45 protein-coding genes and 1 riboswitch (1 of these 46 running past the window's edge) are annotated in these 57,671 nt (G+C 61.5%); of the genes, 28 read left to right on the forward strand and 17 right to left on the reverse strand.

Annotation, left to right across the window (positions count from 1 at the left end):
• Positions 1 to 213, forward strand: a 213-nt coding sequence (locus Q368_RS0117720; RefSeq protein ID WP_029460381.1) for an ATP-binding protein, incomplete at its 5' end; no start/stop codon positions are given.
• 303 nt (positions 214 to 516) lie between these two features.
• Here the strand turns inward: Q368_RS0117720 and Q368_RS0117725 are convergent.
• The 5 genes from Q368_RS0117725 to Q368_RS25915 form a co-directional block, all read right to left on the reverse strand.
• Entirely contained in the window at positions 517 to 1,017 is a 501-nt protein-coding gene (locus Q368_RS0117725; RefSeq protein ID WP_162179662.1) for a hypothetical protein, read from the reverse strand.
• A 572-nt stretch (positions 1,018 to 1,589) separates the two neighbouring features.
• Positions 1,590 to 3,368: a hypothetical protein gene (locus tag Q368_RS0117730; RefSeq protein WP_029460383.1), complete on the reverse strand. Its 1,779-nt coding sequence runs from the start codon at positions 3,366 to 3,368 to the stop codon at positions 1,590 to 1,592.
• Between the two features lie 237 nt (positions 3,369 to 3,605).
• Positions 3,606 to 3,983: a DUF6573 family protein gene (locus Q368_RS0117735; RefSeq protein WP_029460384.1), complete on the reverse strand. Its 378-nt coding sequence runs from the start codon at positions 3,981 to 3,983 to the stop codon at positions 3,606 to 3,608.
• Between the two features lie 173 nt (positions 3,984 to 4,156).
• Positions 4,157 to 4,378, reverse strand: a complete 222-nt coding sequence (locus tag Q368_RS0117740; RefSeq protein ID WP_029460385.1) for a hypothetical protein — start codon at positions 4,376 to 4,378, stop codon at positions 4,157 to 4,159.
• 251 nt (positions 4,379 to 4,629) lie between these two features.
• On the reverse strand, positions 4,630 to 4,866 hold the full coding sequence (locus Q368_RS25915; RefSeq protein ID WP_156955785.1) for a hypothetical protein: 237 nt from the start codon (positions 4,864 to 4,866) through the stop codon (positions 4,630 to 4,632).
• On the opposite strand from Q368_RS25915, the gene hsdR reads away from it, so the two are divergent.
• The 13 genes from hsdR to Q368_RS0117805 all read left to right on the forward strand — a co-directional run bounded on the left by hsdR (position 4,865) and on the right by Q368_RS0117805 (position 24,268).
• The gene (gene hsdR / locus Q368_RS0117745; RefSeq protein ID WP_029460386.1) at positions 4,865 to 7,315 is read left to right on the forward strand and encodes an EcoAI/FtnUII family type I restriction enzme subunit R; all 2,451 of its coding nucleotides are present in this window, start codon (positions 4,865 to 4,867) and stop codon (positions 7,313 to 7,315) included. The two genes, Q368_RS25915 and hsdR, sit on opposite strands and share 2 nt — an antisense overlap.
• Before the next feature lie 3 nt (positions 7,316 to 7,318).
• The gene (locus Q368_RS0117750) at positions 7,319 to 8,761 is read left to right on the forward strand and encodes a type I restriction-modification system subunit M (RefSeq protein WP_029460387.1); all 1,443 of its coding nucleotides are present in this window, start codon (positions 7,319 to 7,321) and stop codon (positions 8,759 to 8,761) included.
• A complete protein-coding gene (locus Q368_RS24890; protein ID WP_084158884.1) occupies positions 8,758 to 10,845 on the forward strand; it encodes a restriction endonuclease subunit S in 2,088 nt (695 codons plus the stop codon). Before Q368_RS0117750 ends, Q368_RS24890 begins: the two co-directional genes overlap by 4 nt.
• A gap of 52 nt (positions 10,846 to 10,897) precedes the next feature.
• Entirely contained in the window at positions 10,898 to 11,524 is a 627-nt protein-coding gene (locus Q368_RS24895) for a cysteine peptidase family C39 domain-containing protein (RefSeq protein WP_084158885.1), read from the forward strand.
• A 110-nt stretch (positions 11,525 to 11,634) separates the two neighbouring features.
• Positions 11,635 to 12,672 (forward strand): restriction endonuclease, encoded by a 1,038-nt coding sequence (locus tag Q368_RS0117765; RefSeq protein ID WP_029460390.1) that lies wholly within the window; start codon positions 11,635 to 11,637, stop codon positions 12,670 to 12,672.
• A gap of 1,003 nt (positions 12,673 to 13,675) precedes the next feature.
• Positions 13,676 to 13,873 (forward strand): hypothetical protein, encoded by a 198-nt coding sequence (locus Q368_RS25920; protein WP_156955786.1) that lies wholly within the window; start codon positions 13,676 to 13,678, stop codon positions 13,871 to 13,873.
• An 8-nt stretch (positions 13,874 to 13,881) separates the two neighbouring features.
• Complete coding sequence (locus Q368_RS24900) at positions 13,882 to 16,149, forward strand: PocR ligand-binding domain-containing protein (protein ID WP_084158886.1); 2,268 nt, start codon at positions 13,882 to 13,884, stop codon at positions 16,147 to 16,149.
• Positions 16,146 to 16,523: a response regulator gene (locus Q368_RS0117780; protein ID WP_029460393.1), complete on the forward strand. Its 378-nt coding sequence runs from the start codon at positions 16,146 to 16,148 to the stop codon at positions 16,521 to 16,523. The genes Q368_RS24900 and Q368_RS0117780 overlap by 4 nt, the downstream gene beginning before the upstream one ends.
• A gap of 12 nt (positions 16,524 to 16,535) precedes the next feature.
• Positions 16,536 to 17,642: an HD-GYP domain-containing protein gene (locus tag Q368_RS0117785; RefSeq protein ID WP_029460394.1), complete on the forward strand. Its 1,107-nt coding sequence runs from the start codon at positions 16,536 to 16,538 to the stop codon at positions 17,640 to 17,642.
• Positions 17,643 to 17,652: 10 nt separating this feature from the next.
• Complete coding sequence (locus Q368_RS24125; RefSeq protein WP_052360273.1) at positions 17,653 to 20,037, forward strand: PAS domain S-box protein; 2,385 nt, start codon at positions 17,653 to 17,655, stop codon at positions 20,035 to 20,037.
• Entirely contained in the window at positions 20,034 to 21,569 is a 1,536-nt protein-coding gene (locus Q368_RS23425) for a response regulator (protein ID WP_052360274.1), read from the forward strand. The genes Q368_RS24125 and Q368_RS23425 overlap by 4 nt, the downstream gene beginning before the upstream one ends.
• Positions 21,570 to 22,272: 703 nt before the next feature.
• Positions 22,273 to 22,731 carry a pyridoxamine 5'-phosphate oxidase family protein gene (locus tag Q368_RS0117800; RefSeq protein WP_029460397.1) on the forward strand — a complete coding sequence of 153 codons (459 nt, stop codon included), beginning with the start codon at positions 22,273 to 22,275 and terminating at the stop codon, positions 22,729 to 22,731.
• Positions 22,724 to 24,268, forward strand: a complete 1,545-nt coding sequence (locus tag Q368_RS0117805) for an SDR family oxidoreductase (RefSeq protein WP_029460398.1) — start codon at positions 22,724 to 22,726, stop codon at positions 24,266 to 24,268. Before Q368_RS0117800 ends, Q368_RS0117805 begins: the two co-directional genes overlap by 8 nt.
• Positions 24,269 to 24,559: 291 nt before the next feature.
• Here Q368_RS0117805 and Q368_RS0117810 read toward each other — a convergent pair whose 3' ends face one another.
• Complete coding sequence (locus tag Q368_RS0117810) at positions 24,560 to 25,660, reverse strand: radical SAM protein (RefSeq protein WP_029460399.1); 1,101 nt, start codon at positions 25,658 to 25,660, stop codon at positions 24,560 to 24,562.
• A 90-nt stretch (positions 25,661 to 25,750) separates the two neighbouring features.
• On the opposite strand from Q368_RS0117810, the gene Q368_RS0117815 reads away from it, so the two are divergent.
• The 7 genes from Q368_RS0117815 to Q368_RS0117845 all read left to right on the forward strand — a co-directional run bounded on the left by Q368_RS0117815 (position 25,751) and on the right by Q368_RS0117845 (position 31,846).
• On the forward strand, positions 25,751 to 26,311 hold the full coding sequence (locus Q368_RS0117815) for a hypothetical protein (protein ID WP_029460400.1): 561 nt from the start codon (positions 25,751 to 25,753) through the stop codon (positions 26,309 to 26,311).
• An 88-nt stretch (positions 26,312 to 26,399) separates the two neighbouring features.
• Complete coding sequence (locus Q368_RS23430) at positions 26,400 to 26,903, forward strand: hypothetical protein (protein ID WP_052360275.1); 504 nt, start codon at positions 26,400 to 26,402, stop codon at positions 26,901 to 26,903.
• A gap of 303 nt (positions 26,904 to 27,206) precedes the next feature.
• Complete coding sequence (locus Q368_RS0117825; protein WP_029460402.1) at positions 27,207 to 27,398, forward strand: hypothetical protein; 192 nt, start codon at positions 27,207 to 27,209, stop codon at positions 27,396 to 27,398.
• A gap of 19 nt (positions 27,399 to 27,417) precedes the next feature.
• Positions 27,418 to 28,242: a prolipoprotein diacylglyceryl transferase gene (locus tag Q368_RS0117830; RefSeq protein WP_029460403.1), complete on the forward strand. Its 825-nt coding sequence runs from the start codon at positions 27,418 to 27,420 to the stop codon at positions 28,240 to 28,242.
• 112 nt (positions 28,243 to 28,354) lie between these two features.
• Positions 28,355 to 29,356: an ABC transporter substrate-binding protein gene (locus Q368_RS0117835; RefSeq protein ID WP_245611390.1), complete on the forward strand. Its 1,002-nt coding sequence runs from the start codon at positions 28,355 to 28,357 to the stop codon at positions 29,354 to 29,356.
• Positions 29,340 to 31,292 carry a SpoIIE family protein phosphatase gene (locus tag Q368_RS0117840; protein ID WP_029460405.1) on the forward strand — a complete coding sequence of 651 codons (1,953 nt, stop codon included), beginning with the start codon at positions 29,340 to 29,342 and terminating at the stop codon, positions 31,290 to 31,292. Before Q368_RS0117835 ends, Q368_RS0117840 begins: the two co-directional genes overlap by 17 nt.
• 146 nt (positions 31,293 to 31,438) lie before the next feature.
• Positions 31,439 to 31,846, forward strand: coding sequence for a Ros/MucR family transcriptional regulator (locus Q368_RS0117845; RefSeq protein WP_029460406.1), 408 nt, complete (start codon positions 31,439 to 31,441; stop codon positions 31,844 to 31,846).
• 162 nt (positions 31,847 to 32,008) lie between these two features.
• On the opposite strand, the gene Q368_RS0117850 is transcribed toward Q368_RS0117845, so the two are convergent.
• Positions 32,009 to 33,166, reverse strand: coding sequence for an HD domain-containing phosphohydrolase (locus Q368_RS0117850; RefSeq protein WP_029460407.1), 1,158 nt, complete (start codon positions 33,164 to 33,166; stop codon positions 32,009 to 32,011).
• A gap of 687 nt (positions 33,167 to 33,853) precedes the next feature.
• Between Q368_RS0117850 and Q368_RS0117855 the strand changes: the two genes are divergently transcribed.
• The 3 genes from Q368_RS0117855 to Q368_RS0117865 all read left to right on the forward strand — a co-directional run bounded on the left by Q368_RS0117855 (position 33,854) and on the right by Q368_RS0117865 (position 39,375).
• Positions 33,854 to 36,460: a 6-bladed beta-propeller gene (locus Q368_RS0117855; protein ID WP_084158888.1), complete on the forward strand. Its 2,607-nt coding sequence runs from the start codon at positions 33,854 to 33,856 to the stop codon at positions 36,458 to 36,460.
• Between the two features lie 374 nt (positions 36,461 to 36,834).
• Entirely contained in the window at positions 36,835 to 37,899 is a 1,065-nt protein-coding gene (locus tag Q368_RS0117860; RefSeq protein ID WP_029460409.1) for a C1 family peptidase, read from the forward strand.
• Between the two features lie 81 nt (positions 37,900 to 37,980).
• The gene (locus tag Q368_RS0117865) at positions 37,981 to 39,375 is read left to right on the forward strand and encodes an NAD(P)/FAD-dependent oxidoreductase (protein WP_029460410.1); all 1,395 of its coding nucleotides are present in this window, start codon (positions 37,981 to 37,983) and stop codon (positions 39,373 to 39,375) included.
• A 197-nt stretch (positions 39,376 to 39,572) separates the two neighbouring features.
• Here Q368_RS0117865 and Q368_RS0117870 read toward each other — a convergent pair whose 3' ends face one another.
• Positions 39,573 to 40,625, reverse strand: coding sequence for a GGDEF domain-containing protein (locus tag Q368_RS0117870; RefSeq protein WP_029460411.1), 1,053 nt, complete (start codon positions 40,623 to 40,625; stop codon positions 39,573 to 39,575).
• 194 nt (positions 40,626 to 40,819) lie between these two features.
• Between Q368_RS0117870 and Q368_RS0117875 the strand changes: the two genes are divergently transcribed.
• The 3 genes from Q368_RS0117875 to Q368_RS0117885 are packed head-to-tail and all read left to right on the forward strand — an operon-like array spanning position 40,820 to position 43,048.
• Positions 40,820 to 41,161, forward strand: a complete 342-nt coding sequence (locus Q368_RS0117875; protein WP_029460412.1) for an STAS domain-containing protein — start codon at positions 40,820 to 40,822, stop codon at positions 41,159 to 41,161.
• A gap of 17 nt (positions 41,162 to 41,178) precedes the next feature.
• Positions 41,179 to 41,844 (forward strand): O-methyltransferase, encoded by a 666-nt coding sequence (locus tag Q368_RS0117880; protein ID WP_029460413.1) that lies wholly within the window; start codon positions 41,179 to 41,181, stop codon positions 41,842 to 41,844.
• Positions 41,845 to 41,875: 31 nt separating this feature from the next.
• On the forward strand, positions 41,876 to 43,048 hold the full coding sequence (locus tag Q368_RS0117885) for a GNAT family N-acetyltransferase (RefSeq protein WP_029460414.1): 1,173 nt from the start codon (positions 41,876 to 41,878) through the stop codon (positions 43,046 to 43,048).
• A 111-nt stretch (positions 43,049 to 43,159) separates the two neighbouring features.
• Here Q368_RS0117885 and Q368_RS0117890 read toward each other — a convergent pair whose 3' ends face one another.
• From Q368_RS0117890 to aprB, 9 genes are all read right to left on the reverse strand, one after another.
• A complete protein-coding gene (locus Q368_RS0117890) occupies positions 43,160 to 43,774 on the reverse strand; it encodes a cyclic nucleotide-binding domain-containing protein (protein WP_029460415.1) in 615 nt (204 codons plus the stop codon).
• A 5-nt stretch (positions 43,775 to 43,779) separates the two neighbouring features.
• Positions 43,780 to 44,472, reverse strand: coding sequence for a Crp/Fnr family transcriptional regulator (locus Q368_RS0117895; protein WP_029460416.1), 693 nt, complete (start codon positions 44,470 to 44,472; stop codon positions 43,780 to 43,782).
• Positions 44,473 to 44,569: 97 nt separating this feature from the next.
• Positions 44,570 to 46,303, reverse strand: a complete 1,734-nt coding sequence (gene ggt, locus Q368_RS0117900; protein ID WP_052360277.1) for a gamma-glutamyltransferase — start codon at positions 46,301 to 46,303, stop codon at positions 44,570 to 44,572.
• Positions 46,304 to 46,523: 220 nt separating this feature from the next.
• Complete coding sequence (locus tag Q368_RS0117905; protein ID WP_029460418.1) at positions 46,524 to 47,216, reverse strand: hypothetical protein; 693 nt, start codon at positions 47,214 to 47,216, stop codon at positions 46,524 to 46,526.
• Positions 47,217 to 47,231: 15 nt separating this feature from the next.
• On the reverse strand, positions 47,232 to 48,431 hold the full coding sequence (qmoC, locus tag Q368_RS0117910; protein ID WP_029460419.1) for a quinone-interacting membrane-bound oxidoreductase complex subunit QmoC: 1,200 nt from the start codon (positions 48,429 to 48,431) through the stop codon (positions 47,232 to 47,234).
• 12 nt (positions 48,432 to 48,443) lie between these two features.
• Positions 48,444 to 50,735 (reverse strand): hydrogenase iron-sulfur subunit, encoded by a 2,292-nt coding sequence (locus Q368_RS0117915; RefSeq protein ID WP_029460420.1) that lies wholly within the window; start codon positions 50,733 to 50,735, stop codon positions 48,444 to 48,446.
• A gap of 5 nt (positions 50,736 to 50,740) precedes the next feature.
• Complete coding sequence (locus tag Q368_RS0117920; protein WP_029460421.1) at positions 50,741 to 51,982, reverse strand: CoB--CoM heterodisulfide reductase iron-sulfur subunit A family protein; 1,242 nt, start codon at positions 51,980 to 51,982, stop codon at positions 50,741 to 50,743.
• A gap of 155 nt (positions 51,983 to 52,137) precedes the next feature.
• Entirely contained in the window at positions 52,138 to 54,129 is a 1,992-nt protein-coding gene (gene aprA, locus Q368_RS0117925) for an adenylyl-sulfate reductase subunit alpha (RefSeq protein ID WP_029460422.1), read from the reverse strand.
• 52 nt (positions 54,130 to 54,181) lie between these two features.
• Positions 54,182 to 54,673: an adenylyl-sulfate reductase subunit beta gene (aprB, locus tag Q368_RS0117930; RefSeq protein WP_029460423.1), complete on the reverse strand. Its 492-nt coding sequence runs from the start codon at positions 54,671 to 54,673 to the stop codon at positions 54,182 to 54,184.
• A 553-nt stretch (positions 54,674 to 55,226) separates the two neighbouring features.
• Positions 55,227 to 55,415: riboswitch (cobalamin riboswitch) on the forward strand.
• Positions 55,416 to 55,592: 177 nt separating this feature from the next.
• Between aprB and metE the strand changes: the two genes are divergently transcribed.
• Positions 55,593 to 57,671: the 5' portion of a 5-methyltetrahydropteroyltriglutamate--homocysteine S-methyltransferase gene (gene metE / locus Q368_RS0117935; protein ID WP_029460424.1), read on the forward strand. It continues 222 nt past the right edge of the window; 2,079 of the gene's 2,301 nt are visible here — the first part of the coding sequence; the start codon lies at positions 55,593 to 55,595; the stop codon falls past the right edge of the window.

A 57,671-nucleotide genomic window follows, 5' to 3' on the forward strand; every position in this document is an offset into this window, starting at 1 on the left:
TCCCGAAACAGCGCCCAACTCCTGTTCCATCTGCTCTCCAAGCTCTACGAGCGGACCTCGGTGCTGGTGACGACAAACCTGACGTTCGGCGAATGGGCGCAAGTCTTCGGAGACGCCAAGATGACCACGGCGCTCTTGGACCGTGTGACGCATCACTGCGAGATCATCGAGACTGGCAATGATAGCTGGAGGCTCAAGCACAGAAGCCAATGAGGCGCCCCCTCCCCGATTAGATGGAGGGCGGACATCAACATCGAGGGGGTCAATTTTGGACGCTGATTGGGGGTCACTTTTCGGTGCTGTTTGACACCCAGGCCGGCTCCTCGTGGTGCATGTTGCCGGACTGTGCGCAAGTTCGGGTTCGGAGCGACAAGTAGCTATTCTATACGACATTAGTATAGAATCTGTGCGTGGCGCAACAAAACCCAAGTACGCATGGTTGGCAACTTCGGTAGCTCGGGAACTTCCCAAGGAGCCTTGTCGGCTCCCCGGGAAGTGGTGGCGAGGTGGAGTGGGCTAGCGGGGCCGGGTCAGGATGATCCGGTCGGGTTCGAACGTCACGTCAAAGCGCTGCCCGATGGCGAACTGCTGGTCAGCGGGCGCACCGTCGTTGTGGGCATTGATGGCGCTGTTCGCGATCATGATCATGCCACGCTCGTCCCTGTAAGGTCGCTTGTCGTCGGTGCCCTTGTCTAAGTCGAGGTCGTAGTCGTCCTTCTGCAGCCGCGAACAGCGAAAGATGCGTTCCATCCAGTAGGCGGAGATCTGCATCTCCTCAGCCCAGGTTGCAACGGGAATCATCTTTCCAGGGAACGCGCCCGCTTCGGCGGCGGTGACCAATGCGCGGGCGTAGTCAGCGATCTGCGCGTCGGTCAGCTTGCGGAGCTTCGCCGCCTTTTCGGTGGACTTGCTCGACTTAGCAGTGGTGCTCTTGGCCTTGGCCGGGTGAGCGAGAGGCGGGGTGGGCGTATTGTCGGAGGGGGCCGACACCGGAGTTTGAACCATGATTTTCTCCATAGTTCTTACTTGGGTCGGCGCGAACGATCGGGTATCTGGGCCAAATGTAGACCCTCTCGTTCGTTGCCGGGCGTATAATGATGGCCCATCGTTTTGGGTCGAACTCAAGAACCGCTTGGGCTCGACGGCTTCTTGGTACGCGGGCTGAAAGACCACGTCAAGAAAATTTTCAAAATTTTTTATTATCGTCGATTCTTCTCTGATAGGCAAGATTTTTTCGCCACCTCCGTTTTTGCAGGCGTCGGTCTGCCGGTGGAGGTGGTAGAGATGGTGGAGATGGTGGAGATAATTTTCAGAACTTTTTGCCGTTGGCAGCCGCTCCCTCCCGCCTCGACCTTGGGTTTCAGCGCGCGAGAAGGTTTTGCAGAAAATATCTCCACTATCTCCTCTCTGTCGGTGAAGTGCCGCAAACATAGGCGGTTATACCGGTGGAGGTGATGGAAGCCGATCTCCACCCGATGCCCACCGACCGCAACGGTGCCGTAGGGCAGCCGGCGAAGGGCGAGAGGGCGGACGCCTAGCGTGGGCGCATCTCCAGGTGCGGGGGCGTGTATGTGGGCAGAAAGGGGCGGTTAGGGTTGCGTCAGAAGGGGCGCGCTGTTTTCGGCCGCGCCGTCGATGTCGCCAGCGTCAGCCTCGAAGGCCTGGCTCCACTCGTCCCGGTCAAGCGTCAGAGGGAAGTCAGCCGGCATGTGCTCGGAGGCTGGGGCCAAGTCGATTTCCTGGTCGACGTCCGGTTCCGCAGGGCTGAGCCGGGTAAACGTCAACACACGTCCGATCTTGGCCGAACGCGAGAACTCGCACTGCCAGTCCGCGAGCTCCAAGTATTTGGTGATCTCCTTCAGGCGTCGCGAGAAGACGTTCGCTATTTTGGGCAAGACTCCCCGGCCGATCCCGCGCCTGGAAGCATACTCCCTGAGAGCATCCAAGACTTCCGAGACGTAGCCCTCCACCTCGCCGGTGCTGTTCAGGAAATCGACCAGCACGGTTGCGAAGTCGTCGTCCTCAAAGGCATTCTGCTGGGCACGCAGCGCAGCACGTTTGTGGGCCTTGATGAAGTCGTCCTGGCTATAGCCGAGGGCCAACGCGGCGACACAGGCCCAGGTGGCATGGTCGGCCATCCGGGGCAGGTTGGATGGTGGGGTGACCTTGCCATACAGGCCGAGCATCTTGGAGAGGTGGTCGCACATGCCGCCCAGGATGCCGGGCAGGTCTTGCGCGTATTCCCGTTTGATTTGGCTTTCAGGCCGGCGCGTATCCGGTGTCACGCGGTCAAGGGCAACCACGATGGCCCGGTCCAAGAAGTCGGGGGCGCTTGTCGGGAGTTCCAGGGCCGTGATGAGCATGGCTCGGTTGAGCTTGTAGGTGACCAGTTCGTCGTTCTTGTGCAGACGCCTTTTGGCAATGGACCCCGTTGTCGCTGCCAAGCACATGACATTCTCGACGTCCTTGGTGATGGTCGTCAGGTTGTCGAAAGCCGGGATGGCGTTTTGCTCGATGTACAGCGCCGCATCATCCACTTTTTTCTGGACGTAGGTGTGCATAGGGGCCGACGGGTCAAGCAGTCCTCGCAAGGCGGAAATCGACCCGGATTTGCAAGCTCCGGGCGCGCCGTGGAGGATAAGGGGGGCATGAGAGATACTCGAGATGGCGGCCACCAAGGGCCACGTCAAAACGAGCAGTTCGTCGTCCTTGGTCTTCAGGTTCAAGAACTTGAGGAGCTTGCGGTAGTCGCCGTTGTGAAGGGGGACCGGCAACGGCAGCATGTGGCCGTACCGGATGAACTTCACAGGCGGGTTCGTGACCACCTGCCAGCCGGACGAGGTGATATGCACGGCCCGGCCGGACTTGTCGCCGAGGTCGATGTAAATCTCGTCATCGACATGGGCGAAGCGGACATAGACTTCTTTGGTGATGCCTTGGCGTTCGCTTAAGTATTCAATTTTGTCACAGAATGTCTTCAGCTCGCGTTCCTTAGGAAGGCGGCCAGTAAGGTCAAAATAGGAGCCCTTGATTTGCTTCTTCAGGCCCGTCTCGCCAATCTTATAAGTGCGATAAATATTTTCAAAATTTATTGTCGCGTACCCGATGCCGTTCGGGTCGGTAAAAAGGTCAAGGTCACGAAGGATGGTGTCAAACGGGTCTTCGGGATCATCGTCCGCGTCGTCGAAGTTGGAAGTTTGGGCGTTGCCTTGAGGGGTGACCTGCTGGGGTGTAGAGCCACGCTTTTTGCTGGCCTCTAACGATTTCAGCTTCTGGGCAGCCGCTACGAACTTTTCCTTGATCGACTCGTTGACAGCTGCTTCGGCAGCCTCTTTCTTCCGTTTGAATTCATCAAAGGAAATCGCCATGTGGATATTCCTCATGGCCGATTTCTGCCATACGATACACGCCGCCGCACCTGGAGATGCGGCTCATCCGGCAAAGCCGGGAACACGTCTACTCGATTGCCAAAGAGCGGGCCTCCCCGGGGGGAAGGAAAAAACCTTCTGCCCGGAATCCCGCGTTGATGTCAAGAGGGCCGTGGGCCGAATTGGGCTGCCGCGAAAATAATTATGCCGTCGGGTGGTCTGATGTGGGGCCTGGGCCTAGTCGTCCTCGGGCAGCATGATCGTCATGACCGGCTCTCTTTGGTCGCCTGGGCCGATGGCCGCCACCACATGGACCGTGTCCCACCGCCCCGGTGCCATGAGGAAAAGGACGTCGAATTCGGCGCGGTCGCCGGTCCCGTTTCGAGATGCGGCGATCAGGGCGCGAAAGAGGAGGTCGTGAAGGCGGCCCTCGATGGACTGCCCTTCGCCTTCCAGCCCGGCCGGCGGCACCACATTGCTATTATAAAGATGGTCGGTGACCACCGTGGGCACCTTGAAGCCCACCTCGGCTGCGTGGGCGGTGACGTCGATCAGGACGCCGTCGGCTATGGCCTGGGCGCGAGTGTAACTGAAAATGATCGGCCAGTCGTCCATGGCAAGTTCTCCCTCGGGGCAAGTTCGCGGTTACTTGTAAAACTTCGGGTCGTCCCTGGTGACCTTCAGGTCGTTGAACCGGCCACGGACGTTCCGTCCTTCTTTGTTGATTGCATTTGGAACATTGTCCCGACCAACAATGACACTGCTGAAGTTGATGGCCTACCAGGACGTCAGTCGTCGTTCCTGGCTGTTGCAACCATCTGGTCAATGTGTTCCCGAAAGCTTGTCGCGAGGTGCATGCCGATTTCAGCCCATCGGCGCACAAAGACGCCCTGCACGCCTGAATCTGCCGCGCCCATGACGTCGAACAGGTGCTCGATCGGAAGAAACCGTTGGGTGATCTCCTCCAGAATTTCAGGTGGAATTCCGTGCGGTTTTGCGTCGGTGGGCATGTTCACCTCGTGGACCAGGGATGGGACCCGGAAAAGGTATCCTGGGCCACGGCCCCGGTCACGGGCCCTCCGAAGAAAACAGGCATTGGGCCGGGGCGGGGTCGCCCTGCGATTTGGGGAAACAGGTGGGGATTTGGCCCTGGTCCCTTGGGAACGGCCCAGGGCCGGGCGTAGGGCGCGCGCCTGGGGGATGTCTGGGGCAGGGGCTTGGGGCATGGCCAGGGGCATCGGGCGGCGGCCGGCAGTGTTTGTCAGGAGTTCCCCTGTGTTGTGAAAATGGCATCAATTTGGTGGGTTACGGTTTTCCTTGCGAAATATCGAGGGAATTGGATAGTTAATACTGTTTCGGCGTACTGGTGCTCTTGGTCTTGTCCTTTTCTGATAAAGATGGTCAGGAAAGAGGCTTTGATTTCAGTTTGAGAGGTTTCTTGTTTCGATAAGTCGGAAGTTGTTATAGAACGCGGATGCGTAAAGGCGAAGTCCTGCATGGATAAGAAATCCCTGAGCGAACGTGATGTTTGTACGAAGTTCATCACCCCGGCCTTGGTCAAGGCAGGTTGGGATAAGATGCTTCAAGTTCGAGAGGAAGTGAGCTTCACCAAAGGTCGCATCATCGTTCGAGGAAAACTTGTTTCCAGGGGAAAAGGGAAACGCGCCGACTACATCCTCTATTACAAGCCGAACATTCCCATCGCCATTATCGAGGCCAAGGACAACAACCACTGTGTTGGCGACGGGATGCAGCAAGCCCTCGAATATGCCGAAACACTCGGCATCCCCTTCGTCTTCTCCTCCAACGGCGACGGGTTCGTTTTTCATGACAAGACCGGCCTTCGCCCCGAGAAGGAAGTAAATCTGGGGCTGGATGCTTTCCCCGCACCTGCCGAGCTTTGGGGTATCTACCGCCGCTGGAAGGGGATCACCCCTGACGCAGAGCGAATTGTCCTCCAGGATTATTTTGATGACGGCAGCGGCAAGACCCCGAGGTACTATCAGGTCAATGCCGTCAACGCCGCCGTCGAGGCCATCGCCAAGGGGCAAAACCGCATCCTCTTGGTCATGGCGACCGGCACCGGCAAGACCTACACCGCTTTCCAGATCATCTGGCGGCTGTGGAAGGCCGGCTGCAAAAAGCGCATCCTGTTTTTGGCCGACCGGAACGTGCTCATCGACCAGACCATGGTCAACGACTTCCGTCCCTTCGGTTCGGTCATGGCCAAGCTGAGCACGGGGACCAAGACGATCGAGCGCGCCGGCGGCACCGAAACCGAACTGCCCACGGCCATCGACAAGAAGCGCCGGATCGACACTGCCTATGAGGTCTACCTGGGCCTCTATCAGGCTATCACTGGCCCCGAGGATCGCCAGAAGCTCTACCGGGAGTTCTCGCCCGGGTTCTTCGACCTCATCGTCATCGACGAATGCCACCGGGGCAGTGCGGCCGAAGATTCCGCATGGCGCGAGATTTTGGAGCATTTTTCTTCAGCCACCCAGATCGGCTTGACCGCCACGCCGAAGGAAACCGAATACGTCTCGAATATCAAGTACTTCGGCGACCCTGTGTATAGTTACTCGCTGAAGGAAGGAATTAAGGACGGTTTTCTTGCTCCGTATAAGGTCGTTAAGGTTCATATCGATCGAGACGTTCAAGGATATCGCCCTGAAAAGGGTAAGCTCGATATCTTCGGCAATGAAATTGAAGATCGGGTTTATAACCAAAAAGATTTCGACCGTAACTTGGTTATTGATGGTCGAACAAAGCTGATTGCCAAGAAAGTTTCAGATTTTCTTCGAGAAAGTGGAGATCGATTTCAGAAAACGATCATCTTCTGCCTTGATCAAGAACATGCTGCTCGTATGCGGCAAGCCCTCGTCAACGAGAACAAAGACCTTTATGATGAAAACCCGAAGTATGTGATGCGCATTACTGGTGGAGATACAGACGGTTGCGCCCAGCTTGGGAACTTCATCGACCCCGAGTCCAAGTATCCCGTTCTGGTGACGACTTCCCGTCTTCTCTCGACCGGAGTTGACGCCCAGACCTGCCGGCTCATCGTGCTTGAGCGGGAAATTAAGTCCATGACCGAGTTTAAGCAGATTGTCGGTCGTGGCACCCGCATCCACGAGGACACCAAGAAATACTACTTCACGATCATCGACTTCAGAGGCGCGACTAACCTCTTCGCCGATCCTGACTTCGACGGCGCTCCGGTCCAAATTTACGAGCCCGGCGAGGATGACCCTGTTGATCCTCCGATTGACGTGCCGCCGCCGGATGATGGCGAGACACCGCTGCCGCCGGAGCCGGGTGATGATGAGGACGTACTGGTCGATCCCGATCCTCCTGGCATCGAAGGCCCTGTTGACCCGCCCCGCAAAATTTACGTGGATGGTGTTGCCGTCGCCATCGTGGCCGAACGGGTCGAATACCTCGACGAGCAAGGGAAACTCATCACCGAGAGCCTGCGCGATTTTACGAAGAAGGCCCTGAAAAAGCACTTCGCCAGCCTCGAGAACTTCTTGCAGCGATGGAACACGGCCGAGCGCAAGCAGGCCATCCTCGAAGAACTTGCTAACGAGGGCCTGCCCCTGGAACCGTTGGTCGAGGAAGTCAACAAGGACCTGGACCCCTTCGATCTTATCTGCCACGTCGCCTTCGATCAGCCGCCCTTGACGCGGCGCGAGCGTGCGGAAAACGTCCGCAAACGCGATGTCTTCACGAAATATGGCCCCCAGGCCAGGGCCGTGCTTGAAGCCCTTCTCGAAAAATATCAGGATGCCGGCGTCCTTGCCTTGGACGACCCCAGCTTGCTCAAAATTGCCCCCTTCGATGCCATGGGCACCCCGATGCAGCTTATCAAGCAGTTCGGGTCGCGTGCGGCCTTCGAGCAAGCTGTGCATGAGCTTCAAGGCGAATTGTACCACGAGGTTGCTTAACGAATGTCTGTCCGCAACGTAGTCAAGTCCATTCAAGATCTCATGCGCCAGGATGTTGGCGTTGATGGTGATGCCCAGCGAATTTCCCAGCTCTGCTGGATGTTTTTCCTGAAAATCCTCGATGATCAGGACCAGGAACTTGAACTTCTCAAGACAGATTATCAGTCGCCGATCCCTGAGAAGTTCCAATGGCGCAATTGGGCTGCCGATCCTGAGGGTATTACTGGCGATGAATTGCTGAACTTCGTCAACAGTGAACTCTTTCCGGCCTTTAAGGACCTTCAGGTCCTTGGGGCTTCCGGTGGTCGACGTCGGGTCGTTCGCGAAGTTTTCGAAGATGCCTACAACTACATGAAGTCCGGTCAACTCATGCGGCAGGTCATCAACAAGATTAATCAGGTCGACTTCAACGACTTGGCCGAGCGGCAGCACTTCGGCGACATCTACGAGCAGATTCTAAACGACCTCCAAAGTGCAGGGAATGCCGGCGAGTACTATACGCCCCGTGCCGTCACTGCCTTCATGGTGGACCGGATCGACCCTAAGCCCGGCGAAATGCTGCTTGACCCGGCCTGTGGTACCGGCGGTTTTCTCACCTGCGCTATTCGATATATGAAAGATCGGTACGTGAAGCGACGAGAAGATGACCAGCTCATGGAGGGATCTCTGCGAGCCGTGGAGAAAAAGCAGCTCCCCCACATGCTCTGCGTGACCAACATGCTCCTGCACGGCATCGAGGACCCGAGCTTCGTGCGCCACGACAACACCCTGGCCCGGCCCTACATCAGCTACAGCGCCAGTGACCGGGTGGATATCGTCGTCACCAACCCTCCCTTCGGCGGACGCGAGGAAGATGGCATCGAGTCGAACTTCCCGAAGCATTTTCAGACCAAAGAGACGGCCGACTTGTTTCTGGCTTTGATCATCCGGCTGCTCAAGCCAGGTGGTCGGGCCGCCGTGGTTCTCCCTGATGGCACCCTCTTCGGTGAGGGCGTCAAGGCCCGGCTGAAGGAACACCTCCTGGCGGAGTGCAACCTCCACACGATCGTGCGGTTGCCAAACAGCGTGTTCAAGCCATACGCCAGCATCGGCACCAACCTACTCTTTTTCGTCAAGGGCGAACCGACCAAGGACATCTGGTTCTACGAGCACTGTGTTCCCGAGGGTCAGAAAGCCTACTCGATGACCCGGCCGATTCGGTTCGAGCATCTCCAAGGATGCCGGGACTGGTGGGACAACCGCGAGGAAAACGAGGTCGCCTGGAAGGTCTCGGTCGATGAGGTTAAGGCCCGGGGCTACAACCTCGATTTCAAGAATCCGCACACCGAAGAAGACGACCTTGGTGACCCCGAGGAGCTTCTTGCCAAGTTGGCGCAGTCCGAGCAGGAGACCGCCCAACTTCGGGACCAATTAAAAGGTATCCTGGCGGAGGCGTTGCTTCGATGAATGCCGCCCGTCTGCTCGAATATTTCGACCGAATCGCCGAAGCTCCTGATGCTGTTTCTAGGTTGCGGAAGTTCATCCTTGACCTTGCAGTTCGTGGGAAGCTGGTTGAACAAGACCCGAATGATGAGCCCGCTTCGGAGTTGTTGAAGGCTATTCAGGGAAAAAAAGCTAGGCTTGAAAAACAAGGTGTCATAAAAAGTATAAAGAAAGTTCCACTTGTTGAAGATGATGAAGTTGAATTTAGCCTGCCAAGTAGCTGGTTGTGGACGCGTCTTAACGATATCACTCAGTATATTCAGCGTGGTAAGTCTCCGAAATACTCCAATGAAGAAGGTCCTCTAGTTATTTCGCAGAAATGTGTTCAATGGACTGGGCTAAATTTAGGCTTGGCGCGGTATATTACAAAAGAATCGATTTCTGAGTATGACGAAAGTAGATTTTTGCGGCAGGGTGATCTTCTTTGGAATTCAACGGGAACTGGTACAATTGGCAGAATAGTTAAGTTTACTTTAGATTATGATAGATTAGTATGCGACAGTCATGTGACAATTGTTCGTTGCTTGCTGGTAAGTCCTGAGTATGTCCGCCTATGGCTTATGTCAGATCATGTTTATGGGAATATTGAAGAACTTGCCTCGGGATCGACAAACCAAGTTGAACTCACCGCACAGATGGCGATAAATCAAGTTCTCCCTCTTCCTCCTCTCGCCGAACAACACCGAATAGTCGCCAAAGTCGATGAACTCATGGCACTTTGTGACCGGCTGGAGGCCTCCCAGGCAAAGCGGGAGAGCCGACGGGACAGGCTCGCATCTGCTTCCCTGAAACGCATTGGGCAGCCCGAGGACGTGGGCAACGGCGAGGATTTTCGGGAGAACGTGCGCTTTCACCTGCGCCACCTGCCGCGCCTTGCGACCCGTCCCGAGCATGTGAAGGAACTTCGGCAAACCATTCTCAACTTGGCAGTGCGTGGGAAGTTGGTGCCGCAAGACCCGAATGATGGGTCTGCTTCGGAGTTGTTGAAGAAGATTCACTTAGAGAAAGTTAAGTTAATTAGCTCAAGAAAATTTTTAAAAAGTGATTTAGAAGATACTACTGATGAAAAAAATGGTCCTTTTCAGCTTCCGATAGGATGGGCTTGGGCGAGGTTTCCTGAGCTTGGAATGTTCGGCAGGGGGAAGTCTAAACATAGACCTCGGAATGATGCAGTGCTTTTTGATGGCGGAACCCATTATTTTATTCAGACGGGGGATGTGGCAAGATCGAACGGTGTTATAAAGACATATACAAACAAGTATAACGAAATCGGTCTTGCCCAAAGCGCGAAATGGCCCGCCGGAACTCTGTGTATAACTATAGCTGCGAATATCGCCGATAGTGGAATACTTTCTTTTGACGCATGTTTTCCAGATAGTGTTGTAGGGTTTATTCCTGCTCGAGTTTATGACAACGCGAGGTATTTTGAGTACTTCGTGCGAACGGCAAAAGCTGATTTGCTTGAATTTGCTCCTGCGACTGCCCAGAAAAATATAAATCTTAACATACTTTGCTCAGTTTTGATACCGTTACCTCCTCTTGCCGAACAGCACCGCATCGTCGCCAAAGTCGACAAGTTGATGAACCTCTGCGACAAGTTGGAAGTTCATCTCGCCGCCAACCAGACGAATAAATCCAAGCTCCTCGAAGCGACGCTTTGCGATGCCCTGGGCGTCACGTGCCTTCCCGTCAGCCGACCGAGCCGGTCAGCGCCTTCCCTGAAACGGGTGGCGGTTACGCATAGCGAACAGCCGTCCAAACCCATTGCGCCGCGTCCTGGCCCCGTTGAGACGCTTACGGCGGCCGTACAGGGCAGCCTGATCGAGCAGCCGACGCCGCAGGTTGGAAAGCCCCGGGCGGCAAATGGTGACGTCCCAGGGGCGATCCTGGCTCAGATGCAGCCCGGCCAGGAGTACTCGCGTGCCCAGCTTGCCGAAGCCCTCGGCCTTTCGGTCTACGAGTGGAATATGGCCATACGGGAGCTGAAGGAGAGCAGGCGAGTCGTGCAGACCGGGGAGCGACGAGGGGCGCGGTACCGGATTAATTAGGGATAGTCTGGTTCGATATAATTCATTCACTGGGCACTGAATCGAGGTAGTTATGAAGTTTATTCAGCTTGCAGATCAAGACTATTACCTTCGACAAGGAGATCTCGATGGGGCTTGTGGCCCATATGCTGTAATCATGGCACTACTTGCGCTTGGTGTGGTAGAGCGTACCAATCTAGACGAGTATGTTTATGGTCAAATGGATGGCAGGACAAGGCTGGGTAAGATTTTTTCATACTATGATAATTTTAATAAAAGATTCTTTAATGATGGAACGTGCCTATCAGACCTTGTAAACGCTTTAAACAAAAGCTACTCGCAACAAATTTCTGTCAGCACATTTGGTGATGGAGGTTTTAGGCAAAAAATAGAATTTATTCAGAGATCTATTGGTCGAGGTGATGCAATTATAATGATGATAAATTTGGAGGGTTATTCCCATTGGGTTGTTTGTGTTGGATATCAAGATGCTAATGTCATTACAAGACTGTGTCTTTTAGATAGTGGCGAAAATTCAAGTTGCCACCGCTATAATGCAAAAATAGAGTTTACGAATAGGCGGAAGAATCCAGTTTGTCTTTATCAAGGAAGTAGTAGAGAAAAAAAGCGATGTCAAATCGAAGAAGCAATATTTTCTATGTGTTGGACTGGTGCAAAAATTGACGCGAACTATGAATGACTTGTTTTGAACTGCCTAGAGACTATTTGTAGCCATGTAATTTTCGAGCTTAATGTTTGAAAAATCAAACCTGGAAAAATTAGGATGACCATTTGGAGTAAAGGACTACTATGGCAATATGGTTGGTTCGCGCAGGTTCCCATGGCGAATATGAGCAGAAGTTCATCCAGGAGAACCGCGTCTACGTGACATGGGATGGACTTGATGCCGATCTCCGCAAGTTGCATGAGCGCAAGGAGCTTATTGATCTCATGGGGCGTATCTATCCTGATGCCAAACCCAGGACGATCCAGAACTGGGCGAGCCAAGTTTGGCCTTTTGCCCATGAAATCAAGCAAGGCGATCTTGTTGTAGTTCCTTTCAAATCCCAATGGGTGATCTACATCGGTGAAGTCGTTAGCGATTACCACTTTGAACCAGGAGGTCCGAACCCGTATTACCATTGGCGATCGGTGAAATGGGTTGGCGAGGCCATTCCCCGGTCGAGCTTCAGTCAGGACATCCTCTACACCTTCGGCGCGTTCATGACGATTTGCCGGGTGCAGCGCAACGACGCCGAAGCCCGCATCAACGCCATGCGCGCCAATAATTGGCAGCCGGAGTCCTTGCGGGCCGCGACCGTGCAGCCGACGGCAACGGATGAAGAGGGTGTCGCCGAAGGTCCGGCGGACCTTGAGGAGCTTGCACGAGACCAAATTGCCCGCGCCATCGAGGCGAAATTCAAGGGGCATGACCTGACGCGGCTTGTCGAGGCTGTTCTGGAAGCCCAGGGGTACACGACCTATCGCAGCCCGGAAGGGGCCGATGGCGGAGCTGATATTCTTGCCGGGGCCGGTCCTCATGGATTTGGCCAGCCACGGCTTTGCGTCGAGGTGAAGTCTGGTTCGACGCCTACCGACCGGCCGACCGTCGACAAGTTGCTGGGAGCTGTCACCAAGTTCGGAGCCACGGAGGGACTCTTCGTGTCTTGGGGAGGTTTCAAACCAAATGTACAAAAGGAACTCGCCGCAAGTTTCTTCCGAGTAAGGCTTTGGTCGCAGAAGGAATTACTTGAGCAGTTATTCTCGACGTACGAAGAACTCGATGCAGATTTGAAGGCAGAGCTTCCGCTAAAACGGATATGGACTGTTACTCCGCAAGATCAGTGATGGTACATAGCTGGCTATATACTGAGAAGTTTGTGAAATCCTTGCGAACTATTTTTGCACAAATTTCCCCATGGATAACGCTGCAATCTGGATAATATCTGGAGAACCGTTTCCCTTCGTCACCAGGCAGGGTATGTCGGAAAAATGTTATCATTCCCAAAAAATCTTTAATGATTTCAACGCGCAGATCAGGTGCCCGGCCCATGGGGTTCAGGGGGTCGGAGGTTCAAATCCTCTCATCCCGACCAGTTATTTCAAGAAATTGGGGCAGTTAGCGAAACCCGCTAGCGGCCCCTTTTTCGTTGTTCAGGGGGTCGGTGTCACAACCGCCGTTGGCCTACCGTTGGCATTCAAGGGATGTTTTCGATACATCTCTTCGCGCCGCCGGTCGAACCTTATGATCGTCTCCACTAGCAGCATCTCCTCGCGATACCCCTTGTGCCTCTGTTGATCCGAGACATCTAAGGGGGCTATCGAGGGGGTCAATATTCCATGCTGGTAGACAAGACGATCTTGCCGTTCGAATCCTGCGGCGCGAAGAACCTCTCCACTTTTAGCCGGCAACAGTTTTTTTGCGGAATATCGGGGAAAACGGATAGTTAATACTGTTTCTGCAAGCAGGCGGAACTTGCTTGCTTGACGCTCTCTGGCGACTCTTCGGGCTTCCAACAGGATGATATCATTGTGGAGCTTCTTACTCGACATCGCCCTTGTGTTTCGAGTATCTTCGGAATGTGAGCTTTCCTTTTTACCTTGACTGTTTGTGCAGACGCCTTAAAAATATTGCATAATTGGCGTTGGCCGTGGAGTGAATGTGTCCGTTTGCTTATCCATCTTCGCCATGGCAGGCCTCTCCGTCTTGCTGGCCGTTGCTTTGTCGTTTGCTGCATGTAACAGGGGAGGCGTACTCCCCGGGCTCGCGCTCGACACGGCTGTGACGGGATTGTCCTCCCCTGACGGAATTCGCCATTTTGGTGCCGGACCTCTGAACAAGTTGGCGTCCATGGCCAAAGCCGCCCTTAAGGGGGAACTTTGTCGGGACGGCCACGCCGCCGGTTTCGGTGAACTCGACGCCCTCGCAACAGCCTTGTGTGAACGCTCCATCTGCCGCCAGGAATCCAACCAGACCATGGCTGAGAAACACAAGGGACTTGAGGTTCGCTTGGGCACTGCGCAAAGGGGTGTGCCGCTGGTCAATTAGGCAACGATATGATGCACAACAAAACAAAAAGCAAATTAATCTCAGAGCTTGAGGGGGCAAGGAATCGCATCCGCGAGCTTGAATCCCTGTTGTCTGAAAAAAAACCGATGCTGCTATCGCAGCCAGCATGCATTGGTGGGCGATCTGCCGATTATCTCCATAGTCTTGTTAGTGCTATTCCGGATCTTGTCTGGCTCAAGGATCCTAATGGTATTTATTTGGCATGTAATTCTGTCTTTGAGAGCTTCTTTGGCGCAAAGGAAGCGGAAATTGTTGGCAAGACTGATTATGATTTTGTTTCCAAAGAGCTTGCGGACTTTTTTTGTGAGCATGATCGAAAGGCGATGGCTGCGGGAAAACCGAGTGCGAATGAAGAGTGGTTGACTTTTGCCACTACCGGGAAAGTCGGCTTATTCGAGACCATTAAAACTCCAATGTTCGATTCAGACGGATGTTTGATTGGAGTGCTTGGGATCTCAAGAGATATTACTGACCGTAAAAATCTTAATACCGCTCTTCAAAAACGGGTAGATGCTCTGACCAAGCCTCTGGATGATTCTGGAGAAATAGTGTTTGAGAATCTGTTTAATATAAACGATATCCAACAACTCCAGGACGAGTTTGCTCAGGCAACAGGTGTTGCGTCGATCATCACCAGGCCAGATGGTACACCGATAACCAAACCTAGCAACTTTTGCAGGCTATGTATCGATATTATTAGAAAGACAGAAAAAGGTCTGGAGAACTGCTACAAGTCTGATGCAGTGCTTGGGCGGTTGAAGGCTGATGGCCCAACAATTCAACCGTGTATGAGTGGAGGGTTGTGGGATGCAGGTGCCGGCATTTCAGTTGGCGGTCAACATGTGGCCAATTGGCTTATAGGCCAAGTGCGGGATGGGAGTCAGACCGAAGAGAAAATACGTGCTTATGCTCATGAGATCGGGGCGGACGAAAGTGAGATGGCTCTCGCATTCTCAGAAGTGAAATCCATGCCTCGCGAACAGTTTGAGCGAGTCGCCCGGGTGCTGTTTACGCTTTCGAACCAAATTTCAAATATTGCTTATCACAATTTGCAGCAGGCCCGTTATATCAACGCGCTCAAATTGGCTGAGTCAGAATTGGCAACGACACGAAATTATCTCGCTAATATTATTGACTCCATGCCTTCCTTGCTGGTCGGTGTCGACATGGAATGCAGAGTCACGCAATGGAACGTAAAAGCCGAAATGGTTACAGGATTGACATCGCATGAGGCCGTTGGGAAGAAAATTGACGTTGTTTTGCCAAAGCTGGCTGGAGAACTAAAACAGATACATGAGACAATTCGTACTCGAACCCCTTCGGTTGGTTCTTTGCAGACTGTGGCAGAGGGCAATCGTATTTATGAGAATATTACAATATATCCTTTGATCGCCAATGGTGTTGATGGCGCAGTTGTGCTTATGGACGATGTCACTGATCGTGTCAGGCTTGAGCAGATGATGGTTCAATCTGAGAAAATGATGTCTGTCGGTGGGCTGGCTGCTGGAATGGCCCATGAGATAAACAACCCCCTGAGCTCCATCCTTCAGGCCGCCCAAGTCTGCCTGATGCAGATTAACCCGGAGATTGCAGCCAATAAGGCCGCCGCACAGGACTGCGGCTGCACCGTGGAAGCTGTATACTGCTACCTTGAAAAGCGGCGCGTGCTCAAATTTCTGAACGGCATCCAGGAAGCGGGCAAACGCGCGACCGGCATCGTGTCCAGCATGCTGGAATTCTCCCGCAAGAGCGAGACACGGCGAACGTTGGCCGATATCCACGAGATTTTAGACAAGAGTTTGGAACTGGCCGCAACCGACTATGACCTGAAAAAGAAATACGACTTCCGCCGCATCACTATCGAGCGACACTACGAGCCGGGAATTCCCACGGTCTATTGCTCCCCTACCGAGATCGAACAGGTCATCCTCAATCTCTTGAAAAACGCGGGTCAGGCTATGGCCGGCCAATCACCGCATGACAAGGTGCCCACCATCGTCCTGCGTACCAGGCGTACGGACCAGGCCGTCAGAATCGAGGTGTCGGACAACGGTCCGGGCATGGCCGAATCGGTGCGCCGGAGAGTTTTCGAACCTTTTTTCACCACAAAAGAACCGGGCGCGGGTACGGGGCTTGGCTTGTCCGTCTCGTATTTCATCATTGCCACCAACCACGGCGGCACGATTTGCGTGGAATCGGAACCAGGGAAAGGTGCCACGTTCATCATCGAACTGCCACTTGGGGGAAGCGCATGACCGGGCATCCCTTGACCATTCTCGTTGTCGACGACGAGGAAACCATACGCGACAGTCTGCAAATTTTCCTGGAGCACAAGGGGTGGAATGTGGTCACGGCGGCCAGCGCGGAGCAGGCCATGGAAGTCCTCGCGAGGCAGCACTGCGACGGGGCCATCATGGACATACGCCTGCCGGGCCAAAGCGGCGACGCCATGATCGTCGCCCTCCAACCGCGATACCCTGACATGAAATGGCTTATCTGCACAGGCTCCATGAGTTTCAGCCTCGGCCCCGAACTGGCCGCCGCCGGAGTGACGCCCCAGGACGTTTTCACCAAACCCGTCGCCGACATGGGGCTGCTCGCGGACCGGCTTCAGCATCTCCTGGAATAAAGGACCTTGCCCATGGCCGTCTCTCCCCCCCGGGTGTTGACCATCGACGATGAGGACATGATCCGGGAAACCATTGCCGCCTACCTGGAAAACAAGGGCTATGCCGTCCTCGGAGCCTGTAACGGCCGGGTGGGGCTGGAACGCTTTTTCGCCGAACGGCCCGATCTGGTCCTGGTGGACCTGCGCATGCCGGAAATGGACGGCCTGGAAGTCCTGGCCAGAATCCGGGACTTCTCCCCGGACACGCCGACCATCGTGGTTTCTGGCACGGGTGTGCTACGGGATGCCCTGGAATCCATACGGCGCGGAGCCTGGGACTATGTGACCAAGCCCATCCAGGACATGGACATCCTGGGTTTGGCGGTGGAGAAGGCCCTGGAACGGGCCAGGCTCCTGCGTGAAAACAAGGCCTATCAGGAAAATCTCGAGTCTCTGGTGCGTGAGCGGACGGCCGAGGTGGAAGAAACCCGCCGCCAGATCATGCAGCGGTTAAGCCGGGCCGCTGAGTTCAAGGACAACGAGACGGGCCGGCATGTCGTGCGCGTGGGCGAGATCAGCGCCTTGATCGGGCGGGCCGTGGGCCTTTCCCCGGAGGAATGCGACAGGCTGCGGGAGTGCGCCCCCCTACATGACCTCGGCAAGATAGGCATTCCCGACGCCATCCTGCTCAAACCCGGCCCGCTGACGCCCGGGGAGTGGGAAGTCATGAAACGCCACTGCCTTTTCGGCTGCGAAATTCTCGGCCCGCTCGGCAGCCTTCGGGACGCCCATGACTGGTGCTCGCAACCCCTGCAACCGACCCGCTGCGCCGACCACAATCCGTTTCTGGACCTCGCCCGAACCTTGGCCCTTTTGCACCACGAACGCTGGGACGGCCGTGGCTATCCCTTTGGGCTTGTGGGGGAGGACATCCCGCTTGAGGCGCGCATCGTGGCCGTGGTTGACGTCTACGACGCCCTGCGCAGCACCAGGGCCTATAAAAAGGCCTATTCGGAAGAGCAGAGCCTGGAGAATCTGCGCCAAGGCTCCGGAACCCGGTTCGATCCACATCTCGTAGAGGTGTTTTTTATGCATCTCGATGCCATAAGGGCCATTCTGGATAAGTGGAAGGACGAGTAGGAGGGATGCCATGGCAGAAACAAACGACAACCGCCGCCCACAGTCCACCGACGTTCCCTCCACCCAGGCAGTGGGCACGGCCGACATGCGAGCGCCTTACGTCCGGGACGAACTCGCCCTCTTTCATGCACTGCTGGACCGGGCTCACGATCCCATCTTTCTGGTGGACACCCATTCCGGCGTGCTGCTTGAGGCCAATCAGGCCGCCATCGATCTGCTCGGACTCAGCAAGGTGGACCAGGCCTGGAAATCCTTGATCGAGGGCTTCAGCGTGGTCCGGCGGGTCCCCCTGGCCGGGGGGCTCGACGACGTACCCGAGGGTGAAACCCACGAAGTCGCCTACACCGCACCCTCGGGCATGCGGCGTTTGTTCGAGCTGACGCTCAGCACCATGCGCATTGACGGCCACTGCTATACCGTGGGCGTGGCTCGCGACATCACCGCGCGCAAAGCAACCGAGAGCGCCCTGCGCCAAAGCGAGCAGCAACTGCGCACGCTTTTCGAAACCGCGCCGGTTGGCATCTTCACCACCACGGTGGCGGGACGCCAAGTTTTTTGCAATGAAGCAAACGCCGTCATACACGGCTATGCCTCACCGGAGGAGTTCCAGAAGGCGGTCGGGCAAACGATCATCAGCCTGTATGTCGATCCCGAAGAGCGCAAGGAATTCCTACGGCTCCTGCAACGGGACGGGGCGGTGAAAAATTTCGAGAGCCGACACAGGAAAAAAGACGGCTCCACGGTCTTGATCGCCGTATGGGCCAAGCTCCGTCGGGATGCAAACGGGGGTGAAGAGAGCATCGAAGGGGTTTGCATCGACATCACCGAGCACAAAAAGGCCGAGCAGGAAATCCGTGAGGCCAGGGAATACCTCAAGAGCATCGTCAACGCCATCGGCGACCCGATATTCGTCAAGAACGAACACCGTTGCTTCGTGCTGGTCAATGACGCCCTGTGCGCCCTCGTCGGCCGTCCCCGGGAGGAAATCCTGGGTCGCACGGACAAGGATTTTTTCCCCCCGGAACAAGTGGACGCCTTTTGGAAGGTGGACGATCTCGTGCTCGCCACGGGCCTTGAAAACGTCAGTGAAGAGAGAATCACCGCCGGTCTTGGGCAAATCCGGACCATCGTCACAAAAAAGACCCGTTATGTCGACGCGTTGGGCGGGAAAAGCGTTGTCGGCGTCATCCGCGACATCACCGAACGCAAGCAGATGGAGTGCACCCTCGAAGCCTCGGAGGAGAAATTCCGCAGCATCGTGGAATCCTCGCCCACGGCGATGTTTTTTTACCACCTGGAGTCGGACGGCCGCCTGCTGTTGACCGGGGCCAATCCGGCGGCCGATGTCCTGGTGGGTCTCGACCGCCGGACCCTGACCGGCAAGTCCCTGGAAGAGGTGTTTCCCGGCTTGGCCCAAACAGCGTACCCCGCGTTGTACCGTCGGGTGGCCCAGGGACTCCTCCCTGCCCAGTCCTACGAAGCCTCCTATCAGGACGAGCGCCTGTCAGGCCACCACGACGTCCGTGTCTTTCGCACCGGACCGGACTCAATTGTTGTGGACATTCTCGATACCACCGAGCGGATCCGGCTGCAGGAAATGATGGTCCAGTCGGAGAAGATGGCTTCGGTGGGGGGGCTTGCCGCCGGCATGGCCCACGAGATCAACAACCCCTTAAGCAGTATCCTCCAGGCGGCCCAGGTTTGCCTCATGCAGCTCGATCCGGCGCTGCCGGCCAACCAGGAGGGGGCCACGGCCTGTGGCTGTACCGTTGAAGCTGTGCGCTGCTATCTCGAAAGACGCCGGGTGTTTAAATTCATGGCGGGCATTCAGGAGGCCGGTAAGCGCGCCGCCGCCATTGTCTCCAGCATGTTGGAATTTTCTCGCAGAAGCGAATCCCGGTGCGCCCCGGCCGACATCAACGCCGTCCTGGACCGTAGCGTCGAGCTGGCCTCCACGGATTACGATCTGAAAAAGAACTACGATTTCCGGCATATCACCATCATACGCCGCTACGCCGAGGGTCTGCCCGAAATCACCTGCACGCGTACCGAAATCGAACAGGTGCTCTTAAACCTCCTTAAAAACGCCGCCCAGGCCATGGCCGGGCATCCACCGGGGCAGGCCGCACCGACCATCGTGCTCGCGACGTCGCGCACCGACACGGGGGTGCGCATTGAGGTGGCCGACAATGGGCCTGGTATGACCGACGCCGTACGCCGCCGGGTGTTCGAGCCATTTTTCACCACCAAGGAGCCGGGACTCGGTACCGGACTTGGCTTGGCCGTGTCCTATTTCATCATCACCGTCAATCACGGCGGGAAAATCAGCGTGGACTCCGAGCCGGGCAAGGGAGCCACTTTCATCATCGAACTCCCCAGCGCGAGGCGGTCATGAGCGCGTCCCAACCATCCCTCCTGACCATCGACGATGAAAGCATGATCCGCGAGACGATCGCCGCCTATATGGAAAACCGCGGATTCACCGTGTTCGAGGCCCCGGACGGCCGCCGGGGGCTGGACGTGTTTCTCGAAAAACGCCCCGACGTGGTTCTGGTTGATCTGCGTATGCCGGAAATGGACAGCCTGGATGTTCTGGCCAGGCTTCGGGACATCGCCCCAGACACGCCGACCATCGTGGTTTCCGGGACAGGGCTCCTGCGGGACGCCATTGAGGCCGTCAGGCGCGGTGCCTGGGATTACGTGACCAAGCCCATCCCGGACATGGCGATCCTGGGGCTGGCCGTGGACAAGGCCCTGGAACGGGCCGACCTGAAACGGGCCGTGCGACAGGCCGAAGAGCGCTATTCCAACCTGGTGCAAAACATCCCACTGCTCATCTTCAGTGTGACCAAGGGGGTACGCCTGGAGTTCGTCAACCAGGGATGCCGGACGCTGTTGGGCTATGCCCGGGAGGAAGCTCTTTCCCAGCCGGACTGGCTGCTTGGGCGCATCCATCCCGAACAGCGCGACTGGGTGCGCGGGAAGCTCGAAGAATGCCTGGAGGATTGCTCCCAGTCGTTTTCCCGCCAGTGCATACTCCTCCACAAAAACGGCCAGATCGTGCATGGCGTGCTCAAGTCCATTCCGGCTTCCGATTGCGCCGACCACGCGTCCCGCGCACGGGTTGAAGGCTGCATCATGGACATCGGCGACCGCATGCTGTTGGAAAAGGTGCTCGTGCAAAAGGAGAAGATCCATACCCTCGGGGCCATCTCCGCCGAAGTGGCTCATGAAATCCGCAACCCGCTGATGGCGATTGGCGGGTTCGCCAAACGTCTGATGCGCAAAATGCCGGAGCTTGAGGAAGCCGCCATCATCCTGGAGGAGGCCAACCGGCTCGAGCTTTTCCTCAATCGCATCCGGGACTATCTCAATCCGGTGCGGCAGCATCCGGTGCCGGTGGTCATGGCCGACGTGGTGCGCAACTGTCTGGCTCTGCTCGCTCCGGAACTCACGGGCAACGGCGTAACCCCGCGTCTCGATTTGGCGGCGGCGGCCGTCGTGGTCGAGGAAGACCCGGACATCCTGGCTCAGGTGGTGATCAACCTCATTCGCTTCACCCTTGCCTCCCTGCCCTCCCAGGGGCAGATGTGGATTGCCGCCCGCAGCGGCGAGGGCTTCGTCCATCTGGAGATTGGCGGGGATCAGGCCCACCCTGTGGCGGATGCGGAAAAGGTCTTTTTGCCGTTCGATGCCGGAGGGGACACGATAGGGCTTCCGGTCTGCTGCCGTCTCATGCGCGGCATGGGCGGAGCGATGCGGTTTGAACAGCAGGACGGGAAGGGACAGTTCATCATGTCGGTGTTGACTGCCGAGGCCCGGCATGCGGTTACGAACGGATGTTGCGCGGCCTGGGGGGAGGTATTGCCTGAAGCGCCGGGCAAGGAGGGGGGGGGGCCGGGGAAAGGCGGCGAACCCACTGCATAAGAGGGGGCAATGTCTCGTGACCAACGCTGGAATCGGATAACGCCTGGATCACCGTTCCCCTTCGTAGTGGGGCAGGGCATGTCGGGAACATGTTATCAGAAAAAGCAAAAGGAACTCATTCTTCCAATGGGTAGGTTTCGGACCTGACCCATGAGGTTCAGGGGTTCGGAGGTTCAAACCCTCTCATCCAGACCCAAGATTTCAAGGTGTAAAGCGAATAACCGTAGGCCATCTTCTTTTTACGACGTTTTTTTTACGACAAACACCGGGGTGGCGCGCTTCAAGACGCAGGGCGCGTCCGGCCAAGAGGGGGTTGCAGTCGATGGAGGGGCTGTTGCCGGCGTCTTCGATGACGCGCGCTGGCCACATGTTCCGGGAAAACACTCCGGGCAGGCCTGAAAAAAACCTGGGGGAGAAGCGGCCGGCCTTGGGCGCTGTTTTACGGCCCGGGACTGGCCGGCGGCGTGAAGGCTCGCCGGGGCAAGGTGACGCGCAGGCGTGCATCCCAATCGGGAATGCCCTCGCCCGGGGGTAGCCGCACTCGACGCTCTCGCCGGTTGCTGGGGAGGAATTCCATCTCGCTTTTGTCCAATACCCATCTTCCTCATGCCAATGCCCCGGTTGGCCGATGGCGTTGCCCGGCCGCCCACGGCCATGCTACCATGGGCGCGACCGTAACCGCCAACAGGGCAAGGACAAACGGATGGAGATTCTCAGGCGCATAGCGGCTTTCATTACGGAGATGGACTTCGCGGTGCTCAGCGCCCTCTCGCCGGAGGGCCCCTGGATATCGCTCATGTCCTATCTGCCCGGATCGGACGGGCTGACGGTCTGCCTGGCCATGTCCACGGGGTCCTACAAGGCGAAGCTCATACGCGAAAATCCGAATGTCGCGCTGCTCATCGACAACCGCTGCCGTCACGACGACCCGGGCAGGGTCACGGCACTGAGCATGCACGGAACCGCCGGGCACGTCACGGATCCTGCCGAACGCGGGAAGATTGTCGCGGATTTTCAAAGGCACAGGCCGCATCTGGACGCATTTCTCGGCCGGCCGGATACCGGCATCGTGCGCGTCACGCCCAGGAGTTTCCAATTGTTCGACGGCGTGGACAGGGGGGAATTTATCAAACATGGGGAAGCGGGCTGGCACCATGCGTGAGATCGCCGTCATCGGGGCTACGGGGTATGTCGGAGCCCGGCTTGTGCCGGCCCTTTTGAACGAGGGACACGTTGTCCGGGCCCTGGGGCGGTCCACCCGGAAAATCGCCGGCAGGCCGTATGCCGCGCACCGGAATCTGCGTATCGCCCACGCGGACGTGATGGACGAGGCGTCCCTGTGCGCTGCCTTGGAAGGCGTCGGGGTCGCCTACTATCTGGTGCACTCCATGAACGCGGCCACCAGGGACTACGCCGCCGCGGACCGCGCGGCGGCCGAAAACATGGCGAAAGCGGCGGCCCGGGCCGGGGTGGCCCGGATCATATACCTTGGCGGGCTCGGCAAGGCAGCGGATCGCCTCAGCCGCCACCTGCACTCGCGCACGGAGGTGGGCGCCCTCCTGTCGCGAGGGTCCGTTCCCGCAACGTGGTTGCGGGCGGCCATGATCCTGGGCTCGGGAAGCGCCTCCTTCGAAATCATGCGCTATCTGGTGGACCGGTTGCCGGTCATGATCGTGCCGCGTTGGGTCGACACGAAGTGCCAGCCTATCGCCATCGCCAACGTCGTGGACTACCTCGTCGGCTGTCTACACAGCGCAGAGACGGCGGGGCGCAGCTTCGACATAGGCGGGCCGGACGTGCTGAGTTACGGCGAACTGTTCGATATCTACGCCGAAGAGGCGAAACTTCCCAAACGCAGGCGGCTGCATGTGCCCTTTTTTACGCCGGCGCTCAGTGCGCGGTGGATTCATCTGGTCACGCCGGTGCCGGCCAGCATCGGCAAGCCCCTGGCCGAGGGGCTGCGCAACGAGGCCGTCTGCACGGAAGAGGCCATCCGCGCCTGTGTGCCGGTCCGCTTGATCAGCTGCCGCGAGGCCATCCGCGAGGCCCTCGCGGACACGCGGGAGGACCGGGTCGTCAGTTGTTGGTCCGACGCGGGGGACATCCGCCCCCCGGCCATGATTTCTCCGGGCGACCCCGGGTATGCCGGCGGCACCGTGCTGGAGATGAGTTACGCCTGCCTGGCGGAAGGGGCGACCGCGCCTTTGTGGAAGGAGGTCGTCGCCGTCGGCGGCACGACCGGCTGGCTCTACCTCGACGGGTTGTGGCGGCTGCGAGGCTGGTTCGATCGGCTGATCGGCGGCGTCGGACTGAACCGGGGGCGGCGGCAGGGAGGCGTGCTCGCCCCGGGGGACGCCTTGGACTGTTTCCGGGTGCTCGGGCTGGTGGAGAACAGATTGCTGCTGTTGCGTTTCAACATGCGCCTTCCCGGAGAAGCGGTCTTGCGGATCGCCCTGGAGGAAGAGGGGCCGGACCTCGTACGGCTACGGCTGAGCGCGCTTTTCCGGCCTCGCGGCCTTGGGGGGCTCGTGTACTGGGCGTTGCTCAAACCGGCGCATCGCCATTTGTTCAAGGGGTTGCTGCGGACGTTGGTGCGACGTGCGCACCTCTCCCTGCGCGAACCACCGACATCTTACGAAGGCGGACGCGAGGTCTGCGTCCTGCCTGAAACGGAAGGCCGGAGGGGCGGATCGCGATAAGGGTGGCCGGACAGAACACGGCGCAAGGAAACGGGTGGCGGAGGCTCGCCCCCTCCCCTTGAGACCAGGATTTCAAGAAGTGAAGCCCCAAAAAACCAACAAGTTGTCCTTTGTTTCGACAGTTCCCACTACAACCTCCTTCCCGATGGCGGCAGGCTCGCCTGCCTGGCCGACGGATCTCCCTGGGGGGACGCGCAACTGACGCGCGCCGTCGCCCCGTGCCCAAAACGAAAGGGCCGCTGTTCCCCCGAGGGGACATGCGGCCCTTTTTCGGATTGTCCCGACGCGGCGTCAGCCCAGCGGCTTGAAATCCGGCGTGCGTTCCACAGGCACCATGCCCGAGGCCTCGATGGCATGGCGCAGTGCGCCGAGCGTCAGGCCCTTGGGGCTGTCCGCGCCGGCGGCATGGCCGATACGCTCTTCCACGATGGTGCCGTCGAAGTCGTCGGCTCCGGCCCAAAGCGCCATCTGCGCCGCCTTGATGCCGAGCATGGCCCAGTAGGCCTTGAGATGCGGAATATTGTCCAAAAACAGGCGCGAAACGGCCATGAGCCGCATGGCCGTGACGCCGTCCGGCCCCTTGGCCCCGAGCTTGTTGTTGGCCGGCTGGTAGGCCAGGGGAATGAAGCAGGTGAAGCCGCCCGTGAGGTCCTGCAAATCGCGCAGGGCCGAGAGGTGGGCGATGCGGTCGGCCCAGTTCTCGATATGCCCGAACAGCATGGTGGCGTTGGTGGGCAGCCCCATGCCGTGGGCCGTGGCGTGCACCTGCAGCCAGCGCTCGCCCGAAATCTTCTCCGGGCACAGCTTCTCGCGAAGCGCGGGGGCGAAGACCTCGGCCCCGCCGCCCGGCAGCATCATGAGCCCGGCGTCCTTGAGGGCGGCCAGGATCTCGTATTCCGAAACCCCGCCCACGTCGGCCAGATGGGCCACCTCCACGGCGGTGAAGGCCTTGATGCCGGCGTCGGGGCGGGCCCTGCCGATGGCGCGCAGCATGGACAGGTAGTAATCCAGGGGCAGTTCGGGGTTGAGCCCGCCGACCACGTGGATTTCCCGGATGACCGCGTCGCCCCGGGCGTCGAGCTCGGCCACGATCTGCTCGACGGTGAGCGTCCTGGCCCCGGCCGCGCCCTTGACCTTGCTGAAGGCGCAGAAGCGGCAGGCGTTGACGCACACATTGGTGAAATTAATGTGCACGTTGTGCACGTAATAGGCGTTCTTGCCGTGGCGGGCCACACGGGCCTCCATGGCCGCGCCGCACAGGTCGTGCAGGGGCGCGGCCACGGCCAGCACCAGCGCATCGTCGGGGGTGAGGCGCTCGCCGGCCCGGGCCTTTGCCAGCACGGCGGCCGTCTCGCCGCCGGGAAAGGAAACTTCGGGTGTCATTGCATTCATGCCTGTGCCGCGGTAAAGGATAAGGGTTGGCGTCACCTCTACCCCTTTTCCCCGCCGTCCGCCAGGGCGGCGACGGACGCGAGGCCGGCCATGTCCCGACTGTCACTTCCCGTCCTGGCTCTGGCCCTGCTCCTGTGGGCCGGCGCGGCAGGCGCCGCGGACCCGGCTTCCGGGGCCGGCGGCGGCGATTCCCCCCAGGCCCTGGCGAAATTCTTCCAGGGCACCACCCGTTCCCTGCCGGCGGCGAACATCGATTTCACCATCGACGCCGGCTATGCCGAGCTCAAGACGGCCAGCCCCGACAGTTCCGGCCGCTACGCCATGACCGCCATCAACGTGGCCCGCGTGGCCCCGGACATCTACCGTCTGGACATAAGCCTCGAAAAACCGCTTTCGCGCAACGTGCAGACCTTCGACCAGCCCTATTTCTTCACGGACAAGCGCACCTACTATTTCTGGTACCAAAACGGCGAACGCATCGTGTTCAAGGTCGGCGGCCAGAAGGTCGTGGTGCCGCTCGGGCGCAAGGAAGTCCTGCGCGTGGACATCAAATCGCCCGACACCTACGTGATCGACCGCGAAACCATGCTGCGCGACATCTCCTTCGCCGACGGCCAGGCCACCATCCACCTGCAGCTCAAGTTCCGCTGAGGCCGCGGCCGCGAGAGGCCGTCATTCCCCCCCACACCCCATGCGCCCGGGACCCGTTCGCGACCGGGCGCAAGCACAAGGACCAGCCATGACCACAGCCGCCGTTCCGCTGCCCCTTTTCACCCTCCTGCACGGCGCGGGGTTGCCCGTGCTCGTCGAGACCGCGACCGGCGCGGGCGACCTCGCCCATGCCGCCGGGGACATCTTCGACACCGTGATCACCATGGAGGCAGACAAGGTCCTGTACGAGGCCGCCCACGAACGGCTGTCCGGCCGCAAGGGCATCCTGCCGCTTCATGGCGACGCCGCGGACATGGTGCCGAACCTGCTGCCCCGCCTGGCCAGGCCGGGCGCTTTCTGGCTGAACGCCCCGCCGCGCCCGGGCGAGGCCCTGCCCCGGGGGCTCGCGGCCATCCTGGCCGATCCGCGCGGCCATGTCGTATGCCTGCCGCATCTGGCCGCATCCGACCCGGACCTTGCCGCCGCCCTCGCGACGGGAGCGGCCCACGACGTCGTGACGTTCGACGGCGTCTGCGTCCTCGTGCCCCGCGACAACACGGCCCTGCGCAAGGCCCTCGCGCCAAGCGCCTGAGCCCGCGCCTTTCGCAACGCGCCTCCTGCTCTCCCCGTCTTTAGCAAACAGTCGCCTCCCCCCTTTCGGGGTGGTCCAGGAGGGGCCCTCGGCCCCTCCTGGCCGCCGGAGGCATTCTTCCCCCTCTTCTCTCCCTTCACCCCCGCTCCCCATCCTCCCCATTCTCTCCATCCTCCCCATTCTCTCCATATCTCTCCATTCTCTCCATATCTCTCCATTCTCTCCTTCCCTCCCCCTCCGGGATTGCGCCGGCAGGCGGGCTGGCGTAAGGAAGGGGCCGCACCATCCGTGGAAGGAGATCCCATGAAGCTCGCCCTGGCCCTCGCCTGCGCCCTGTGCCTGACGCTTACCGGCACGCTGTTCGCCTTTTCCCAGGCCACCCCCGGCGAATCCTACGCCGCCTACGCCGACGCCGCGCGCAACGCCACCTCGTGTGAGCTTTCCTCGTGCGGCTGCCTGGGGCTGCGCTGCTCCTGCTTCGACTGCGGCAAGTAGCCCGCCCTTCCCACACCATATGGGCGGCTTCATCGCCTTCCTGCTTTCCCGGGCCACGGGGCTCGACCTGTTCGTCCTGGTCCAGGCCGGCTACCTGATCCTGGGGCTTACCGGGCTCGTCATCGTTTTCGCCGGCACACGGCGCGACCTGGCCGGTGATCCGCGCCGCGGCCGCTACCTGCTGCTGTTCCTGGCCGCCCTTCCCCTGGGTCTGGCCGGCGCGCGGGCCATCCCCATCATCCAGGACGCGTTCCTTGCCGGCCGCCTCACCTTCGGCATCGTCGCGTCCGGGGGCCTGGTCTTCTACGGCGGCGCGCTGGCGGTCCTCGGCGCGCTGCGCCTGGGCTGCCCTCTTCTCGGGCTTTCGCCCTGGCCGCTGCTCGACGCCGTGTGCCGCTACGCTCCCCTCGGCCACGCCTTCGGCCGGCTGGGCTGCTTTTTCGGCGGCTGCTGCTTCGGCGCAGTCACGCACGGGCCGCTTGGCATCCGCTTTCCGGCCGGGTCCCCGGCCTATCTCCAGCACAAGCTCGACGGGCTGCTCCCGCCGAACGCCGTGGCCTCGCTGCCCGTGCATCCCTCGCAGCTCTACGAAGCCCTGGGCGACCTGGCGCTGTTCGGCCTGCTCCAGTACGCCGGCAGCCGCCGCCACGGCGGCCTGCCCCCGGGGCGCATGACGACGCTGTACCTGGCCGGCTACGCCGTGCTGCGCTTCGTGCTCGAATTCTGGCGGGGCGACACGATACGGGGCCTCTATTACGGCATTTCCACCTCGCAGTACGTGGCCCTGGCCGTGTTGGCCGGCGTGCTCGTCGTCCTGTTGCGCCGCCGGGCGCTGGCGCAATAGGCAACTCGTTTTCCGACTCGTCACGTTCTTTTCGCGCCGCGTATCCAAAAAAAACAGTCCCATCGCGTACAAGCCCTATGCAAGGGGCGACGCATACGCTATGGAAGACGGCATGTTCCAGGCTTTCTCCCGCCTCTGTCCGCTACGCATGCGGATTGTGGCCGGGATGTGCGCCCTCTGCGCCGTCCTGCTGCTGTGGCCCGTCCTTGCGCGGGCGACGCTCAAGCAGGCCGCGCTCATCCCGCAATGGGAGCCGCAGGCCCAGTTCGCCGGCTATTACGTGGCCCTGGCCAAGGGCTTCTATGCCGCGGCCGGGGTCGATATGCGTATCCTGCGCGGCGGACCGGGCTCCCCGCCGTCCCGGCTGCTGCGCGAGGGCCAGGCACAATTCGGCACGTTTTTTCTGCCCACGGCCGTCCGCGAGCGGGCCGAGGGGCTTGCGCTCGTCAACCTGGCCCAGTTCGTGCCCCACTCCAACCAGTTGCTCATCGCCCGGAAAGCCGACGGCATCACGCGCCCGGAAGACCTCGACGGCCGGCGGGTGAGCTTATGGGGCCCGGAATTTCGCATCGCGCCCGAGGAGCTTTTCAAGCGGCACGGCGTGCGCGTTACCGAGGTGCCCCAGGGCTACACCGTGGACCTGTTCCTGCGCGGCGGCGTGGCGGCCTGCTCGGCCATGCGCTACAACGAATACCACGTGCTGTTAAACGCCGGCCTCGACCCCGACGCACTCACGGTTTTCGCCATGGCCGACCTCGGCCTCGACCTGCCCGAGGACGGGCTCTACACCCTGGAAGAAACCTGGAAGAAAGACCCGGAACTGTGCCGGGCCGTGCGGCGCGCCTCCATCGAAGGCTGGAAGTACGCCTTCGCCCACCCCGGAGAGGCGCTCGACATCGTCATGAGCCACGTTTCCGCCGCCCACCTGCCCACCAACCGCATGCACCAGCAATGGATGTTCGAACACATCCGCCAGGCCATGCTCGCGGACGGCGAAGCCGGCTTCGGCACGCTCACGCGGACCGGCTACGACGCGGCGGCGCGCGCCCTGCTCGGGGCCGGCCGCATCGCGCACGTTCCCGCCTACGAGGACTTCGATGCCGACGCCCGGTAAACGCCGTTCAGGCCGGGGCCTCGGCTTCAAGCTCGCCCTGTTCATCTTGGCCAGCACCACCGCCATCTTCGTGGGGGCCGGGGCCTATTCCTACCACGCGGCCAAGCGCATGCTGCTTGCCGGGGTGCGCGAAAACGCCGTGAACCTCCTGCGCGCCGCGGCGACGCGCCTCGAAGTCCCCCTGGCCGGTGTGGAGCGCATCCCGCGCTATCTGGCCCGCCAGATCGGCCAGGAGATGCCCGACGCCGAGCGCCTGGACCGCGACCTGGAAGACTTTCTGGCCGGCAACCCCGACGTCTTCGGCACGGCCGCGGCCTTCGCAAGAGGCGCCTTCGCCCCGGGCGCGCAGCGCTTCGCCCCCTACTTCTGTCGCAGGGACGGCCGACCGGCCAAGGTGCCCCTGGGGTACGAGGACCGCTACGAGCTGGAGAACTGGTATCTCGTGCCGCGAGAACTCGGCCGCCCGGTCTGGAGCGAGCCCTATTTCGACGAATCCGGCGGCGACATCGTCATGACCACCTACAGTGTGCCCATCTTCCGCACCGAAGGGGCGAAGCGGACGTTTTGCGGTGTGGTCACGGCCGACGTCTCCCTGGAATGGCTGCGGGAGCAGGTGCGCAAGATCAACATGTACAGCTCGGGCTACGCGTTCCTGCTCAGCAAAAACGGCGTGTTCGTCTCCCACCCCGAGAGCCGCTACATCATGCGCGAAAGCATCTTTTCCCTGGCCGAGCAGGCGAAGAGTCCCGAACTGCGCGCCGTGGGCCAGGCCATGACGCGCGGCGGCGAAGGCTTCGCCCGGCTGCCGGATTTCGTGCTCGGCCAGCCGGCCTGGCTCGCCTACGCGCCCATGGCCGCCACGGGCTGGTCCATGGGCGTCATCGTGCCCGAGGCCGAACTGTTCGCGGACCTGAACCGCCTGGGGAGCACGGTCGCGGCCATCGGCGCGGCCGGGTTCGTGCTGCTGCTTTGCGTCATCGCGGCCATCGCCGCGACCATCACCCGGCCGCTGTCGCGCCTGGCGGCCACGGCCGCGGAAATCGCCAAGGGCAACCTCGATACGCCCGTGCCCGCGCCGGCAAGCGGCGACGAGGTGGGGCGGCTGTCGCGCTCGTTCGAGCAGATGCGCCTGGCGCTTCGCGACTACATCGCCGACCTCACGGCCACGACCAAGGCCAAGGAGCGCCTGGAATCGGAGCTCAAGATCGCGCGCAACATCCAGATGAGCTTTCTGCCCAAGCACTTCCCGCCCTTTCCGGAAATCTCGGCCTTCGAGCTGCACGCCACACTGGAACCGGCCTGGGAGGTGGGCGGCGACCTCTACGACTTCTTCCTCATCGGGCCGGACAAGCTGCTGTTCCTCGTCGGCGACGTCTCGGGCAAGGGGGTGCCCGCGGCACTGTTCATGGCCGTGACCAAGACCCTGGTCAAAGGCATCGCCGAACAGGAAGCCGACCCGGCCGGGATCCTGTCCAAGGTCAACAAGGAACTGTGCGTGGACAACGAATCCATGCTCTTCGTCACCATGTTCCTGGCCATCCTGGACTTCCGCACGGGCGAGCTGGCCTTCTCCAACGCCGGGCACAACCCGCCGGCCCTGATCGCGCCGGATGGGGCCGTGTCCTGGCTGCCGCTGCCGCGCGGCGTGTTCCTCGGCATCATGGAGGATGCCGTCTACAAGACCAGCCGGACTTCCCTGCCGCCCGGGGCCAGGCTCGTGGCCTTCACCGACGGCGTGACCGAGGCCATGAACCCCGGGCAACGCCTTTTCGGCACGGACAGGCTGCGCGAGGCGCTTGTGCGGGCTCGCGACATGCCGCCGGAGGTCATGGACGCGGCCGTCATGGAGGCGGTGCGCGGCTTCGCCGGCACGGCCGAGCAAGCGGACGACATCACCGTGCTGACCCTGTTGTATCGCGGTGATGCGAAGGCGTAACGCCGTGTGACAACGCCGTAGACGCGTCTGCGACCGCAACCCTTCACTAGCATCGCACAAGTGGCGTTTTCATTTATTTTGGAATTCAGTTGCATTCGCCCATTTTCTGTCATATATGTAACGAAAGTCGTTCCCAGGAGAGACAAATGGAAGATTATCTCAAGGAAGCTTTGGAAATTGTCAAAGCGCAAGCTTCCGTGCGCACCATGACCGATGAAGAAATCACCTCGATGTTGAAAAATGTGGCCGCCGGCATTCAGGCCGCCGCCGAAGCGGACACCCTGCCCGCGGAGCCGGCCACGCCGGCCGTGGATCCGGCCAAGGCCATCAAGGAAAGCAGCGTGCTGTGCCTGGAATGCGGCAAGTCCTTCAAGGTGCTCACCAAGAAGCATCTGGCCGCCCACGGCATCACACCCGAGGAATACCGGGCCAAGTACGGCTACAAGAAAGGCGCGCCCCTGGCCGCCAAGTCCCTGCAACGCGAGCGCCGCAAGAAGATGAAGGACATGCGGCTGTGGGAGCGTCGGCGCAAACCCGCTGCCGTCGCCGAATAGGACAGACGCCTTCCCGCCTCTCCGCCAGGCGATGCATCCCAAGCGACATGGCGCGCGGCCGATTTTCGCGGGAACGGCCGCGCGCGGCGCGTCCGGCGGCGACCGCCTCCCCGTACCACCCCGCAAGCCCCTTCCCGGCCGGGACGCCGCGCCCTCTGGCGCTTACGCTTCCTCGGACGGAATGATGACCTTGACCGGATCGGTCAGGGTTTCGTAACGGGCCAGTTTGGCGATGTGCTCCAGGGCGACGCTCGAGAGCGACGCTCCCCGGGAGAGCACCTTGATCTGCTGCCCGCCCCGCGAAACGTACATGTCCTCGGCCAGGATCATGTTATCGCGCAGGCTTTTGACGGCCATGGGCACGATGACGTACTTGCCCTCCTCGCCGAGCGCCTCGCCGAGCGCCGCCAGCACGTCGGGGTCGTACAGACCCGAGGCCTGGCGCAGTTGCTTGTAGGCGTCGGCCTTGGGCTGGCCCGCGCCGAGAAAGCGGTCGAAATCCAGAAGCACCCGCAGGATGCGCGCGCCAAGGGGTATCTCCTTGCCGCGCACGGCGTCCTCGGGAAAACCGCCGCCGTCGAAATTCTTCTCCTGGTAGGCGATGGCCTTGGCCACGCCGCCCATGCGCGGGATATTGGCCACGAGCCGCGCCGCCACCTCGGCGTGCTGCTGGTAGACGGCCTGGTCCTCGGCTCCGAGCGTCCGGCCGCGTTCCACCCGCGAGATCAGGTTGTCCGGCAGCGTGATGTAGCCGAGCAGGCACAGCATGGCCGCGGCCTCGGTCTGCCAGGGGTTCGGGTCGCCGCACAGCTTCGCCAGGGGCCGCACGTAGGGCGCGATGCGCGACACCCGGCCGTAGACCTCCGGCCGCAGCAGCGACAGCACTTCCGAAAGGATGCGCAGGCTGCCCCGCAGCGTCCCTTCGAGCAATTCGCGCTCGGCCATGACCAGACGGTACTGTTCCACGGCCGCGGTCAGCGCCCCCTTGAGGTAGTCCGCCTCGCAGGGCTTGGTCAGGAAACGGAAGATGTTGCCCTCGTTGACCGCGCTAATGGCCGCCTCCAGTTCGGCGAAGCCCGTGAGCATCACACGCACCGTCTCCGGCCGCAACTCGCGCACCTTGGCCAGCACCGCGATGCCGTCCATGCCCGGCATGCGCAGGTCCGAGACCACCACGGCGTACGGCGGGTTCTCCCGGACCTTGGCCAGCCCGGCCTCGGGCCCGACGGCCGTGTCCACCTCGAAAACGCCGTGGAGGTTGCGGCGAAACCCGGCCAGTATCCGTTCGTCGTCGTCGATGAAGAGCACCCGCTTGTTCACCGTTTCCCCCTTCTTATCACCGCAAGCATGGTACGTCGCCTGTCCTCTGGCCAGCCCCAGGCCGCAGGCCCGCCAAAGGATCAGATCGGAGCCGGCTTGCCGGTTCAGGCAACGGTCGGCCAAATGCTGCGGTGCGTCGTCCTCAATACATTCGCTTCGGCGAATGGCGGCCTCCCGGAGCGCCTTTGTATGGACCGGAGGGCGCACGCGGGAGGTTTCACCCCCATGATATCGCATCCCGCAAAAATGAAAAGAACGGCAAGGTTGCGCACGCACCCGGACAATTGCCCCTTTCCAGGCGAACTTGACAGAAGCGTAAAATGTAGCAATAACTTCATTGTAGCAACTAAAAGAGCGTACCGAGGCAGCAGTGCCGACCACAAAAGAAGAAAAGCAATTACCCAGCGGCAAGGGTATGCACAACTAGAAACGCAAGCACATCACGCATACAGCAGTACAGCCTGCACCACCAGCCGCGTTTTTCAAAGCGAGAAGACCATCGTTTTTCCTGCAAAATATTTACGCAGCCCAACTTCAAACAGGAGTCTACCTGCATAAATTTAAAAATACAAAATAAATAAATAATCTGTACCAGAGCGTTACAAGCCATTCCACCGCAACAATTAAATATTGTAGTTACTTTTAACGCTTCAAATCGCCTCTCCTTGAGGCCCGTAAAAACTAGCCATGAAAAAAACAAAGCTGTTCATGACCATTCTTGCAGTATTTTTCGTCGGAACGACTTCAAGTCTTGCCGGAAGTTTCCACTATTCGAGAATGATTCCGGACAATACCGGGTTACCCTCCTTTTCCAGCCCTACGGGTATCGTACTCGACACCAGCAAAAACATGTACATCCTCGACAAGATCAATCGACGCGTCATAAAATGCGACCCATCCGGCACGCTTCTTACGGATTGGCAGGTCACGAATGCCCAGGGCATCGCAATCGACGGCAGCAACACCCTCTATATCGCCGAGGGTTACCAGATTCAAAAGTTCAACACTTCCGGAAAATTGCTTTCGAGCATCTGGCTGAGCGGAGTCTCCAACGGCACATCCATCTCCCTTGACGAGCAGGGGAATATCTATATCCTCGACAGCAGCAATAACCGCGTGGTCAAACGAAGTGCGACCGGCGCGTCCCTTGCACAATGGGGCTCGGCGGGTGCGGCCACCAGCCAGTTCAGCGGCGCAAAGGACATCCTTGTCGTCGCAGATTCCGTCTACGTTGTGGACACCGGCAACGCCCGGGTCCAAAAATTCGATACCAGCGGGAACTTCATCGCGACGCTCGGCACTACGGGCACTTTAAAAAATCCCTGCGGCATCGCCACCGACGCACAGAGCAACCTCTATGTCGTCGATACAATGCTTCATTCCATATTGAAATTTGATGCCAACGGCACACTCGCTTCGAGCTTCAGCATCCCCGGCGGCTCCACTTCGGACATGAACGGCATCAAAGTCGACAGTTCCGGAAGCATCTATTACGTGGACAATTATTATTCCGTCGTTTACATCTGGAACAGCAACCACACCCTACTCCACAAAATGGGGACAGCCAGCGCGCAAGAAGGCCATTTCAACCAACCTGGGGCCATCACATGCGATGCAAACGGCAATCTCTACATTGCGGACTCCGCCAACAATCGCATTCAACTTCTCGACAATAAAGGCTCATTTCTCAACAAATGGGGTACATCCGGTGTTTCCCTCTCCCGCCCCTCCGCCATTGCGAAAGACAAGGACAACAATTATTTCATAGCGGACACTGGCAACTACAGGATCGTCAAAATAAGCGCCACGGGCGAGGTCGGCGCCTGGGGTAGCCAGGGGAACGGAAACGGCGAATTCAACGCGCCTACCGGCGTCGCCGTTGACAGCACTGGCGCTGTCTACGTGTCGGATTCTTCCAACAACCGTATCCAAAAATTTGGCAATGATGGCACATATACCACGCAATGGGGATCATGGTCCAATGACGACGCTTATGATAACGGGAACCTTGTCCGCCCGGAACACGTGATCGTAGATACGCAAAACCAAATATGGGTGGCGGATTCCGGAAACTTCAGGGTTCAGACTTACGACTCGCTCGGGAACTTTAAAAGCATCTTCGGACATTGCATCGTACCGGGCGAAGGATGCGCCCTTTTACAACCCCATGGCATGGCACTTTTCGAAAGCAGACCCTATGTAACCAACACAAATTTCGGCTCCAATGACTGGGAAATCGGCGTCGCAAGCGGCATGCAGCACGACCTCATTAAGGATCTCTGGTTCGCCACGGGGTTCGGCCAATACGGTACGGCAGACGGTCAGTTGACCCGGCCCGTTGATATCGCCATCGACAGCCAAGGCAACAAATACGTTGTCGACGCGTTCAACAATCGAGTAACGAAGTACAATCTTTCAGACCAGTATGTCCTGGATTGGGGCTCGTTTGGCTATGGACTCGGCCAATTCAACGCTCCTACGGGCATCTTTCTCGAGAACGACAATTCCATATATGTCGTCGACGGCGGCAACAACCGTATCGAGCGTTTTTCCGCAAACGGAGGTTTCATCGAAACCATTGGTTCCAATTCACAGTTCCATTTTCCGAGCAACATCGCCAGGGACCACCAGGGAAACATCTATATCGCGGATTCGAACAACAATGCCATTCAAAAATACAATGCAAACGGGGAGTTCGTCACAAAGTGGAATACGATGAGCTCCAGCACGGACACCCTCTATTATCCCTGGGATCTGACTGTTGACAGCAACGACAACATCTATGTCATCAGCTGGAACAATTGTGTTTCGAAATACAAAGCCGACGGAACATTTCTTCTCAAATGGGGGACACAGGGAAGTGGCGACGGCCAGTTCAATTACCCCTCCAGCATCGCCGTCGACAGCAATAGCAATGTCTATGTCTCGGATACAGGAAACAGCCGTATTGAGAAATTTACGAGCACGGGTGACTTCATTACCAAATGGGGAAGCTCTGGCACCAATCAGGGCCAGTTTTCCAATCCGTACGGCATTGCAGTAGATGCTCAAGACAAGATCTACGTCTCAGACACCTATAACAACAGAATTCAGGTCTTCAACGCTTCGGGCACGTTTTCCAACCAGTTGGGCTCGGCCGGTTCCGCGCCCGGCCAATTCGCCCATCCCCGCAAAATCGCTTTCGATGCCCGCGGGAATATGTATGTCGCGGACACGGGCAACAATCGCATTCAGGTTTTCGCGCAAGTCACCGGCGGACCTGCCAACACGACGATGCTGCTGCTCCCGCAATGACCTGACATCACGAGGCGCTTCCCGAAGTGCGTTTCTTCGCCGCCAGAAGGACCGCAACGGCCCCGGCGGGAGATAGCCGCAGTCGGGCAGTACCGATTTCACGCAACACAGCCCCCGCTGGGAGATACGAACCTAGCGGGGGCCTGCGTTTGCCTGAACGCGACCGGGACGCAGCACCTTGCCCGTCGTTTCGCCAGACCGTTTTTCCAACAAGAGTCTGCCCTGCCAAAGCCAGGGAGGGTCGCTTCCGAAGCAATGGGGTATAGTCCCCACACTCCTGCCCTTCCCGTTACCCCGGAAAAATGTCGCCCTTGCCGTACGCAGGGCTTTTCGGCTACGCAGTAAATGTAAACAAAGTTTTGTCGGAGCCACCCATGCCCTACGCCTTCCGGCGAACGTCCCGGCTCGCCATCCTGGCCCTGGCCTGCCTGTTCCTGGCGCACCCGCGGCCGGCCCTGGCCGAAACCGCCGCCTTGGCGGACGCGGATTCCCTCGAGGCGGTGCGGCAGAAGATCGCACAAAACGGCTACCACTTCACGGTGGCGGAGAACTGGGTCAGCCGCCTGCCGCGCGCCGAGCGCGAAGCCATGCGCTCCCGGGGCCGCCGCGCCGCGGCCGCCCGCGCCAACAGCCTCGCCACGGCGGCCACCGCCGCCCTGCCCCGGCTGGCCAGCCTGCCGTCGCGCTTCGACTGGCGCAACGTAAACGGCGCATCCTACATCGGGGCCATCCGCAACCAGGGCTCCTGCGGAGCCTGCTACGCCTTCTCCGCCGCAGCCACGGCCGAGGGCGTCTACAACGTCGCCACCCACCGCACGGGAGACGCCGTGACCGACTTCTCCGAGCAGTACCTGGCCTTCTGCCTGGGCAGCCAAGGACCTTACGTCGATTATTTCGACGGCTGCGACGGCGCGGACTATTCCTATTCGGAACTGCTCGCCCTGACGCAGTACGGCATCCCCAGTGAAACGGCCATGCCCTACACCGCCGCCCAATCCTCGAGCTGCTCGCTGGGCGATGCCCCCCTGGTCAAGTTCACCAGTTGGGGGCGCGCAGCCTGCAACGACATCGAGGCCATTAAGACCGCCATTCTGACCTACGGGCCGGTGGACGTGGCCGTGCTCACCTCCTCGCTCTTCGACTACTACGAAACCGGCGTCTTCGAGGACGGCCAGGACGCATGCACGGCGAACGATTACTGCTACAACACCACGACCGACCACGCCGTGACGCTCGTCGGCTGGGATGACGGCGACGCCTCCACCCCTGGCCACTGGATCCTGCGCAACTCCTGGGGCACGGGCTGGGGCGAGCAGGGCTACATGCGCATCGCCTACACCGCCGCCCGCGTGGCCTGCGCCGCCGCCTACCTTACCTACACGCCCCCCGCGGCCGCGCGCTCCCTGCCCGGAACCTACCAGCTGCTCCTGCGGCAGTAGCCCGCCGCCTTGCCAGGAAGCGGCCGCGGCGTATAGCTTCGAGCCATCCCCCGCAACGGGCGCATGCCCAAAGGATATTCCGTGCCACGCGACTCCAGAACGGATTTCGACGTCATCATCGTCGGCGGCGGCCCGGCCGGCCTTTTCGCCGCCTACCGCCTGTCCGAACGCCAGGGACTGCGCGTCCTGCTCCTCGAAAAGGGCAAAGCCGCCGGCAAACGCCGCTGCCCCATGCACGGCAAGGCCGACTGCCGCAAATGCAAGCCCTGCAACATCCTTTCCGGCATCGGCGGGGCCGGGCTCTTTTCCGACGGCAAACTCAACTTCATCCCGCGGCTGGGCAAGACCGACCTGACGCAGTTCATGCCGCTGTCCGAAGCAGTGGCGCTGATCGACGAGACCGAGGCGCTTTTCACCGCCCTCGGCATGGACGGCCCGGTCTATCCCACGGACATGGACCGGGCGCGGGCGCTGCGCAAGGAGGCGCGCAAGTGCGGCATCGAGCTTCTGCTCATCCGCCAGAAGCACCTGGGCAGCGACCGGCTGCCCGACCACATCGCAGGCATGTCCCGCATCCTCGAGGAACGCGGCGTGACCATCCGCACCGGCGAGGAGGCCAGGGACGTGCTCGTGCGTGACGGGCGCGTCGCGGGCGTGCAGACGCACAAGGACAGCTATGCCGCCCCGGCCGTGATCCTGGCCCCGGGACGCGTGGGCGCGGAGTGGATGGGGGCGCTTGCCCGCCGCCACGGCCTGCCCTACAGCCAGCGCGGCATCGAGGTCGGCGTGCGCGTGGAGGTCCACAACGAAATTCTGGCCGACCTCACGGATGTCATCTACGACCCCACCTTTTTCGTGCGCACCCGCAAATACGACGACCAGACGCGCACGTTTTGCACCAACCAGGGCGGCTACGTGGCCCTCGAGAACTACCAGGACTTCGTCTGCGTCAACGGCCACGCCTACATGGACGCCAAATCCGACAGCGCCAACTTCGCCTTCCTGTCCAAGGTGGTGCTCACCGACCCCGTTTCGGACAACCAGGCCTACGGCGAAGCCATCGGCCGCCTCGCCACCATGATCGGCGGCGGCTCCCCCATCCTCCAGCGCTTCGGGGACCTCAAACGCGGCCGGCGCAGCACCTGGAGCCGCATCCGGCGCGGCTCGGTCGAGCCGACGCTCACCTCGGTCACCTGCGGCGACATCGCCATGGCCCTGCCCGAACGCATCGTCGCCAACATCGTGGACGGCCTGGAACAGTTAAACGCCGTGGTCCCGGGCGTGGCCAATGACGAGACCCTGCTCTACGCGCCGGAAATCAAGTTCTTCGCCACGCAGATCGACGCGACGCCGGAGCTGGAAACCGCGATTTCGGGCATGTTCGTGGCCGGCGACGGGCCGGGCGTGGCCGGGAACATCGTCTCGGCCGCCGCCACGGGCCTCATCCCGGCAAAGGCCATCTTGCGCAGACTATAAAAACAAAAAAGAAAAGATGCCTCCGGCGGCCAGGAGGGGCCGAGGGCCCCTCCTGGACCACCCCGAAAGGGGGGATTCCAGGGGAAATATCGGAAGATCGAAACAGGACGGGAGACGCGACGCTCCCCCTAGACGGGAGTCCAGAGGGCGATAGCCCTTTGGCCGCCGGAGGCGTCCCCCAACCCTACCATTCGGAATCAAACACGCGGGCGTTCGTAGGCGCGGACCTGGTTGCGGCCCGAGGATTTGGCCACGTACAGGGCCTTGTCCGCGGCGTCCACGAGGTGGTCCACATTGGGCGAAGCGCAGTCGGCGAGCAGTTCGGCCACGCCGATGCTGACGTTGATCTTGATGCCGCCGACCAGGATCTGGCCGTCGGGATCGCGGATGACGAAGTTGTAGCGCTCGATCTTGCGCCGGATGATCTCGGCCAGCTCCTCGGCCTCGTCCTTGCCGATATCGGCCAGGGTCACGGCGAATTCCTCGCCGCCGTAACGGGCCGGGAAGATGTCGCGGTCCTCGAGCTGCTTGATCTCCTCGGCGAAGCCTTTGAGGATCGAGCCCACGACAACCAGGGCCTGATCACCGATGCGGTGACCGTGCTCATCGTTGAAGCGCTTGAAAAAATCGATGTCGCACATGAAAAGCGACAGCGGCTTGCCCTCGGCCACGGCACGTTCCACGGCCTTGCCGACGTGGCTGTCGAAGGCGCGGCGGTTGTGGATGCCGGTCAGCGCGTCGGTGAGGCTCATGGCCACCATCTTCTCGGCGTCCTTCTCGATCATGGAGGCCATTTCCCGGAACCCCCGCCGGATGGTGCCGAGCATGCGCTCCACGTCGCCGCCCGTCTCCACGGCTTCCACCGTGACGTTTTCGAGCTTCTGCACCCCGCCCTTGTGGCGGAAAAGCGTTTCCTGAAACTCCTGGACGAGGGAGGCGGTCTCCTGGAGCGTGCGCGTGAGTGCCCGGTTCCAGGGGGCGCTCAGAATGCGCTCGTTGATCTTGATCACCTCGCGGAACTTCTCGTCGGAGAAATCCCGGACCTTGAGCACTTCCATGACCAGGGCCTGGATCTGTTCCTTCTGTTCGTTGTCCAGAAAATCGTAGTCCTTGATGCCGCGCATGTAGAGGATCAGCCCGCGCCATTTGGAGTTGCGGGGCACGCCGACACGGTCGAGCATGGCGCATACCGCGTCCGAACAAGCGGGAACGCCCTGGGCCGGTTTGTTTCGCTGCCAATCCTTGTTCATGCGTCACTCGTTTCGGGCTTGCGGTTTTCCGGCGCTCGCGCTCGCGCCCGCGCCGCGCCTGCTTCGGAGGTTCTTTTTTTCTACACGCTTCCGCAGGAAGGCGGAAGGGAAATCTCGCCCTCCCTGCCGGTTGCCCGGCCGTGCGGCCCATGGTACAGGCCATTTCGCCGCTATCGCAGCGAACCGGAGGAGACATGGATCTGACCGTAACCGGGCACGGTGCCCTGACCCTGGTGGCAGGCCTGCCCAAAATCTTCGACTACACCACCTGCCCCGATTTCCAGCGCGCCCTGGCCCCCATGATCGAGGCTGCGCCCAAGGTGCTGTGCTTCGACCTCACGGGCGTGGAATTCATGGATTCCAGCGCCATCGGCAGCCTCATCACCGTGCGCAACCGTCTGCTCCCCGAAGGGGGCGTGGTCGCCCTTTGCGCCATCAGCGACGGCGTGGCCAAGGTGCTGCGCATCGCCGACCTCGGCAAGGTGTTTTCCATCCACGCCGACGTCGCCGCCGCCCTCGCCGCCCACGGCTGCTGACGCTTCCGCGCCCCGCCATGCTCATCCGCTACACGCCCGGGCGCACCGGCCTTGGCGAGGGGGTGCGCCGCGCGGCGCGCGCCCTGCTCTATGCCCCGACGGCCTGGCGGATGGCCCGTGATCCCGCCTATCCCTGGATCAACGCCGGGGCAGTGCACTGCCTCGACCGCTTCCTCGCCCCGTCCATGACCGCTTTCGAGTGGGGAGGCGGGCGCAGCACGTTTTTTTTCGCCAGCCGCGTGGCCCGTCTCGTGACCGTGGAACACCGGGAAAAGTGGCGCCGCCGCCTGGCCCGGGAACTCGTCGGCCAGGGCGTCGCCAATGTCACGCTGCGTTTCGCCCCCCCCGGAGACGCCAAGGGGCGGCCCGAAGACCGCCCCGCCGTCTGGCGACAAACGGGCTATGTCCCGGGAAAACCGGAATTCGCCGCCTATGCCGACGCCATCCTCGACTTCGGCCCGGACAGCTTCGATCTCGTCAGCGTGGACGGCCGGGCCCGCGTGGCCTGCGCCCTCAATGCCCTGTCGCGCCTGCGTCCCGGCGGCCTGCTCGTGCTCGACAACAGCGAATGGGAGAAATACGCCCCCGTCTTCACCGCCGCTTCCGGCTGGCCGCGCCGGGATTTCGAAAACGGCGTCTGGCGCACCACGATCTGGTGTCGCCCCGCCGGGGCAAACACGTGACAGAAGCCTTGCCCGGGCGTATGGAGGCGGTATGACGGTTCCCACTGACCAATTGACCTTGCGCTTCGCCCGGTCCATGGCCGAGGCGAACCAGGAACGTTGGGACGCCCTGGCCGAGCCCCTGGACACGCCCTTTTTCGAATACGCGTGGCTCAAGTTGCTGGAAGACTCCGGCAGCGCCGCCCCGGCCAAGGGCTGGTATCCCAACCACCTGCTCGCCCATGCCGGCGGCGTCATGGTCGGCGCGCTGCCCATGTACTTGAAGTGGCACTCCGACGGCGAATTCGTCTTCGACCAGCTCTGGGGCGAGGCGGCCTCGCGCCTGGGGCTGCCCTACTTTCCGCGCCTCGTCGCAGCCAGCCCCTTCACCCCGGCCACAGGACTGCGCTTCCTGGCCGACTCCGACATGAACCAGGTGCGTCTTTCCCGGCGCATGTTCGAAGCCGTCGAACAATACTGCCTGGGCAACGGCGTCCAGGGCGCGGCCCTGCTCTTCACCGAACCGGACTTCGCCGCCGCCTCGGAGGACCACGGCTTCACGGCCTGGCGGCATCAGGGCTACCTTTGGCGCAACCGCGGTTTTTCCGATTTCGACGACTTCCTGTCCACGCTCAACGCCAACCGGCGCAAGTCCGTGCGCCACGAGCGCAGCGCCCTGGCCGCGTCCGGCGTGCGCGTGGAGATCGTCTCCGGCGCGGATATCCCGGATTCGTTTTTTCCCATCATGCGCGAGCTCTACGACCGCACCAACGCCAAGTTCGGTCCCTGGGGCTGCCGCTACCTGACGCCGGCCTTCTTCGAGGGTCTGCCCGCGGCCTTCCGCCACCGTCTGGCCTTTGCCGCCGCGTTCCGGGAGGGCCGCCGCGACCCCGTGGCCCTGGCCATGCTCGCCCACAAGCGCGACATCCTCTTCGGCCGCTACTGGGGCTCGTTCGAGGACATCCCTTTCCTGCACTTCGAGCTGTGCTACTACGCCCCCATCGCCTGGGCCATCGCCCACGGCATCACCCGGTACGACCCCGGCATGGGCGGCGCGCACAAGGCCCGTCGCGGCTTCGTGTCCGTATCCAGCTACAGCAGCCACCGCTTTTTCGACCCGCGCATGGACATGATCTTCCGCACGCACATCGACCGCGTCAACCAGTTGGAAAACCACTACATCGACGAGCTCAACGAACTGCTGCCCCTGCGGCGCAAGGGCTAGGCCGGCACAGACCGGCTGGTTGCGTCCCTTAAAAAATACGTCCGTATTTTTCAAAATAAGGATACGTAGAAGTTGTCCTCCAAAAAAATGCACTTTCTTGGGGACGCGGCATTAGAACTTGCGATCGAGCAGTTGCCGTAGCACTTCCTCGTCGTCGGCCGTATCCAGGCCGTCCAGTTCGCGCCGCAGCGCCGTGATCGCCTCGCGCTCGGCCGCGACATGCGCGCGCAGCGCATCGCGTCGCTGCCGGATCGCCGTCAGGATCGTCGCCTTGCGCGCGTTGGCCGACCCCAGCCGCGCCGTCACCACCTCGGCCAGGCGGCGGAAGATGCGGATGAGGAAATCCTCGCGCTCCGGACTCGGCAGGAAATCCACATAGCCCATGTCCACGGCCAGGCAGCGTGACGGGACATCGGCCACCACCGTGGCCGTGCGCCCCTTGCCGAGGATGAAGCTCATCTCGCCGAAGACCGTACCCGGCGCGTCCATGACCGCGACCCGCTTCCCCCCGCGCAGCGCCCGCACCGCGCCGTCGAGCAGCACGAAAAAGGTCTTTTCGTAGTTGCCCTCCTCGACCACGGTCTCGCCCGCATCGAACAGGCAAAGCGATACCGCCCCGGTGCGCAGCAACAGTTCCAGGTCCTCGCCCGCAAACCCCGCCCACAGCGGCAGCTTCGCCATAAGGGCAAGCACGCGAGCGGCGTCGGCGTCCTCGATCCGGCGCATACCGCCTAGCCCTCCGTATTCCCGGCGGCGGCCGCCTCGAGTCCGGCGCGGTCGCGAATCTCGATTTTCCTGCCGCGCACCACGACATGGCCGGCTTCCGCGAGCTTCTTGAGCGCCCGGGAAAGGGCTTCGGGCGTGGCCCCGACGATCTTGGCCACCTCGCGCTGGCTGATGGAAAGGCGCACGAGGTCCCCGGACAGGGCCCTGCCGGCCTCATGCAGCAAAAAGACGGCCACACGCCCGGGCAGGTCGCGCAGGGCAAGCGATTCGATCATGGCCATGGCCTCCTTGAACCGGCCGCACATGAGCCGCATCAGGTCGGTGAACGCCTGCGGACTGTCCTGGATCGCCTCGGCCAGGGCTTTGGTCGGGAATTCCAACACCAGCGTCTCGGCAAGCGCGGCGGCGAAAGCGGGAAAGGAGGCGCTGTCCACCAGCGTGCACAGGCAAAAGGGTTCGCCGGGCCCGAGCAGGAAAAGCGTCTGTTCCCGGCCGTCCGGCCCGGCCCGGTAGACCTTGGCCTGCCCGGTGGCAATGCAGTGGAAAACGTCCGCGGCCTGCTCCTTGACGGCAAGGAGCGCCCCGGGCGCATATCTGGTCGCGCGCGCGTTCGCCGCGAGCGTTTGCAGCCGCGCTTCGGGCATGCCCCCGAAAAGCGGCAGGGATCGCAACAGGATCATCCGCGCGGTCTGGTCCATAGTTCCTCCGGTTCACCTTCCACGCCCCGCCGACCTTTCCGAAAACAAAAGGGGCGGCCCAGCGCGCCGCCCCAGCTTGCAGACCCTTTGACCGGGATCAGTATCCGGCCGCCAGTCCGTCGCCGCGCGGGTCGGTCGCGCCGAAGCGCACGCCTGTTTGCGGATCGATCAGGATCGCCCCGGCATGCCCCATGGTATCCGTGTAGGCGTCAACGACCTTAACGGGATGCCCCCGGCGGCGCAATTCTTCCACTGCGGCATCGCTCATGCGGCTTTCCAGCTTGAGATCGTTCGACGACGCTCCCCAGGTACGGCCATGCAGCCAGCGGGGTGCGGCGATCGCGTCCTGGGGCGTCATGCCGAAATCCACGATACGCGTCACGATGGCGGCCTGCGTTTGCGGCTGCCCTTCGCCGCCCATGGTGCCGTACACGAGGTAGGGCTTGCCGTCCCGCAACAGCATGGCGGGATTGAGGGTATGGAATGTGCGCTTGTGCGGTTCGAGATGATTGACGTGGTTGGGATCCAGGGAGAAGAAGCTGCCCCTATTTTGCAACAGCACCCCGGTATCGCCGGCCACGATTCCGGAACCGAAATCATGGTAGATGCTCTGGATCAACGAAACGGCATTGCCCTGTTCGTCCACCACGCCAAGCCAGATCGTGTCGCCCTTGGGGTCAAGGGGTTTGACTTCCTTCGCCGCGTTTTTGAGATCGATGCGCGCGGCCTGATCCTTGCCGTGTTGTGCCGAGAGCAGGTCCTTCAGGGGAATGGACGAGAAAGCCGGGTCCGTCAGGTAGCGATCGCGATCGGCAAACGCCTCCTTGGTCGCCTCGACGATCAGGTGATAATAGTCCGCGGAGCCTTCGCCGAGCTTTTGCACGTCGAAATTGTTCAGAATGTTCAGGATCTCGAGGGAGGCCATCCCCTGGGTGTTGGGCGGGAAATTGTAGGCGACAAGGTTGCGGTACGGCACATGGATCGGTTCGACCCAGTCCGCCGTATGCTTGGCGAAATCGTCGAGCGTCAGCATGCCTCCGTTTTGCTGGAGATACGCGACAATCCTCTTGGCAATGGGACCTTTATAGAAGGCGTCCGCCCCGTCCGTGGCGATGGTCTCCAGTGTCGCGGCCAGGGTGGGCAGTTTCATGACTTCGCCGAAGGTGTACGCCTTGCCCCCCGGCTTCAGGTACATGCCCGAAAACGCATCAAAGCGCTGGAGATTGCGGAATTCCTGATCATTGGGATTGACGTTGATCGCTTCCCAATACGCCAGGCTCGGGCTGACGGGGAAACCGTCGCGCGCATAAGCGACGGCGGACTGGAAAAGGCGCGCCCAGGGCAGGCTTTTCCCCATGGATTCCTTGGCGTAGCGGTAGGCGGCATCCCAACCGGAGACGACGCCCGGCACGGTATTGGCAGCCAGGAATCCGCGGGAGGGAATCTTGCTCAGCCCCTTGGATTTGTAAAAATCGATGGTCGCTTTTTCGCCGGCCCGGCCGCTGGCGTTCAGGGCGCGCAATTCCCCGGTCTTCGCATTGTAAATCAACCAGAAATTGTCGCCGCCGAGCGTGCACATCTGCGGGTAGACCACCGCCAGCGTGGACGCGACGGCAATGGCCGCGTCCACGGCATTGCCACCGGCGCGCAACACATCCACACCGGCCTGGGTGGCCAGATAATTCGGCGAGGTGACCATCCCCTTCGTGGTCATGGGGTCGATGGTCCGGGAGGCCGTCTCGCTGTATTTTCCGGTTTGTGCCCGGAGGGTTCCCACAAAAAGGGTCATCGAAAAGACTCCAACCAAGACAACGCATTTTCGAAACGTCATCGTACACTCCTTTCACAGGACTCGCATCCGACCTTTTGACTTGCGCCAAAAATGTTAGCCATCTTAAAATGTAATGTAAATAAAGATTTTATTTTAATAACTATTGCCATTCTTGAAAAATATATTTCATTCTCCCCAGCCCAGCCTCTTCCCCATGCGCAGCGCAAAAAAAAGGGGGAGGCCCGAGGCCTCCCCCTTTTGAACGGCACGGGGCCGTTTTCTACCACTTGTCCGTAGCAAACGCGTCGGAGCCGAAGCCGAAGTCCGAAGACGGCTCGCCGCCGACAACGGGCTCGCCGGTGCCGCCGGCAGCGGCTTCGCCGCCGGCCGGGGCGGCGCCGCCCGCAGCCACGGTGACAACGCCATGCTTTTTCACATCCTCGATCATCTTGAGCAGCTCGTCAACCTTGCCGATGTATTCGGTGACCTTGGCTTCGGAGGCGACGATGACCTTCTCGCCCTCGTCCTTCATGGAAGCCTCGAGTTTCTTGGCCTTTTCTTCGGCGGCCTTGCAGCGCACCTCGACGTCTTTCAGGATGGCGGTCTTCTCGGCCAGTTCCTTCTCGACGGTGGCGAGCTTGGCGGACATTTCCTCGTTGGCCTTCTTGGTTTCGGCCAGCTTGGCGAAAATGGCGCTGATTTCGGCCACGACGTCGGGCGGCAGCACGGACACGGAAACGTTCTGGGCGGTGCTGCCGAGCTCGCCGCTGCTCATGCGCACGAGTTCGGGATGCTGTTCGTATATCCAGGCCTTGGCCAGGGCGGCGGCGAAAGGAGCGAGTTCCGCATCGATTTCCATGCCGGCCATGAACCCGACCATCTCGGCCACGGCTTTCTTGTTGCCTTCCTTGTCGACGCCTTTCAGGTACGACACGAACGCGTTCATGGGGAAGACTTTGCGAGCTTCAGCCATGGTATCCTCCTTAAATTAGACCATGAAAGTCTTGGCTTCGTCACGTTTGAGGGGAAGCCGCCCAGCCTGATGGGCGTACACCAGCGCCGTCGTCCTGTAGACCAAGTGCCCGAGCTTGGACCAGGGCAGATAGGCAAACAGCATGAAGACCGCAATCAAATGCAGGTAGTAGGTCGGGTAGGCCAGGGCGGCCACGCCGGCCAGACGGAAGATCTCCGAACCAAGGCCCGTAAGGGCGACGGCCCAGATGACCCCGAGCAGATACCAGTCGTAGTAGGACGACGTGGACTTGGCGGGATCGACGCTCAGACGACGGCGGGTCAGCATGGTCAGGCCGTAGAGCAGGGCGATGGCCCCGACGTTGGCGAGCAGCTTCACCGGGCTCCACAGGGGCATGGGCGTGTGCCCCAGCGGCGCGATGAAGTGCACGATCTTGCCGCCCCAGTGGGACACCGCCACGATGGACGTGACGATGGCCAGAGCCACGAAGCCGTAGAACAGCGACAAATGGCCCTTGTAGCGTTCGGTGTTATCGTTTCCGCACTCGTTCCACTTCACGTGGGTGGCGATCTCGTCCAGGACCACGGCCTTGATCGATTCGATCAGGCTGGGCTTTTTGTACGGCGCGCCGATGTGCAGGGTGGTGGGGATGGTCTTGTCGAAGCTCTTCCACAGCTTGGTCACGCCCTTGTAGAAGGAGAACATCACGAAGATGGCGACCAGGCCGAAGATGGGGTCGATGGTGAAGTCGCCCGGGAAGAGCTTGCCGTAGACGATCTCGCCCTCGGGCAGGCCGAAGCCGGCGCTGAGGAGCCAGATGAACAGGTACAGGACCGCCGGGATGGCGATGAGCTTCGGCAGATCCTTGGCCGAACTCATCCATTTGCCGATGATGCTCGGCGACACCAGATCCCGGTAGGTGATGTTGCGGATGGCGGAGATGAGGTCGCCAGGCCGCGCGCCGCGGGGGCACAGATCGGAACAGGTCTGGCAGTTGTGGCACAGCCAGATGTCGATGTCGCCCTCGAAACGGTCCTTGAGACCCCACTGCGCCCAGACCATCTCCTTGCGGGGGAAGGGGTTCTCGGGCGGGGCCAGGGGGCAGGCCACGCTGCAGGTGGCGCACTGGTAGCACTTCTTGCAAGCTTCGCCACCAGCCGCCTGCAGGTCCTTGACGAACTGCAGATCGGGTTTGATACGCTCGGCGTATGACATGGAGCCTTCCTCCTAATAGCCTTTGAACGGGTTCGGGCCGATCTTGAGGACCATATCCATGAACTGGTCGATCATGTCCGGGACCTTGTCGTATTCGTCGATGGCCACCTGATACTGCTCGACGCGCTCGGGCTCGACGCCGAGGCGCTTGAGGGACTCGGCGATGTTTTCCTTGCGGCGGTTGCAGATCTCGGAGCCCTTGACGAAGTGACACTGGTAGTCGTCGCCGTATTTGCAGCCGAGCAGCATGACGCCGTCGACGCCCTTGCTCATGGCGTCGGCCACCCAGATGGCGTTGACCGAACCCAGGCAGCGCACCGGGATGATGCGCACGTAGGGGCTCCACTTCCTGCCGCGGATGGCCGCCATGTCGAGCGCCGGGTAGGCGTCGTTCTCGCAGGCCAGGATGAACACGCGCGGCCCGCCCTCTTCGATCTTGGGCGGAATCTCGCACTCGCGGATCATGGAACCGATCATGTCGATGTTGTAGTTGTCAAAGGAGATGACGCGTTCGGGGCAGGCACCCATGCAGGTGCCGCAGCGGCGGCAGCGCGTGGGATTGGGCTTGGGCGTTCCCTTCTCATCGTCGTCCAGGGCGCCGAACGGGCATTCCTCGGTGCAGCGCTTGCACTGGGTGCAGCGCACGAAGTTGAACACCGGGTAGGAAAGGTCGCCCGAACGGGGATGGACGGCCACGCCATGGCTCGCGGACTCGACGCACTGGATGGCCTTGAGCGCCGCGCCCGCGGCGTCTTCCCGGGCCTGCGCCATGGTCATGGGCTGACGCACGCAGCCGGCGGCGTAGATGCCGGTGCGGCGGGTCTCGTAGGGGAAGCAGATGTAGTTCGAATCGGCGAAGCCGTCGAACAGCCCCAGGTCCGGGAAGGCCGGACCCTGGCGGTAGAGCAGGTTGATGGTCGGGTCAAGCGCCGTTGCCGGCACGAGGCCCGTGGGCAGGACGACGAGGTCGGCGGCCAGGGTGATCGCGCCGCCAAGGAGGGTGTCCTTGGCCGCGACCACGAGGCTCGTGCCTTCCTCGGTCACGCCCGTCACCGTGCCCTTGGTGAGCATGATGCCGGGATTGTCCTGGGCGGCGCGGTAGTAGCGCTCGTTGATGCCCGGAACCATCATGTTGTCGTAGACGATCATGGCCACGGCGTCGGGGAGCTTTTCCCGGACGTAGTTGGCCTGCTTGAGCGCGACGAGGCTGGTCAGCTCCGAGGAGTAGGCCAGGTGCTTGGGCGTCTTGATCGGGTTGAAGGAGGGGGCTTCCTCCTCACCTTCCTTCTTCTCTTCGGCCTTGGCTTCCTCGGCGGGGATCTCGGCGACCGCCTCGGCCGTGGCGGCCTCCATGAGCTTGGTCACGTCCACGATGAAGGCGACCGAACCCGGGGCCTTGCCGTCGGAGGGGCGCTTGATGTCGCCGGCCTTGACCATGGCCTCGAACTCGGCCGAGGTCACGACGTTTTTGAGCTTGCCGTAGCCGAAGGGCGCAAGCGCCTCGGTGTCCATGGGCGACCAGCCGGCCGCCAGGACCACCGAGCCCACGGGGAGTTTTTCCTCGTTGCCGCCCGAGGCCAGGGTGGCCTCGTACATGGCCGGCGCGCCGGCGAGCTGCTTGAGGCTCGTGTTGAGGCGCACCTTGATCTTGGAGTTGCCCGTCACGAGGCCGATGAGCCGGTCGATGCCGGTGTCCGTGGCTTCGAGGTAGGGGTAGCTCATGGGAAAGGTCTTGTAGAGCCCCGCGGCGCGGCCGCCGAGCTTGTCGGACTTCTCCACGAGGATGACTTCGGCGCCGGCGCCGGCCGCGGCCAGGGCCGCGTTCAGGCCGGTGAAGCCGCCGCCGAGGACCAGAATGGTCTTGTTGGTCTCGGGCAGCTCCGGATTGGGCCGGCTCATCTTCTGCATCTTGACCACACCCATGCGCAGGTAGTCATGCACCATGGAAAGCAGTTCGGCAGGGATGGGGCCGCCGGCCGCGACGGACGAACCGTCGGGGTTTTTATAAGACAGGGTCACGAACTCGCGCAGGTTGACGCGGTCGACGAGCACCTTGTCGCCAAAGGTGAAAACGTCCCAGTCGACCCGGGGCGAAGTGCCGCAGATGAGCACCGCGTCGATTTCGCCGCCGTCGACGTCGGCCTTGATCATGGCCACGCCGTCGGGGCTCGACAGCCGTTTGTGGGCCTTGACGATGGGGCAGGCCCCGCCGCATTTCTCCTTGACGTACGCGGCCAGCTCCTCGGCGTTAAGGAGCGGGGCGACGCTGGATTCGTCGATATACACACCGATTTTTTCGGCCATCGCCGCTACCTCCCTCGCACCAAAGCGATTGCTTTCATGGCCGCGCCGGTCGCGGACTGGGCCGACTTCATGACGTCAAGGGGCGTGGCGGCGCAACCGGCGGCGAAAATGCCTTTCTCCTCGCCGCCCACGATAAAGCCCATTTCGTCCAGGGGCACGTCCACCGGCAGGCGCTCGCCGGCAATGCTCGGCTGCATGCCCGTGGCCAGCACCACCAGTTCGAAGCGGTTGTCGGACTTGATGCCGGACACGGCGTCTTCCACGGTGAGGATGACGTCGCCTGTGCCGGCGTCCTCGGCCACGGCGGCAACCTTGCCCTTGACAGCATTGATGCGGTCATCGGCCAGGATGCGCTTGGCGAAGTTGTCGTAACGGCCCGGGGTGCGCAAGTCGATGTAGTAGATGGTGACGCGGGCTTCCGGAAAGGCTTCGCGCACGTAGGCGGCCTGCTTGAGGGACGCCATGCAGCAGATGTAGGAGCAGTAGTTGAGGTGGTTTTCGTCGCGCGAACCGGCGCACTGCACGAAAGCCACGGAGCGCGGGGCCTTGCCGTCCGAGGGGCGCACGATCCTGCCGCGGGTGGGTCCGCTCGGAGAAGCCAGGCGCTCGAGCTGCATGTTGCTGACGCAGTTGGCGATCTCGCCCGCGCCAAGGTTGGTGAGCCGCGTCACGTCGTAGGGCTTCCAGCCTGTGGCGTAGACGATGGACCCGACCTTGAGCACGATTTCCTTGGGCGCGTCGTCGAGGTTGATCACGTCGGCGCCGGACAGGAGTTCCAGGTCTTCCTTGGTGCAGCGTTCCTTGTCCAGAACGTAGCGGTTGGGGAAGGCGAAGGGGACGTCCATGTACAGGGCCTTGCGCTCGCCGAGGCCCAATTCGAAGTCGCTCTTGACGTCCTTGGAAAGCTTTTTGACCGTCTCGGAGAGATCGACGCTGCCGGGTTCGACGTAGCGGGGCCTGATTTTCACCGTGACTTCGTAGTCGCCGGCCTTGCCCGAGACCTTGGTGACTTCGGCCAGGGTGAAAAACTTGACGTTCTTGTTGTTCTTGATGCGCTGGAACTGGATTTCCAGACCGCAGGACGGGGGGCACAGCTTGGGGAAATATTTATTGAGCTGCATCACCCGGCCGCCGAGAAAAGCATTTTTCTCGACGATGTAGACCTCGTGGCCGACTTCCGCGGCTTCAAGCGCGGCGGTGATGCCGCTGAAGCCGCCGCCGACGACCAGTATCGCGTTGCTTCCCATCGCAACCTCCCGGCAATGGTTAAGGCCAGCAAGAAAACGGCCTGATCCGCGAGGATAGACCGCCCCCGCCGTAGGCGTCAAAGCACGGTCCATCCGCCCGGGTAAGACCGTTAAAAAGCGGCCGCGGGAGAACCCCGCGGCCGCTCTGGTCATTCCTACTCGGGAATGATCTGGTAGTAGGCCTTCTTGAAGACCTTGGTCTCCTTGGTGGCCGGGTCGTACTTGGAGTTGACGAAGCACTTCCATTTGCTGTCGTCCAGACCCAGGAAGTCGCCGCGGTAGTAGAAGCCCGGGTAACGGGTTTCTTCGCGGAAGGAGATGTGGGTCATGTGCAGGCGGACGGTCCACAGGCGGTGGTACTGCTCCCAGCAGCGCATGAGCTCGTGCAGGTCGCGGGCGGCCAGCTTCTGGCTGTCCTCTTCGAGGTACTGCAGCAGCTGGAAGCCCGTGTCGAGCAGGGACTTGGAGGTCGTGTACAGGGTGGCGCAGCCTCCGCCGTACTCGTCCGTGCACTTCACCAGGCGCATCATGAAGTTGTGCGGGGTGATGTAGCTGGGGTTCACGACCGGGTCGGTGGAAAGTCCGACGTTGGCCTTGAAGGTCTCCCAGGGCTTGTAGATCTCTTTGGCGAGGTCGGAAGCCTTTTCAGTCAGGGTGGGCTTGAAGTCCTTGTGGTCGACGACCCAGCGCACCATCTGCTTGCCGGCGATGCGGCCCTCGGCGTGGGAGCCCGAGGAGAACTTGTGGCCGGAGGCGCCGACGCCGTCAGCGCAGGTGAACAGACCGTTGACCGTGGTCATGCGGTTGTAGACCTTGCCGTTGTCGGCCTTGACTTTGTACTCCTCCGGCACCCAGGCTTCGTCCGGGCCGGAGACCCAGATGCCGCAGCAGCCGGAGTGGGAACCGAGCAGGTAAGGCTCGGTCGGCATGATCTCGGAGCCCTTCTTCTCGGGCTCGGTGTCCGTGCAGGCCCAGAGGTTGGCCTGGCCGACGCACATGTCGAGGAAGTCTTCCCACGCCTCGGACTCGAGGTGCTTCTGCTGCTCGGCGTTGAGGTTGGCGAAGGTGGACTGCAGGGCGCCGGCGGTGTCCATGTAGATGGGACCGCGGCCTTCGCGCATTTCACGGAGCATCATGTGGTTACGCAGGCAGGTCGGGATGATGTGACCCTTGGCGTAGCCGCGATCCTCGTAGGGCTTCAGCATGGCCTTGTTGGTGGCGCAGTAGTCTTCGCCCTTGGCGTTGGTGGCTTTGGCCTTGAACAGCAGGAACCAAGCGCCGACCGGGCCGTAACCGTCCTTGAAGCGGGCGGGGACGAAGCGGTTTTCCATCATCGTCATCTCGGCGCCGACCTGAGCGCACATGGTGTAGGTGGAACCAGCGTTCCAAACCGGGTACCAGGCGCGGCCCATGCCTTCACCGGTGGAGCGGGGGCGGTACACGTTGACCGCGCCGCCGCAGGCCACCAGGATGGCGTTGGCCTTGAAGACGAACACTTTGTTTTCGCGGGTGGAGAAGCCGACCGCACCGGCGATGCGGTTGGGCTGCTTGGCGTCCAGGAGCAGCTTCACGATGAAGACGCGCTCCATGTAGCGATCCTGGCCCAGGGCGTTTTTCGCAGCCTCGGCCACGATGCACTTGTAGGACTCGCCGTTGATCATGATCTGCCAGCGGCCGGAGCGGACAGGCTTGGCGCCGGTGCGCAGGGACACGCCCTTGGCCTTGGACTGCGCGCCGTCCAGGTTGTGACCGTCGGCGTCCTTGGTCCAGCAGGGCAGGCCCCACTCTTCGAACAGGTGGACGGAATCGTCGACGTGACGGCCGACGTCGAAGATCAGGTCTTCGCGGACCAGACCCATGAGGTCGGTGCGGACCATGCGGACGTAGTCGTCCGGGACGTTCTCGCCGATGTAGGTATTGATGGCGGACAGGCCCTGCGCAACGGCGCCGGAGCGCTCGAGGGCGGCCTTGTCGAGCAGCATCACGCTGATCCCGCCGATCTTGTCGGCCCAGCGGCAGACCTCGTAGGCCGCACCGCAGCAGCCCATGCCGCCACCGACCATGAGGATGTCAACGTCTTTTTCAATCAGTTCCGGCTCGGCAAGGGCAACGCCTTTGGGCTCGTCCTTCACAGGAATCGTCGGCATGATATAGTTCCTCCGTAGGATGAATGACTAGCGAGTTGGGTACCGGTCTGGACTACTGGCAGAAGCCGTCGAGCCAGCACTGGACGGTGTCCATGCCGGTGACGTCGAACTTCTTGCCGAGAGCTTCCTTGGGGGTGGCCAGGGCGGTCTCGGTAAAAAGCAGTTCGTCGTCCAGGTTGGCGCCTTCGGGCTTGCCATCGTAGGGCTTGATGGAGCCTTCAGGGGTGGTGCGGATCGGGAACTTGAAGCGCTTGATGTTGCCGTTGCGGAACTTCACGGTCCACATGATGGAGTCGGCCGAGCGCATGGGGATGGACGTGCCGCCCATGGGAGCGAAGTCGGCGTAGGGGCGGGCGGAGATGGCGCCCTGCGGGCAGATTTTCACGCAGGAGTAGCATTCCCAGCAGGCGGACGGCTCCTGGTTGAAAGCGCGCATTTCCTGAGGATCCAGAATCATCAGGTCATTGGGGCAAATGTACATGCACGCGGTCTTCTCACCGCCTTTGCATCCGTCACACTTGCTCGGATCCACAAAGGTAGGCATAGTTCATCCTCCAAACGTTTAGTTGTTGTACACCCAGCGCCCAATCCAAAAGAGCTACACGCCGTTGCGCGACAGGACATCCGCGCGCCGGATCGACGACGCTCGTGCGTCACCGTTCCCGGCCTGCCCTCGCGCCGGCGTCGCTTGGTGCCGACACCGAGAACAAGTCGCCGGGGCCTTGCGGGCGAAAATGCACCCTGCCCATCATCTGCGACGGGCAACACCCCGGTATCGCTACCGTTTAGAACCTGCCAGCGGATAGCTTGTGAGCAAATTAACAAGCGCCGCAACCCGCGTCAAGGGGAAAGTTCTTTTTTTCACGTCCCCCAGAAACCCCGCGCGGACCACGCCATCCCCTACCCTCACGGGTGGAAAAGGCCGCTCTGCAAAAAGGCTGATGGCACCTTTTCCTGTAGCAGTCCCGCACTGCCCGCGCAAGCCCTTTCCCCCCTTTGCCCCGGTTTCTCCCACAACCGCCCGCACCTTGTGACTTTTCACACGCCCTCCCCCCGCATCGTCCCGCGCCTTGACGCGGCAAGCTCCCCGGGATACCCAGGTCGTCACTGTTTGAGGACCTTTCGAGAAACGGAAGACGGTGAGAATCCGTCGCAGACGCGCTGCTGTATTCGGGGATGACCGGCCGCCGTCCACTGGGTGTAACGCCCGGGAAGGACGCGGCCATGCCCGCTCGGTCGAACGACCGGCCCCGTAAGCCAGAAGACGCCTCGAAAAGGTCGGCATCCAGGCCTCGCGATCCGGGCCGGAATGACCAGGGAACGGGCTGCGCCCGCGCCTTCCCTGCATTCGCGCCCGTTCTCCGCTCTTGCGGGAACGGGTTCTTTATTTTGCGCGCCCTTTGCGTTCCGCCGTCTTGCCGACCTCCACCCCAACGCCTTCGGGCCAGCTATGGAGTTGTCGCATGCTGACGCACACCCTGGGATTTCCCCGCATGGGCCTTGCCCGTGAACTCAAAACCGCCTTGGAAGCCCATTGGGCGGGCTCGCTTTCCCTGGACGCCCTGCTCGCCCTGGCCGCCGACCTGCGCCTGCGCCACTGGCGCCTCCAGCGCGAGGCCGGCATCGACCTCGTGCCGGTCGGCGATTTTTCCCTCTACGACCACATGCTCGACGCGGCCGCGCGCTTCGGCGTGGTGCCGCCACGCTACGGCCACGCCGGCGGCCCCGTCACGCCCGACCTCTATTTCCGCATGGCCCGGGGCGGGCAGGATGCGTCCGGCGACGTCACGGCCATGGAAATGACCAAGTGGTTCGACACCAACTACCATTACATCGTGCCGGAATTCGCCCGTGACCAGTCGTTCGCCCTGGTCGGCGACGCCCTGACCGACCAGGCGCGCGAGGCCAAGGACGCGGGTTTTCCCGCCAAGGCCGTGCTGCCCGGCCCCTTCACGTTCCTTCTTTGCGGCAAATTCGCCGACGCCGCGGGCGACCCCCTGGACCTGCTGCCCCGGCTGCTGCCCGCCTACCGCGAACTCCTCGGCCGGCTGGCGCAAACCTGCCCCTGGATCGAACTCGACGAACCCGTCCTGGCCCAGGATCTGCCCGGGGAACTCGCCGCGACCTTCCGCGACGCCTACGGGAGCCTCATCGCGGCGGCCGCCCCGGCCCGGCTCATGCTCGCGACCTATTTCGGCGGCATCGCCCACAACCTGCCGTGCGTCGCGGACCTGCCCCTCGGCGCGCTGCATCTCGACCTCGTGCGCGACCCCGTCCAGCTCGCCGTCGTCGCCAGGGCCCTTGCGCCAGAGACCTCCTTGTCCCTGGGCCTGATCGACGGGCGCAACATCTGGCGCGTGGACGCCGCGGCCGCCCTGGCGCGCATCGAGCTGGCCGCGAGCCATGTGGGGCTTGAGCGCCTCATGGTCGCGCCCTCGTGCTCGCTGCTCCATTGCCCGACGGACCTCGACGCCGAGACGCGCCTCGATCCGGCGCTCAAGCGCTGGATGGCCTTTGCCGTGCAGAAATGCCGCGAGACGCGCCTGCTCGCCGACGCCGCCGCGCCCGGCGGCCGGGAGCGCCCCGACGTGGCCGCCGCCCTGGCCGAAAACCGTGCCGCCTGGGAGGACCGCCGCCAAAGCCGCCTGGCCGTGGACGACGCCGTGCGCGCGCGCGTCGCCGCCATAAGCGTGGACCTGTTCCACCGCCCGGCCCCCTACCCCGAGCGGGCCAGGGCGCAGCGCGCCGCACTCGCCCTGCCGCCCCTGCCCACGACCACCATCGGCTCCTTCCCCCAGACGCCCGAGATCCGCCGCGCCCGGCGCGACTTCAAGCGCGGCGTCCTGGACGCCGCCGGCTACGAGGCCTTTCTCAAGGACACCATCGCCGACGTCGTCGCGCGCCAGGAGGCGCTCGGGCTCGACGTGCTCGTCCACGGCGAGGCCGAGCGGGGCGACATGGTGGAGTATTTCGGCGAGCGCCTGGCCGGGTTCTGCTTCACGGAAAACGGCTGGGTGCAGAGCTACGGCTCGCGCTGCGTCAAGCCGCCGGTGATCCACGGCGACGTCTCGCGCCCCGCGCCCATGACCGTGGCCTTTTCGACGTTCGCCGCCTCGCGCACGGCCAAGCCCATGAAAGGCATGCTCACCGGGCCGGCGACGATCCTGTGCTGGAGCTTCGTACGCGACGACCAGCCGCGCGAAGCCACCCGCCGCCAGATCGCGCTGGCGCTTCGCGACGAGGTGGCCGATCTCGAGGCCGCCGGCATCCGCGTCATCCAGATCGACGAGCCGGCCCTGCGCGAGGGCTTGCCGCTGCGGCGCAAGGACTGGGACATGGCCCTGGCCCTGGCCGTGGACGACTTCCGCCTGACCGCCGCCGTGGCCCGGCCCGAAACGCAGATCCACACCCATATGTGCTACGCCGAATTCGGCGAGATCGTGCTCGCCATCGCGGCCATGGACGCCGACGTCATCAGCCTCGAGGCCAGCCGCAGCCGCATGGAGCTGTTGTCCGCCTTCGCCGACTTCGCCTACCCCAAC

This window comes from Solidesulfovibrio alcoholivorans DSM 5433 (assembly GCF_000702665.1).
Taxonomy (GTDB): domain Bacteria; phylum Desulfobacterota; class Desulfovibrionia; order Desulfovibrionales; family Desulfovibrionaceae; genus Solidesulfovibrio; species Solidesulfovibrio alcoholivorans.

Excerpts from the sequence above, each read along its gene's own strand:
- Q368_RS0117725 (WP_162179662.1), bottom strand. The coding sequence starts at position 1,017 with ATGGAGAAAATCATGGTTCAAACTCCGGTGTCGGCCCCCTCCGACAAT.
- Q368_RS0117730 (WP_029460383.1), bottom strand. The coding sequence starts at position 3,368 with ATGGCGATTTCCTTTGATGAATTCAAACGGAAGAAAGAGGCTGCCGAA.
- Q368_RS0117735 (WP_029460384.1), bottom strand. The coding sequence starts at position 3,983 with ATGGACGACTGGCCGATCATTTTCAGTTACACTCGCGCCCAGGCCATA.
- Q368_RS0117740 (WP_029460385.1), bottom strand. The coding sequence starts at position 4,378 with ATGCCCACCGACGCAAAACCGCACGGAATTCCACCTGAAATTCTGGAG.
- hsdR (WP_029460386.1), top strand. The coding sequence starts at position 4,865 with ATGGATAAGAAATCCCTGAGCGAACGTGATGTTTGTACGAAGTTCATC.
- Q368_RS25915 (WP_156955785.1), bottom strand. The coding sequence starts at position 4,866 with ATGCAGGACTTCGCCTTTACGCATCCGCGTTCTATAACAACTTCCGAC.
- Q368_RS0117750 (WP_029460387.1), top strand. The coding sequence starts at position 7,319 with ATGTCTGTCCGCAACGTAGTCAAGTCCATTCAAGATCTCATGCGCCAG.
- Q368_RS24890 (WP_084158884.1), top strand. The coding sequence starts at position 8,758 with ATGAATGCCGCCCGTCTGCTCGAATATTTCGACCGAATCGCCGAAGCT.
- Q368_RS24895 (WP_084158885.1), top strand. The coding sequence starts at position 10,898 with ATGAAGTTTATTCAGCTTGCAGATCAAGACTATTACCTTCGACAAGGA.
- Q368_RS0117765 (WP_029460390.1), top strand. The coding sequence starts at position 11,635 with ATGGCAATATGGTTGGTTCGCGCAGGTTCCCATGGCGAATATGAGCAG.
- Q368_RS25920 (WP_156955786.1), top strand. The coding sequence starts at position 13,676 with ATGGCCAAAGCCGCCCTTAAGGGGGAACTTTGTCGGGACGGCCACGCC.
- Q368_RS24900 (WP_084158886.1), top strand. The coding sequence starts at position 13,882 with ATGATGCACAACAAAACAAAAAGCAAATTAATCTCAGAGCTTGAGGGG.
- Q368_RS0117780 (WP_029460393.1), top strand. The coding sequence starts at position 16,146 with ATGACCGGGCATCCCTTGACCATTCTCGTTGTCGACGACGAGGAAACC.
- Q368_RS0117785 (WP_029460394.1), top strand. The coding sequence starts at position 16,536 with ATGGCCGTCTCTCCCCCCCGGGTGTTGACCATCGACGATGAGGACATG.
- Q368_RS24125 (WP_052360273.1), top strand. The coding sequence starts at position 17,653 with ATGGCAGAAACAAACGACAACCGCCGCCCACAGTCCACCGACGTTCCC.
- Q368_RS23425 (WP_052360274.1), top strand. The coding sequence starts at position 20,034 with ATGAGCGCGTCCCAACCATCCCTCCTGACCATCGACGATGAAAGCATG.
- Q368_RS0117800 (WP_029460397.1), top strand. The coding sequence starts at position 22,273 with ATGGAGATTCTCAGGCGCATAGCGGCTTTCATTACGGAGATGGACTTC.
- Q368_RS0117805 (WP_029460398.1), top strand. The coding sequence starts at position 22,724 with ATGCGTGAGATCGCCGTCATCGGGGCTACGGGGTATGTCGGAGCCCGG.
- Q368_RS0117810 (WP_029460399.1), bottom strand. The coding sequence starts at position 25,660 with ATGAATGCAATGACACCCGAAGTTTCCTTTCCCGGCGGCGAGACGGCC.
- Q368_RS0117815 (WP_029460400.1), top strand. The coding sequence starts at position 25,751 with ATGTCCCGACTGTCACTTCCCGTCCTGGCTCTGGCCCTGCTCCTGTGG.
- Q368_RS23430 (WP_052360275.1), top strand. The coding sequence starts at position 26,400 with ATGACCACAGCCGCCGTTCCGCTGCCCCTTTTCACCCTCCTGCACGGC.
- Q368_RS0117825 (WP_029460402.1), top strand. The coding sequence starts at position 27,207 with ATGAAGCTCGCCCTGGCCCTCGCCTGCGCCCTGTGCCTGACGCTTACC.
- Q368_RS0117830 (WP_029460403.1), top strand. The coding sequence starts at position 27,418 with ATGGGCGGCTTCATCGCCTTCCTGCTTTCCCGGGCCACGGGGCTCGAC.
- Q368_RS0117835 (WP_245611390.1), top strand. The coding sequence starts at position 28,355 with ATGTTCCAGGCTTTCTCCCGCCTCTGTCCGCTACGCATGCGGATTGTG.
- Q368_RS0117840 (WP_029460405.1), top strand. The coding sequence starts at position 29,340 with ATGCCGACGCCCGGTAAACGCCGTTCAGGCCGGGGCCTCGGCTTCAAG.
- Q368_RS0117845 (WP_029460406.1), top strand. The coding sequence starts at position 31,439 with ATGGAAGATTATCTCAAGGAAGCTTTGGAAATTGTCAAAGCGCAAGCT.
- Q368_RS0117855 (WP_084158888.1), top strand. The coding sequence starts at position 33,854 with ATGAAAAAAACAAAGCTGTTCATGACCATTCTTGCAGTATTTTTCGTC.
- Q368_RS0117860 (WP_029460409.1), top strand. The coding sequence starts at position 36,835 with ATGCCCTACGCCTTCCGGCGAACGTCCCGGCTCGCCATCCTGGCCCTG.
- Q368_RS0117870 (WP_029460411.1), bottom strand. The coding sequence starts at position 40,625 with ATGAACAAGGATTGGCAGCGAAACAAACCGGCCCAGGGCGTTCCCGCT.
- Q368_RS0117875 (WP_029460412.1), top strand. The coding sequence starts at position 40,820 with ATGGATCTGACCGTAACCGGGCACGGTGCCCTGACCCTGGTGGCAGGC.
- Q368_RS0117880 (WP_029460413.1), top strand. The coding sequence starts at position 41,179 with ATGCTCATCCGCTACACGCCCGGGCGCACCGGCCTTGGCGAGGGGGTG.
- Q368_RS0117885 (WP_029460414.1), top strand. The coding sequence starts at position 41,876 with ATGACGGTTCCCACTGACCAATTGACCTTGCGCTTCGCCCGGTCCATG.
- Q368_RS0117890 (WP_029460415.1), bottom strand. The coding sequence starts at position 43,774 with ATGCGCCGGATCGAGGACGCCGACGCCGCTCGCGTGCTTGCCCTTATG.
- Q368_RS0117895 (WP_029460416.1), bottom strand. The coding sequence starts at position 44,472 with ATGGACCAGACCGCGCGGATGATCCTGTTGCGATCCCTGCCGCTTTTC.
- ggt (WP_052360277.1), bottom strand. The coding sequence starts at position 46,303 with ATGACGTTTCGAAAATGCGTTGTCTTGGTTGGAGTCTTTTCGATGACC.
- Q368_RS0117905 (WP_029460418.1), bottom strand. The coding sequence starts at position 47,216 with ATGGCTGAAGCTCGCAAAGTCTTCCCCATGAACGCGTTCGTGTCGTAC.
- qmoC (WP_029460419.1), bottom strand. The coding sequence starts at position 48,431 with ATGTCATACGCCGAGCGTATCAAACCCGATCTGCAGTTCGTCAAGGAC.
- Q368_RS0117915 (WP_029460420.1), bottom strand. The coding sequence starts at position 50,735 with ATGGCCGAAAAAATCGGTGTGTATATCGACGAATCCAGCGTCGCCCCG.
- Q368_RS0117920 (WP_029460421.1), bottom strand. The coding sequence starts at position 51,982 with ATGGGAAGCAACGCGATACTGGTCGTCGGCGGCGGCTTCAGCGGCATC.
- aprA (WP_029460422.1), bottom strand. The coding sequence starts at position 54,129 with ATGCCGACGATTCCTGTGAAGGACGAGCCCAAAGGCGTTGCCCTTGCC.
- aprB (WP_029460423.1), bottom strand. The coding sequence starts at position 54,673 with ATGCCTACCTTTGTGGATCCGAGCAAGTGTGACGGATGCAAAGGCGGT.